A 43,072-nucleotide genomic window follows, 5' to 3' on the forward strand; every position below is an offset into this window, starting at 1 on the left:
TATAGAATGTACCAGGAGAGCCGGGGGTACACACTAGATGGGCGGGCGGCGGCGTAAGAGTGTGATAGGAGACAGGGGCAGGGGTGGGGGTCGGCTAGGACCGGTCGCGCGGCCGGCAGCTAATGCTTCAGCACCCCATCGAGGGCAGCCAGTATTTCTTGCCGGTCAAGGCGCGCTTTTTGTCCATGCGGTCGAGCAGGGCGCAGCCCTTCAGCGCCACGTCGATCGCTTTGGCGTGGCCGGCGCCGTGGCTGAACTCGGCATTGGTGATGACATTATCCGCCACCGAACATACCGAGCCGCCACGGAAACCGTAGAGCGCCGCCAGCGTCACGACAGCCGCCGACTCGCGATCGCCATTGAGCACGCCGGCGCGGTTGTAGGTCGCCAGCATTTCGATGTTCCAGGGTTGCAGGTAGCCGCCGACGCCGGGCCGGCCGACGCCGGCGAAGTCGCTGTCGACCGACAGGGTGATGCCGACGTGATAGTCGGCACTGAGCTCATCGGCAGCCTGCGCCATCGCCGCCACCACCTCGTAATGGCTGGTCGCCGGGAAGGCGCGATCGATATAGGCGCGGGTCATGCCTTCTTCGCGCACCACGCCCGATGACACCACGATGTCGCCGGGCTTGACGTCGGTGCCGATGCCACCCGAACCGCCGACGCGCAGATAGGTGTGGGCCTTGGAGAACTCCATGAAATCGTAGAGCAGCAGTTCGGCCTCGGACGAGCCGCTGCCGCCCGAGACGACGGTGATCCTCGCACCCTCGTAGGTGCCTGAGATCGAGGTGAACATCCCGGATTCGCCGATCAGCTCGGCTCCCTCGAGATACTGCCCGATATGCGCGGTCGGATCGCCGGCATAGGCGATCAGCGGATCGCGCACCGTCACCAGTACGAAGTCGCCAACTTTGTCGGGGTCGATGCGCGTCATCGCCGGGCGGCCTTCGACCATCAGGCCGCGATGCGGCACGTTGTTCCAGTAGGCGTAGCGCTCATGGATCTGCTGTAGGGCGGCGCGGCGCGCCACCTCGTCGCGGGACATGGATAACTCCTCAAAACCGGGACGGGATGCCCGCTGCTAGTGGACCGCGTGGACCAGAAAACCATCGGCCACGATGGTGCCCTTCTCTACGATGAAGCCGGCGCCGCCGCTGGTAAAGGTGGCGTCGGTGGCCTCGCCGGCTGCGCGGCCGTCGACCACGAGGCTCAGCCGATCGCCGGCCACGGTCAGCTTGAGGTCGCGCTTGCCTTCGGCGCCGACCTCCACCGGAACGCGCGACAGCACCGCAACCTCATCGTCATAACGCCTTATGATCAACGCTTCGCGACCGCGTAGCATGCCGGCATAGTAGCGGCGATGTCCACGGGCCCGGGCGACGAGGCCCGCGCCATCATTGATCGAGTAGTCGAGGGAACTGGCGACCGAATAATTGTCCCAGTCGCGGCTGCCGGTGGTGGCGACGCCGTTCTCATAGGGGTGCGAGAAGCAGAGCGTGTACTTGAAATCCGGCGCGAAGTGCTTGGCCGAGCTCACCCAGGCGCGGGTCCAGAACGGGGTGAGGTTCCAGATCGATTTGACCAGCATGCCCCTCGTCTCATAGGCGACCGGGGCGCCCGACCAGTCGACGGATTGCACCGTCACCGCGCCGTCGAAGCGCCCGTCCGAGCCAAACTCGATCCCCAGCCGGTAGAGCGGCAATCCGTTGGTATCGGGCACCAGCCAGGCGAGGTCGCCGGCGTCCGACCACGGGCCCTCGAGGCGCTGCACGGCATCGTCGCGGTCGTAGATCAGGGCGTAGAGGCGCGCCTTGACGCCGGCGGGACGGTCGAGCATCGCCGTCACCGTCTGCCCCGGATAGAGTGTCGGGCTCGCCACCATGGCGAAGCTCGACTGCGCCGCGAAGGGCTCGACGAAAACCGGCGTCGAGACCGATCCGGTGACGCCGAGCGACAGGCCGCTGAGCTCGACCGACAGTCCCGACCCGGCATTGCCGAGCCGCAGCGCTCCCTGCCGGCCGACATGACGCGGGCAGAGTGCGAAGCCCTGGGTGGCGCCCGGGTAATCGAAGCCGTATTTCGGACGGGCCGCCGGGGCCGGCTCGTCGTTGAGCGCATTGGCTGCGGCGACGATCGTGCGGGTCTGCTGCACCGCGTCGGTGATACCGGCGGCGCCATCGGCGGTGACCACATACATGAAGTCGCTGACCGGGCCGCGCAGGTCCGGGCCGCGGTCGAGGGCTGCCAGCCCGAGGCGGATGCCGTTGAGGCAACCGACATTGCCGGCATTGCAATCGGTGTCCCAGCCGGCGGTGGTAGCAATCTTCAGCGACCGGCCGAAATCGTCGCCCGCCATCAGCAGGGCCATCAGCACGATGGCATGGTTGGGGACCATGTGGCAGGGGCCATCATAGTGGTCGTAGCCATGGTTGCCGGCGATCCAGGCGCGCACCCGATGCCAGTCGTCGGTTTTGGCGCACTGGTTGCGCAACTGGTCGACGACGCTCAGCAGCTGGTTGTTGCCGACATATTTGAGGCCCCGGTCGAGCAGCTTGTCGACGCTCGGCTCCGAGAACGCCATCGCTTCCATGGTGCCGAGCAGTACGGCCGCATCGAGGGCGATGCCGTCATGGCTGACCGAGGCCGCGGCGCGCACCATCTGTGCCGCCCGATCCGGATCGTTCGGGTTGGCCATGGCGAAGCCATCCATGAAGATCTGGGCGCCGATCTGCGCCGGAATCCAGGGGCCATTGAGCTGATGCGAGCCGGTGAGCGGCGCTTTGATGCCGTTCTTCAGGTGGAGGAACGCGGTGTGCTCGGTCGAGCGCCCCAGGCCGCCCCACCACAGGATAGTCTTTTCCTCGATGATGTAGTTGAGCCAGGTCTTGCCGACGGTGTGCGGATCGAGCCGCTTGGGGTAGCCGTTATCCTCGAGCGCCCGGAAGAACGCGAAGGTGCCCGAGATGTCGTCGTCGGGCAGCATGATCGGCAGGTTCATCTTGCCATTGACGAAGTAATCCACCTCGCCATGCGTCTCCATGATCCGCTCGTACGACCAGCCCTCGACCGGCCGGCCGTGATAGACGCCGAGGATCTTGCCCAGGACGCCGGCGTAGATCTTTTCTTCGGTTGCGCGATCCATCGGTTACTCCAGCACCAGCGTCATCACCAGATCGAGGAAGCGCCGGTAGTCGGCGCTCGAAGCGACCTCGATTTCCGGCAAATGGGCCCAGCCGTGGTGGTGGCGGAAATCAGCCACGGTCTGCCCCAGCGTCAGCTCGCCCTTGGTCTCGACCCCGACCCGCGCCGTGGTGGTGCCGATCAGGCTCGGATCGATCACCGCCGCGACGGCCATCGAGTCGATCAGCACGCAATAGGACTCGAACCCCCTGCCCTCGACGAACCGCACCATCTTCTCGACGATATTGGCTTCCGGCCGGGCGGAGGCTTTCAGCGTCGCCAGCTGCTCAGCGGTGAAGTTGATGTCGAAATGGGTCGCGACATCGAGGCCGACCGCCCGCAGCCTGACACCGGACTCGAACACGAGCCGCGCCGCCTCGGGATCGACGAAGACGTTCCACTCGCTCTGCGGGGTATCCCCGGTGGCGTTGGCGAAGGCGTATTTGTTGAGGCCGAAGGAGCCGGCAATTGAGACGACCTCCCTGACCAGCGGGACGATGTCCGGCTCCTTCATGAAGGCCATGGCGAGGTTGGTGAGAGGCCCCAGCGTAATCACCGTCACCTCGCCCGGGTTAGCGCGAACCAGGTCGATGATCTGATCGACGCCGTGTTTGCCGCTCGGCGTAGTCGTCGGCTCCGGTAAGTGGGTTTCGGCCTGGCCATCGGAGCCGTGCGAGAACGGATCCTTGGCGAGTGGGCGCGCCAGAGGCTTGCCCATGCCACGCGCCACCGGAATGTCAGTGCGCCCGATCAGTTCCAGGGTCTTCAGCGCGTTCTTGGTCGTCACCTCGATCGGGTAGTTGCCGGCGACGGAGGAAATGCCGAGCAGCTCGACCGCCTTCGACTTCGCCGCGAGGATGATCGCGAGGGTGTCATCCATCCCGGGGTCGGTGTCGATCAGGATCTTCTTCATGTGGTCTGCTCCAGCATAGTCATAAGTTCAGCGACGAGGGCGGCGGCGGCCGTGCGCGTCGTGGCGGCGCCCGCTTCGGGCGGCCCGTATTGCGAAATGGCGAGGCGAGCTGCGACGGTGCCCATGGCACCGGCCCGTTCGGGGCTTAGCCCCTGCGCCAGCCCCACCAGAGCCGCGCCGCCATAGGCGTTGCCGCCGCCGGTGACATCGGTCGGCGCAACCGGCAGGCTGGGCACGAAGCGCACCGCGCCCCTGGTGATGACAAAGCTGCCGCGGGCCCCGGCCCTGAGAAACACCGTGCCAGTGCCGATGGCGCGAAGCCGGGCGATCAGCGTCGCCTCGTCGGCCGCGCCATAGATCAGCGCCGTCTCCTCGAGATTGATCGACAGCGCATCGACCTGCCGGGCCAGCTCCTCGATGCGCGCGCGGTTCTCCGGCAGGCAGGCATCGAGCGCGATCTCCCACAGGGTCAGCGGGCGGTGTGCGGCAAGCAGCGGCAGGGTTTCGGCCCAGAACGCGGGATCGAGATTGCGGAAGATGAAGAGGCTGCGAGCGCCCGTGATCACCCTCGCGATGTCAGCGGCCGTCGGCTCGATCTTGCGGAAATGCTCGGCGCCATAGACCGGCGCCTCGGTGCGGGTGCGCTCGTCGAGGTAGCGCATGATGTTGCGCGGCGCGTGATCATCGGCGAAGCGCAGCCCGCGTGTGGTCATGCCGTTCCGATCGAGCCACGGGCCGAAGGTCTGCGGCAGATCGCGGCCGGTGCCGGTGACGAGCACGGCGAAATCGCTGAACAAAGCCGCCCCGGCGAGCGCGTAAAGCCCCGCGCCGCCCGGAATATCGTCACGCCGGCTGCCGTCGGCGTAGACGATATTGTCCATCAGCACCGCGCCAACGATGATGTCGGCGCCGTCAGCCATGGCACTTCACGAAGAACTGGCGCTGGCGCGGCCCGTCGAACTCGTTGAAGAAAATGCCCTGCGAGTGGCCGAGCAGCGGCGCCCCGTCGACGATGATCAGCGTCAGGCTGACCCCGACAAGCACCGATTTCACATGCCCGGCCGCATCCTGCGGCGTGTCGAACTGGTGCTTGAAGTCGATGCGCGTCGGCACCAGCCGGTTGATATCGTCATGCACATCCTCGAGGCCCTTGGGGTCCCAGAACGAGCTGATCGACAGGCCGGCCGTGGTATGCGGCACAAAGACGACGCAGAGCCCTTCGGTGACGCCGGAGGCCGCGACCGCCTCGCGCACGGTTTTGGTGATCTCGTAGGCTTGGTTCGCCGTGGTTGCGAGCTTGTGGTTGGAAAGGCTCATTTGCCCGGCTCCCAGATGGCGCTCTGCTGCACGGTGGCGGCCGTCAGGCTGTCGTCCCACGGTGGGTTGCCGCCGCGGCCATACGCGGCCCCATCGAGGGCACTGAGATGGGCTGCGAGCAGTGCCGGGGCGGCACTGGTGAGGAGCGGCGACCAGCGTTCATCGATCGCCGGGATCGGCAGCACGGCATGACCGAGCTTGTGCGCTAGATCGGCCGCGGCCCCGCCACCGACCACCACCAGGCTGCGGCCGAGCTTGTGCATATAGGCCAGCAGTTCGACCGCCCGGCTCTCTGTGACGCTGCCCGCGGGCACCACCAGCACCGTCGCAATCTCGGCCGGCGCGTTATCGAAATAGTTGAGGTGGGTCCATTCCTCGAGGTCTCGCGCCAGCGCATGGCGGCCGGAGGCCTCGAGCAGCTTGGCGGCGCCATACTCGGCCACCGCGTAGTTGGGCCCAGCGCCGACGAACTCGACCAGCCTCCGGCCGGCCAGCGCGGTCGCGACCTGCTGCGTCGGCGTGTCGAGATCGGCGACCACGCGCTCGAGCGTCGCCAGCAGCGACTTCAGTTGCCCGCGCAAGGCCTGCGCCTCGTCCATGGTCATCGCCAGCTTCACTTCGCCAAAGCGGATGGCGAGCAGCTGCAGGCCGAGCACCGCAAACAGATAGGGCCCGAACCCAGGCGCGTTGGGCAGTTCGGGCACCGGCAGGAGCAGCTTCCGATCGGCAATGCCGGCCAGCCGACCGGTGTCGTTGCGGGTAACCGCCAGGACCTTGGCGCCGGTGGCCCGCCACAGCGTCGCGGCTTCGGCAACCCGGGCGGCGCCGCCGGAATTGGAGAGCGCCACCAGGAGGCTCTGTTCCAGCTCGCGCCGCGGATAGAGCTGCGATTGATAGCGGCCGGTTTCGAGCGGCGAACGGATTTCCGCGGCGACCTCTGCGTCGATCCAGAACGACAGCTCGGCGGCCTTGGCGGCAAACCACGAATCGCCGCTGCCGGTGAGCACGACGCGCCGGGTACGGTAGATATCGGGGGTTTCGACGGCGAGCCGGGCGTTCAGCTCCAGCGCGTCGAAGCCCTTGAGCAGCGCGCCGGGCGTGGCAAAGACCTGCTCACGCATCGGGTTGGACAGTTCCACAACAGACCTCTTGATCATGGGGCTCCCGGCGCCGCGGGCCGGGAGGGGGACGCGGACGACCGGGGGAGGTTGGTCGTCCGCGTCGGAGCCAAGCCGGGAGCGTTTCAACGAAACGCTCTTTCTTCTGGTCGCGCTTTCGAACCGGAAAAGTCTGCAACTTTTCCTGAAAACGCTTCAGAGCGACGGCTTGGGGAGTTCCTGCACCAGGCCCTGCGCCTTCTCGTCGGCGTAGGTGGTCGCGGCCTTCTTGAGCATGTCGGCGGCGCTCATCTTGTCGAGCCAGACGCTCTCGATGTCCTCGAACATCACCTGGCTGGTGGCCGGCGGGAAGAAGGTGCCGATCTTGAAGCCGAAGGTGCCCTTGTCGACGGCCGTGGTCATGGCGGCCATGGCCTCGAGGAAGGACTTGGTGAGCCCGGTGGCGGCGGGATCGGACGGGAACTGCTTGAGCGGAATGCCCCAGTAGCCCGGCCAGACCTTGGCCATTTCGGCCGCGAACTCGGCCGAGAAGATGCGGTCGAGCACCAGGGCGGCGCCGTCCTTCACCTTGGAGTTGGCGTTGATCGACAGGGTGAACGCCACGCCCATATCGTAGATCGGATAGGGCTGGCTGGCATCGAGCTGCGGCACCGGCGCAAAGGCGAAATCACCCGCCGTGGCATCCTTGAAGTAATTGGTGGCCCACTGGAAGCCGATCGAAGGGGCAAAGAAGAAGGGCGACTTCTTCTGGCTCACCAGCGAGATCGACTCGTCGAAGTTGAGCGAGAAATAGTCCTTGCCGCCGAGATAGCCCGCCTTGAACCAGCGCGCCGATTCCTCGATCGCCTTCTGCATCTCGGGCGAGTCCCAGCCTTTGCCGGTTGACAGGATGTCGTAGAACTTGGTCGGCCCGACGATGTTGTTGATGAAGATCGAGGCGTAGTTCTCGTTGACCGGCTGCCAGCCCTTGTTGCCGGTGACCGAGGCGTAGAGCCCTTCTGCCTGGGCGGCCTTCATGACCGTCTCGACTTCCTCGAGCGTCTTGGGAACGGCCCAGCCTTTTTCCTCGAGCAGCGCCTTGTTGTAGAACATGCCGTCCGAGATCAGCGAAGGCGGCATGCAGTAGAGGTGGCCGAGCTGCTGGCAGGTATCGAGCACGGGGTTGAGCAGCTTGTCGTTCCAGCCGAATTTTTCCGCATAGCCCTCGAGCGGCTCGAGCACGCCGGCCTTGGCAAGCGGCGCGATGTAGGACGGCCCCGAGGTGTAGACCAGGTCCGGTCCCTCGCCGGCCAGCACCGAGACGCGGACGTTGTTATCGACGTCGTTGTTGTAGTCCATCTGCAGTTCGTACTGATCCTGCGAGGCATTGAAGGGCTCGACCAGCACCTTCTGAAACGCTTCCTGCAGGTTGGGCGGCGCGCCCCAGAACCAAAGCGTGACCGGCTCCCTGGCCAGGGCATTGGACGATACAGCGATCAGAACAGACGCTGCGGCGACGGCGACTTTCCACATGACGTATTCCCCTGTTGATGCCGGCGGGCCGACACTCCCACGACCTCGCTACGATCCCCGCTTGAGGTCCTGCACAACTCTAGTTAAACGTTTCATGTATCGTCAAGCGAGAATCGATCCGCGGCCTCGGCCGCTGGAAACGGAGGGGTCTAGTGGGAAAGCTCGTCGTCCAGCAGTCGTGGATCAACGATTCCGAGTTCATCGGCTATTTCGTTGCCGCCGCCGAAGGGTTCTACCAGGCTGTGGGGCTGGAGGTGCTGCACCGCCCCGGACATGCCGGCCTGACACCCGAGCACACGTTGCTTGAGGGCACTGCCGATATCGCGCTCTGCGCGCCGGAATCGGTGGCCGCGACGATCCGCGACACCGGCGCCAGGCTCGCTGTCATCGGGGCGCAGTTCCAGAAGAGCCCGCTCGGCATCGTCAGCCGGGCCGACGATCCCATCCGCAATCTCGGCGAACTCAGGGGCCGCACGCTTTCAGTGCCGGACATGAACCGGGCGATGGTGCTGGAGCTGCTGGCCTATGCCGGGCTCGCAATTGAGGCGGTTGAGATCGTCCCTTACGCGCACGACCCGCGGCCGCTGATCGAGCGGCGGATCGCCGGGCTGGTCGATTTCATCGTCGATCCGCAATACCGGCTCAGCCTCGCCGGGGTCGACCCCTATGCGATGCTGCTGTTCGACCATGGCGCACCGCTGCCGAACAATCTCGCCGTGGTGACGGAGGCGACCCTGCTGGCGCGCCGCCGGGAGCTGGTCGACTGGCTGCTCGCCTCGCGGCAAGGCTGGCAGGAAAATTACCATGACCCTGCCTTCTACCCGGCGCGGCTGCGCGGCGACCCGCTGGTCGAGAGCCGGACGCTGGCGCACGAGATCTATGCCAATGGCGCGTTTCAACCGCTGGTCGAGACGCCGGATGGCATCATGTCGATGAGCGACGGGCTGATCGACGGTGTCGTGGCGTATCTGGAACGGGTCCACCTGCCGGTAGAGCGCGGCCTGTTCACGCCGCTGATCTGACCGATCCCTTCCCGCGAAAGGCCGGATTGGTTCCGTGAAACGATCTAGAACAGAATGGTTCGCGGATCGTAGGCCGCAAGGGCTTCATCGTGTGTGACGAGCTGCAAGCCCTCGACCTGGGCTTGGGCGAGCAACAGGCGGTCGAAGGGATCAGCGTGGAAGGCCGCGATCGTTTCGACGGCTTTGGCGTGTCTGGAGGTTACCGCTATCTCGCGAAGGCCGCTTCGCGCCGCCAGCTCCACGATGGCGTCCGACGCGGTAGTCGGCGCACTGCGCCGTCCCGACGCGCGCTTGGACGCGATCTCGAAGATGCTGATCGCCGAGAAGTGGACATCGTTATGCGCGTCTTCGATCGTGCGCCGCAGTGGGGCCGGAAGCAGCCTCGTCGCAGTCATTGCCCACACCAGCGTATGCGTGTCGAGCAGCAGCCTCACGCGGACTTATTCCGCTTCCTGCCGTACTTCTCTTCAAGCTCACGCGAATGCCGCTCGAACCGTTCCCAGCGTGCGTCAAGAACATCCTTCCAGATCACCTCGTCAAGGGCTTGCCACTCCCTGAACCACTCCTCGTCAAGCGTCCCGAACTCACCCTCCGCGATGCCCAACCGCCGCTCGGGCTGCTCGATCGGCACGATCCGAGCAACCGGCTTGCCGTTGCGCGCCAGGATGATCTCCGTTTCCCTGCCACTCTCCACGGCATCAACCAACTTGGAGAGATTGGTCTTGGCTTCGAGCATGTTGACTTTGGGCATGGACGTTACCTTAGCTAACCTGGCTAATGTACGTCGCGACGGTCCCTAGAACAAGTCCAGCTGCCCACTACCGCCGGCGGCGACTTTCTTCTTCGGCTTTGCGGCCGCCGCCGCTTCGGCTTCCGCCTCTTCGGGGCTGATCGGGCGGATCAGCTCGGGGCCGTCGATATCGGCGCGACCGACCGCCTTGCTTACCGGATGGTATTTCAGCGCGCCCGGCGGCAGCGGCAAAGCCAGCTGGCGGGCGGCGGCAATATCGAAATCGCGGGTATTGAGCCACATGTCGATGGCGTCGCCGGTCAGCATGGCCGGCATCCGGTCGTAGACCGAGCTGATCTCGAGGTTGGGCTCGACGGTGACGATGCAGGCGGTATCGATCTCCTCGCCGTTCGGGCCCGCCCAGTTCGAATAGAGCCCGGCAAAGATCATGGGGGAATCGTCCTCCATGGTGATGTAGTAGGGCTGGCGCTTGCCATCTGGCCCCTTCATCCACTCGTAATAGCCCGAGGCCGGCACGATACAGCGTGAATGGCGCACCGCGTCGCGGAAGGACGGCTTTTCCGCCATGGTTTCGGCCCGGGCGTTGATCAGCAGCGAGAACTCGCGCGGATCCTTCACCCAGTTGGGGACGAACCCCCAGCGCACCAGCTGGATGGTGCGGCGCCCCGACTGCTCCCACACCACCGCGATCGGCTGGGTCGGGGTGATGTTGTAGCGCGGCGGAAAGTCGATCTGGTTGAGCAGGTTGAACAGCTCGACCATCATCTCCGGCGGCAAAGTGGTGGCGTAGCGTCCGCACATAGTCGAGGCCTCTCTTCACCCCCTAGTTAGGCACTTGCCGCGAGGAGGACAAACCACAATCATCGGTTTATGCCCGAGTCCCGCCAGCCTCCCAATGCTGCCAGCGTCGCCCTGATCGATCGCGACAAGGTGCTGCTGATCCAGCGCGCCAGGAAGCCGTATTTCGGCATGTGGAGCCTGCCGGGCGGGCGGCTAGAGCCGGGCGAGACGCCCGAGCAGACGGCCGAGCGCGAGATCATGGAGGAGGTCGGCCTCAGGGTCTGGCGGCTGCACCCAATCAAGCGGATGTTGCTCGGCGAGGGACGCTTCATACTGCAGGTCTATGCCACCGAAGCGTTCGAGGGTGAGATCGTCGCCTCCGACGAAGTCAGCGCCTGGCGCTGGGTGCGGCTCGACGAGATCGGCAGCATGCACACGACGCCCGATCTCGGCGAGGTGGTCGCCGGCGCTTTCCGGGTCTTCGATCGCAGTTGAGGCAGGCGGGCGTTTCACATAAAGGTCAAGCCATGCGCCTCCGCCCGCTTCGCATTGCTCTGATTGCCCTGCTGCTGGCGGCAGCGCCGGCGCGCGCTATCGATCCGCCCTACCAGGCCGAGATGGAGCGGTTGTCCGAGATCCTCGGCAGCCTCTATTTCCTCAACCCGCTGTGCAAGCCCGCTGCGAGCTCTGACTGGCGCGGCGAGATGGCCGACCTGATCGCACTTGATGAACCCGACGACGACCGCAAGCAGCGGCTGACCGGCGCCTTCAATGCCGGTTACGAGGCCTACGCGCGGCTTTACCGGGTGTGCACAGTGTCAGCGGAACAGGCGATGTCGCGCCTCCTGGTCGAGGCGGAAAAGACCGCGCGCGATATCCACTCGCGCTATGCGGAGTAACACCGACTCCGGGGATTGGGTCGGTTAACAATAATTGCAGAGTGCATATTAACCTTTTGGAGACGGATGGGGCGCGCCGCCCGCCCGACCGTGCTACGGCCGAAGTTATGAAACTCTCGAAGACCCTCAAGGGCGACAACGGCAGCATCGAGCGTCTCGCCGAGGCGGAGCGCGAAGAGCGCCAGGTGGCGCTGGAGTATATTGCGGAAGCCTGGAACACCGCCGAGGACGACGGCATCGCCACGCAGGCGCTGGCGCATGCCTCGCTGTTCGCGGCGATCACCTCGCTGGTCGAGCACCATGGAGAGACCGCGATCGCCGAGCTGATCGCCACCCTGCCCGACCGCATCCAGGCCGGCGAATACAGCCTCAGCCGCTCGCTGCAGTAGCAAGCACCCCTCATCCGGCGCTACGCGCCACCTTCTCCCCGACGGGGAGAAGAATCCGGATAGCGCGGTGACCACCACTATTCCTCTCCCCGTCGGGGAGAGGGTGGATCGGCCGTCAGGCCGAGACGGGTGAGGGGTTCGGTGGCTAAAGCGCTTCCAGAAACCGCATCGGCTGGCCGATGCTCGGCGTCAGCAGCTCGCCCTGCCACATCACCGTGTTGCCGCGCACGATCGTCCCTACCGGCCAGCCGGTGACGGTCACGCCATCATAGGGGGTCCAACCGGCGCGGCTTTTGACCCAATCGTTGGTGATGGTTTCGCGCCGCTTCAGATCCACCACCGTCAGGTCGGCATCGTAACCCACGGCGATGCGGCCCTTGTTGGCGATGCCGAACAGCCGGTTGGGGCCATGGCTCGACATATCGACGAAGCGCTCGAGGCTCATCCGCCCGGCATTGATATGGTCGAGCATGATCGGCACCAGGGTCTGCACCCCGGTCATCCCGGAATGCGACTGCGGGTAGGGGTGGTCCTTCTCTTCGCGGGTATGCGGCGCATGATCGGAGCCGAGCACATCGGCGACGCCGTTCTTCACCCCGGCCCAGATGCCGTCGCGATGCGCCTTGTCGCGCACCGGCGGGTTCATCTGCGCGTAGGTGCCGAGGCGCGTGTAGGCGGTTTCATCCAGCGTCAGGTGGTGCGGGGTCACTTCGACGCTCGCCACGTCCTTGTGTGCGGCCAGAAACACCATCTCCTCGGCAGTCGAGATGTGGAGGATGTGGACGCGCTTGCCGGTCTTCCGCGCCAGCGCCACCAGCCGGCGGGTCGAGAGCATCGCCGCCTCCGGGTCGCGCCACACCGGGTGCGAGGAGGGATCGCCAGGTACGCGCAGGGGTTTGCGCTCTTCGAGCCGATACTCGTCCTCGGAGTGGAAGGCAGCGCGGCGGGAGATGGCAGTTAAGATCGCCTCGACTCCGTCATCGTCGGGCACCAGCAGCGAACCGGTGGAAGAGCCCATGAACACTTTTACCCCGGCGCAACCGGGCAGCCGCTCGAGCTCGGGCAGCTGCGCCACGTTGTCGTGGGTGCCGCCGATATAGAAGGCGAAATCGCAATGCATGCGGCGGGTGCCGAGGCGGATCTTTTCCTCAAACGTTTCGCGTGTCGTGGTCAGCGGGTTGGTGTTGGGCATCTCGAACACGCCGGTGACGCCGCCCATTACGGCCGAGAGCGAACCGGACTCGAGATCTTCCTTGTGGGTCAGGCCCGGCTCGCGGAAATGCACCTGGGTATCGATGACACCGGGGAGGACGTGCAGGCCGGTGCAGTCGACCACTTCGCCGGCTGACGCCGCGCCCAGATCACCCAGGGCGACGATGCGCCCGTCGTTCACCGCGATGTCGGTCTGGTGCACCCCGTCATGGTTCACCACCGTGCCGTTCTTGAAGATCGTCTCGTACTGCGCCATGTCTCTAGTCCGCCTGCCTTTCGGCGGGTGTAGCGGAACCATCCCATGCCCACAATCCTCCGTCCGTCCCGTGCCGCCTTCCGGTTTTCCGGTCCCGAGGCGCAGAAACTGCTGTTCGACGTGGTGACCGGGCGCTTGCTGGCCGAACCGGGCCCCGCCGTGTGGTGGGCGCTGCTGTCGCCGCAGGGCAAGGTGCAGGCCGAGGGGCTGAGCGGCTGGGCCGAGGACGCCTTCTGGCTCGATGTCGACGCCACGGTGGCCGATGCGTTCCTGAAGAAAATGAAGCTCTACCGGCTGCGCGCCCAGGTACAGATCGACGACCTCAGGGAAACCCATGCGGTGGGCTGGAGCTTTGACGGGTGGGCCGAGGGGATCGTCCACGCCGATCCGCGTGGCCTCGGCGAACGGGTCATCGCTCAGACAACCGCTACCACCGGCTGGCTGCCTGCCGACGACAGCTTCGCGGCGCATCGGATCAGCGCAGGCATTCCCGAACAAGGCCAGGATTTCGGCATCGACCAGAATTTTGCCCATGACATCGGGCTCGACCTGCTCGAGGGCATCGACTTCATCAAGGGCTGCTATATCGGCCAGGAAGTGGTGAGCCGGATGAAGCATCGCGGCACCGCCCGCCGCCGCCCGGTGATCGTCTCCGGCATTGACGCCCCAGCCGGCACGTCGGTGGTCGCCAGCGGCCGTGACGCCGGCCCGATCGGCGAGGTGGTCGATGGTCGTGCCGTGGCCATCCTCAGGCTCGACCGCATCACCGATCCCGCGGCGGTCACTGTCGATGGCAAGCCGGTGACGGTGACGCTGCCGCCTTACGCCACCTATCAGTTCGGTGACGTGGCGGACGAGTAGGACGCCATCCAACTCGCGAATCAGCCTCGTTCCCACTACGTTCCCATGCTTCGGAGCACAGGGGACGATGATGGCGCGTGGTAAGGAGCGGGCGTGGCAGCGCATGCTGTCGGGCAGGCGGCTCGATATCCTCGACCCATCGCCGCTCGATGTCGAACTGAGCGACATCGCGCATGGCCTCGCCCGCGTCGCGCGCTGGAACGGCCAGACCATTGGCGACTACCCGTTCTCGGTGGCGCAGCATTCGGTGCTGGTGCTCGAGCTCTACCGCGCGCTGAACCGCGACGCCGAGCCGCGCGCCCTGCTCTACGCCGTGCTGCACGACGCGCCCGAATATGTGATGGGCGACATCATCTCGCCGTTCAAGGCGGCGATGGGCGGCAACTACAAGGAGGTAGAGAACCGGCTGCTCGGCGCGGTGTATCTGCGCTTCTCACTCCCCGCGACGCCGCCGGCGGCGCTGCAGAAGCAGATCAAGCGCGCCGATCGCGAGGCGGCCTTTCTCGAGGCGACGCACCTCGCCGGCTTCGATGCCGAGGAGGCGCGACGCTATTTCGGCGAGCCGACATTCCCGGTGTTCGAGTTCGAGCCGTTCGAAAAGCTGATCCGCCCGTGGCCGACGCGCGAAGCCTATGACCGCTTCGTCGAGGTGGTCGAAAAGCTGGCAGCCGAACTGCCCTGAGGGCCTGGCAGCGACAAACTCCGGTTAAGTTTACCTTAATCGCTGTTCCATTTTGACACGCCTTCGGGCGGCATGGTTGATGGTTGGTTAACAAACCGACCGGAGAACGGCCATGGACGCGACGAAGACGATCATGCTTGCGGGAGCAATCGGACTCGGAGCGGCGGCGCTGCTGTCACTGCCCAACGTGCTGCCACGGGCGGTGGCCGAGGAAGAGCCGATGCGGACGCTGTTCAGCACGCCCCGGGAGACCTGGCCGCCGGCCTTCGATCCGGACCGGCTGATGCGCTGGAGCTACTATGTCCAGCCCGGCGTCTCGGTCGAGCCGATCAAGGAAACGGTGGTGCGCAAGATCGGCTACGGGCGCAGCACGTTCGTCAACGTCATGGAGACGGCGAGCGGGGTCTATTCGACCGACGGGCTCGCCAGCCCACATATCCAGTATCCCGGAATCATCAAGGAGCCAAAACCGTCGCCGGCTGCCGGCCTCTGGTACTGGAGCGGCCGCCAATGGGTGGCCAGCGCGCCGATCTCAGCCGACTCATTCGTCTCGATCATCCCGTTCGACGACGGGAGCCTGTTGACCACCGAAGACGGCAACTGCGTGGCGCTCAAGAACAGCGTCTATTGCTAGGGCGCGGACTTCGCGAGCGGCGTGGTTTGGCTCGACCTTGGTCGCACCCACCGGCTGTCATCCAAACTCGGTGTCATCCCCGCGAAAGCGGGGAACTACGTTTGCGATCGTGCAAAGGCCAAGAAAACAGAGGTTCCCGCTTTCGCGGGAATGACCCGGTGGGTGGGGCACCGCCCTAACTTAGTGCCTACGAGCGAAAGCTGGGACCTAATTCCGCCGCGAGGGCTTTGCCCTCGTCCGCTAGGGCAGGCTCAGGCTGCGAAATGGGTCCCCACTTTCGCGGGGATGACACCGAGTGGGTGGCAAAATAGCGCCACCAACCGTGATCCGATCTACAGCTTGGCGCCCTCGGCGACGGTGGCTGTACCGATCGATACCTGCTTGATCACCAATGCATATTCGCTCCGCCCATCGGGCAGGAAGCGGAACACGCCGTCGCGGCCGTTGAATCCGGCCGGCAGGGTCAGCTGCGCCCGATCGTATTTCGGCGTGCCGTTGGCGAGCGAGCCGGCATTGGCGAGGATGGTGGCGGTATAGGCGATGGTGGCGAACTTATGCGGCGCCGAGCCGTACTTGGCCTGATACTCGGGCAATAACGCGTTATACCCGGTATCGTCGATGGCCGGGAAGATCGCCCCGGCGAGCGTCGTGGTGTTGAGAATCGACTGATCGCTTTCCCAATCGGCCGAACCGATCAGTTGCACCTTGCCCGGGGTGATGCCGGCCTCGTTGAGGAGGTTGGCAAAGCTCGGCGCCGTCGCCCGATCGGGGATGAACAGCGCATCGATCTGCCCGGCCTGCAGCATCGGCACCAGCTGGGTGACGACGTTGCGGGCCTCCTCTTCGGAGGAGAAATTGTACACGGCCCGGGCATTGAGCCCCAGGTCGGAGGTGGCCTGGCGGAAGGCGCCTTCCTGGATGCGGCCGAAATCGGTTGTGGGGAACACGCCGGCAAAGGCCTTCTTGCCAAGCTTCTTGGCATAGCCCATCGAGCGCTTCACTTCGCTTTCGGGCAGGATGTTGAGCAGGTACACACCGGGCGAGGCGGCGCCGGAATTGTTGGAGAAGCCGATCATCGGCACGCCGGCGGCCTTCGCCACCTGGCCCGCCGCCGTCACCTGGTCGGCCCGCAGCGGCCCGAGGATCAGGCTGGCGCCTTCGCTCAGCGCCTGCTGCGCCGCCTGGGTGGCGCCGCTGGCGGTGGCGCCGGTATCCTTCAGCACCACGGTGATGTTTTCACCGATATTGGGATTGGTCTCGACGAAGCTGATCGCCATTTCCGAAGCGTTGGCCATCGAGGTGCCGACGCCGGCGAGGTTGGGGTCGCCGGTAAGCGGCAGCAGCAGCGCCACGCGCACCGGCCCCTTGCCGAAGGTCTTGCCGGCGGCGAGCGGCTGCGATGCGCCGCCGCTGGTGCCGCCAGGTCCGAAATTGAAGTTGCCGGCCGAGCAGGCCGACAGCAGGGCCGCCGCGGCAAGGCCGAGCCCAATAGACCTGAGCCCAGTCAGCACGCCGGCGCCATCAGCAAATCTCACTTGCCCAACCTTTATCGAGTCCCGCACTGTGGCCTAGAGCGCCACTCCAAGCGTGGTCTATACAGAATCGAGCCCGGCTCATAAAGACCGAGCTTAACCTTGGCTTAACTTTCGGGGGTGGCGTGGACGATCGCGCAAGGAGCTATTTCATTGCCGGGACTGAGTTTCCGGCGCCGCCGCTGGCGGCGGGGCTCTATGTGGTCGCCACCCCGATCGGCAACCTCAAGGACATCACACTGCGCGCTTTGGAGACGCTGGCGGCGGCCGAGCTGATCCTCTGCGAGGACACCCGGCATTCGGCGACGCTGCTCGATCATTACGGTATCCGCACGCCGCGAAAGTCGCTGCACGAGCATAATGAGCGGGCCCGCATCGGCGAAGTGATCGCTTCGATCGAGGCCGGCCGCGCCATCGCGCAGATCTCCGATGCTGGGACGCCTTTGCTCTCCGATCCGGGCTTCCCGCTGGTCCGCGCGGTGCGTGAAGCCAACCTGGCGGTGTTCGCCAATCCCGGTGCTTCGGCTTTGCTCGCCGCTCTCGCCAGCGCGGGCCTGCCCACCGATGCCTTCGGTTTCGTCGGATTCCTCCCCGCCAAATCCGGCGCCCGGGCCAATGCGCTCGCAGCGCTGAAGGCGCGCCCCGACACGCTGGTGTTCTATGAATCGCCGCGCCGGCTCGGCGATGCGCTCACCGCGATGGCGGAAGCCTTGGGCGATCGCCCCGCTGCGGTGGCTCTTGAGCTCACCAAGCGCTTCGAGCGGGTCGAACGCGGCACACTCAGCGAGCTCGCGATGCATTTCGGCGCCGGCGATACCAAGGGCGAAGCAGTGATCCTCGTCGGCGGCGCCGAAGACGTGGTCGTCGATGCCGCCGACTGGCAGGCAGCGCTCGACGAGGCGCTGGCCGCCGGACCGCTGCGCGCCGCCGTCGACGACATCACCGCCCGCTTCGGCCTCAAGCGCAAGGAGGTCTACGATGCCGCCCTGGCCCGCAAGGCCGAACAATAACCAGAACCGCAGCAGCCGGCTCGACGCCGAGCTGTATGGCCGGCGCGGCGAAACGCTGGCCGCCTGGTATCTGCGGCTCAAGGGCTACCGGATCGTTGCGACGCGGGTGAAGACGCCGGTGGGCGAGATCGACCTGATTGCAAGCCGCTTCGGCACCACCGCCTTCATCGAGGTGAAGGCCCGGCAGCATCGCAGCGAAGAGGCCGTGGCGCTCGAGGCGGTCAATACCAGCCGGATTTCACGCGCCGCGCAGTACTATGTTGCGCGCCACCCCGCCCTCGCCGAAACGCCGCTCCGCTTCGATGTGATTTTCCTTGCACCGGGCACGTGGCCGCGCCATGTGAAGAACGCTTTTCAGGGCGAGTGAGGCACTCCGTCTCCTTCTCCACCAGGTCATTCCCGCGAAAGCGGGAACCTCCGTTTGCGGAGTGTGCGGCGCGCCCGGAGAACAGAGATTCCCGCCTTCGCGGGAATGACCCGGTGGGTGTTTGAGCGTCGGAGCGTAACCGTGACTTTGAAAATCGCCGTGCAGATGGACCCCATCGCTTCGATCAATCCGGCGGGGGATTCGACCTTCGCGCTGATGCTCGAGGCGCAGGCGCGACAGCACCAGGTCGACTATTACGTGCCGCAGACCCTGGCGCTGCGCGACAACCATGTCTCGGCCGAGGTGGCGCCGATCACCCTGTTCGACAAGCCGAAGGGCGAGCATTACGCGCTCGGCGAATTCACCCGCGTCGAGCTCGCCACCTACGACGTGGTGCTGATGCGGCAGGACCCGCCGTTCGACATGAACTACATCACGCTCAGCCACCTCCTGGAGCGGATCCACCCCAGAACCTTCGTGGTGAACCCGCCGGCGGCGGTGCGCAATGCGCCGGAAAAGATCCTCGTCACCGAGTTCCCCGAGCTGATGCCGCCGACGCTGGTGACGCGCGACCGCGGCCTCATCCACGCCTTCCGCAAGGAGCACGGCAACATCATCGTCAAGCCGCTCTACGGCAATGGCGGCGCCGGGGTGTTCCTGATCCAGGAGGCCGACCAGAACCTCAACTCGCTGATCGAACTGTTCGAACAGAGTTTTCGCGAGCCGTTCATGGTGCAGAAGTACCTCCCCGCGGTGCGCAAGGGCGACAAACGCATCATCCTCGTCGATGGCGAGCCGGTGGCCGGGCTCAACCGCATTCCGGCCGAGGGCGAGGCGCGCTCCAACATGCATGTCGGCGGCCGCCCGGAGCTATCGCCGCTCACCGACCGCGAGCGCGAAATCTGCGCCACCATCGGGCCGGCGCTGAAAGAACGCGACATGATCTTTGTCGGCATCGATGTGATCGGCGACTACCTCACCGAGATCAATGTCACCTCGCCCACCGGCATCCGCGAGATCAAGCGCTTTGGCGGCCCCGATATCGCCGTGCTGATCTGGGACGCCATCGAGAAGCGGCGGGCCTAGCGCCGATGACCCCGCTCGCGACGCTGGTCGAGCGAGCGGGTTTTGCTCCAAGGACGCCGGTGGCGGTGGCGCGGGTGGTGGGCGACGCCGTCGAGGAGAGCGTGACCGGCGCCTGGCCCAACGGGCAGCCGGTGACGCCGAGCGACCGGTTCTACGTCGCAAGCCTCGCCAAGCAGATCACCGGCGCGGCGATGGCGCTGCTGGTGCGCGACGCCCGCATCGATCCGGACCGGCCGGTCTCCGACACTGTCGGCGGCCTGCCGCAGTGGTCGACACTGGTCACACCGCGCCAGCTCGCCCATCACACCGGCGGCTTGCCGCCGGCCGGTGCGCTCGAAGCCCAGATGACTGGGGACTGGACCGAGGCGTTGGTGTTCGAGGCGCTGAACGATCTCGCCGAACTGCCCGGATCGCCGGGCGCCGCCTATCGCTACTCCAACCTCGGCTATGTGCTGCTCGCCCGGGTCATCGCAAACGCCAGCGAGATGCCGTTTACCCAGTTCGCCGCGACGCAGCTATTCGAGCCGCTCGGCCTCGACGGCATCGGCTTTCCCGACGATCCCGTCGGGCAACCGCAACTCCCGCTGCTTGGCGCGAGCCTGCCGCTCACCCACGGCGATGGCGGCCTGTGGTCCACTTCCCGCGGCTTCGCACTGTGGCTGCAGCAGCAGAACCGCGACACCCTCGGCATTGCCGACCTCGTCGCCACAGCGGGCCGGCTCAATGACGGCACCTCCGTCGACTATGGCTGGGGTCTTGGCCTCCGCCAGCGGCACGGCGAGGCATTGCTGATCCATGGCGGCGAATGGCAGGGCGCGGCGGCAAAGGCGGTGCGCAGCCCGGCACTCGGGATCGCGGTGGTCGGCATGGCGGCCGGCGCCGAGTTCGAAACGCTGAACCGGCTGGTCAGCGCGGTGCTCGAGGATATCGCCTGATCACTCGTCGCTCTCGGCCGCGGTGAGATAGTGCTCCTCCCACAGCTCGTGCGGGATGAAGCCGCCGACCGAGAACTCGAAGCGCTCGACCGCCGAGTAGTCCGCCGCGGCGGCGCAGCTGAACTTCACCTCGTACCATTCGCGCCGGCTGCGGAAGGCGCCGCCATCGGCGATCAGCGCGCCGTCGCGGGTCGCCATGTCGGCCATGGCATAGGCGACGACGGTGTCCGGGTCGAATTCCGGCCGGGCGCGGCGGATCTGCTCGATCGCCTCAATGCTGCACAGCTGCACCAGCCGCTCGCTGCCATCGAGGGTCGTCATCGCCGCCCGCAGCCTGGCGCTTTCAGGTTCGGCCAAGAGGCTCCCGGCAAAGAACTCGGTGGCGCGGATGGTGCCACCGGGCGCCGCTTTGGTAGCGGGGGTCGTGGTGCTGGAACCAGGTGACGCCGCTGTGGCCGGCGTAGTGGGCGCGGCAGCCGGCGGCGTTTCCGCTGGCGCAGTGAGCGCGGCAAACTGCGCTGCGGTCATCAGCTCCACGGCAATTGAAGGCGGTGGCAGCGGCTCTGGCTTGTCCTGGTTCGGTCCGAGCAGCAGCAGGCCAAACAGCACAGCGTGAAACCCCAGCGACACGGACGTGCCCCACGCCGATCGCTGCGTCGGCGGCACATCGATCGGGCTGTCGTCTAGGGTGATGGACATGGCGGCGCCCTGTCAGTCGGGCGGCTTTGCGGCTGATTTGCGGAGCTTGTGGGTGCTCGGGGCGAAATCCTCATGGCCCCCTCGCCTTTCGGCGCCAGCTCAGCCATTGTCCGGCCATGCCGATCGACACGTTCCTGCTTGCGCTGACCACCTTCTTTGCCACCCTCGGGCCGGCCGACCTGCTGGTCGTCTATGCGGCGCTGACGCAGAAGAATACCCAGGCCGAACGGCGTGCCATGGCGCTGCGCGGTACGGTGATCGCGGCGGTGATCCTCTTATTCTTCGCGGTGTTCGGCGAGGTGCTGCTGCGGCTGTTCGGCATTACCCTGCCGGCTTTGCGCATCGCCGGCGGCATCCTCTTGCTGCTGATCTCGATCGACATGGTGTTCGCCCGCCATTCCGGCGGCACCGGCACGACACCCGAAGAAGAGAACGAGGCGCAGAGCCGCGCCGATATCTCGGTGTTCCCGCTGGCGACGCCGCTGCTTGCCGGTCCCGGCGCGATCAGCGCGGTGATCCTGCTCACCACTGGCTCGGGCGGCTTCAACATCGAATGGGTCGTGGTGGTGCTGGCGCTGCTGGCGATCCTGTTGCTCTGCTATGTGGTGATGCTGGTCGCCATCCCGATCCAGCGGCTGCTCGGCATTACCGGTCTCGCGGTGGTCAGCCGCGTCGTCGGCGTGCTGCTCGCGGCGCTGGCGGTGCAGTTCCTGCTCGATGGGCTGAAGAGCAGCGGGCTGATCCCGGGCTTGGCAGCCTAAAAAGCAAAGGCCGCGACGGGTGCCACGGCCTTCACGAATTCAAGAGCTCAAGTCGCCCGGTTACTTCTTCTTGGCCGGTGCGGCGGTGGCGGGGGTCATCCCGGCCGTTGCCAGCACTTTCACCTTTTCCTTCTTGGGCTTCTTGGCTTCCTTGTTGGATCTGATCTGACCTTTGGCCATCGGCATCCCCTTCCATTGTTGGCCGGCAGCAACTCCGGCAAATCACTAGGTGAGGCTAGAACCAAGGCAGAATCCTGACAAGATCACTGCCTGGGTGGAGTCTTTGATTTGTCGCGCTTTCGAACCGGAAAAGTCTGCGACTTGTCCTGAAAGCGCTCCGGCACCGCTACTTGTGGCTCTGGCAGCGGCCCTGCGGGCCCAGCCGATCGACGGCGCGCGGATCGCACCCGGTGAGCAGGAACGTCACCCAATCGCCCTCGCTGCCATAGAAGGCGTTGCGGTCGACCTCAGTGCGAACGCCCGACATGGTGCCGGTCTGGGTCCACTGCCAGAAGATCCACGGCCGGTCGCCGTATTTGGTGTGCGGCTCGGCGGCAGTCGAGCGCAGCCAGAACGAGGAGTCGAAGTGCTCGCCGGCGAGGATGTCGTTGTAGAAGTTCATGTCGGTATAGATGATCGGCACCTTGCCGGTGTGCCGCTCCATCTCGGCCAGCATGACGCGGACCTTTTCCAGCACATCGGTGCGGTTGAACTTGTTCTTGCAGCTCGAGTGGTTGTTCCACTCGAGATCGAGCACCGGCGGCAGCGCGTCGGGATCGTTGGGCACCATCTTTCTGAACCAAGCGGCCTGCTGCGAAGCGAGGCTGCACCAGGTCATGAAGTGGTAAGCGCCGCGCGCCATGCCGGAGGCCTGCGCGCCACGCCAGTTGTCGTAGAAATTGGGGTCGATGTAGTCCTTGCCCTCGGTCGACTTGATGTAGACGAAGTGCACCCCGCCACCGCGCGCCGCGTTGAAATCGATGCGGCCCTGGTAGCGCGCCACGTCGAGCCCCTGGATCGGCAGACCCCAGGCCCGGCGCACTCCGTCATGCGGGTCGTTATCGCCGGGGATGCCGCGATAGTCGTGCGAGGGCGAGCGCCCACAGGCAGCAAGCAGCAGGGTCAGCCCGACCAGCAGCAGGGTTTTGGCAAACGGCAAGGCGGGGCGGGCGGCGGCAAACATGCGGGACGTCTGGCTTTTCGATGAGAGATCTAAAGCCTTTGAATCAACATAGCGCGCTTAACGAAACCTTGCGCTAACCCTTTGTTATTCCAGCATGGTTAACACGGGGGCCGGATTCGACCCGGTAACTGCCGGCCGCTGCGCAGCATCGGCCGGATAGGGGCGACAGTCCTGGGAGTACGGGCGATGCCGGCCGGGCCCTCCAAGGGCTTTGGTGCCGATGGCACAGGCGCCAAACAGGTGGGCCGACCTCCCATTTGTACACCGGTTCACAGCAAGACTCCGCTTCCCACGCATAGTTTATTGTATTGGAGCGACCGCTAGCGCTAGATATTCGACATCATGGAGGGGGTTGTGATGCGTTATATTTTCGGGGCGCTGCTGATGGCGGTAGCAATGTCGGTGCTGTTTGCGGTACCGAGCCACGCCGGAGACGCCGAAACGGCCCTGCTCCGCTCCTATATCGGGAACTGGAGCGGCAGCAGCGTACTGCGTGGTGGCGACCAGCCCGAGGCCTTTTCCTGCCGCCTTAAGGTGACGCAGGGCCGGCTGGTCAAGATCAACTATGCCGGGCGCTGCAGCCTGGTGAACATGAATCTGTCGGTGTCCGGTACGATCTTTTTCAACGACAAGGCCAACCGCTACGAAGCGACGATGCGCTCCAATGTTGGGCTCTCGGCCGCCGCGGTGGGAGCAAAGCAAGGCGGCAGCATCATCTTCAAATTGAGTGAAAAGCAGAGCGACCGGGTGGGCACCCCGATTCAGATCAACTCGGTCCTCGAACTCAGCGGCAAGCAGATTACCGTCGACTTCACGGTTGAGCTCAATCGATCCGGACAAACGCTGACGACGACGGTGCCGTTCCAGCGGCAGTAATTGCCATCGAGCTCGACAGGGCAAGGGACGGCGGTGAACGGCCTCGCGGATTGGACCCGCAGTGCCGTTGCTCTAAGTTGCACGGCAACGGAGCGCGGAGAATGATCATGCTTTGGCGGGCCTGGGGCGCGGCGCTTTGCGGCGCCCTGGTTGCAGTGTCGGCATCGGCGGATGAGCCGCCCCGCATCGATCCGCAGGATGTGACGGTGAAAGCCTGCCTCGCGGCGGTCGCGCAGCAGACCGGCAACAGCCAGCTCGTCGTGCTGGGCAAGGACTATTCCGAGGCCAACTCGGCGGTGCTGATCGGCGTCGGCCCGGACCAGGCGCCCTGGCGCTGCCTCGTCTCGAACGATGGCGTCGTCGTGGAAGTGACGTTCACCGGCGACGAGGGCGCGCTGTAACTGCGATGAGCAATCGTCTGGTCCTGAGGCCAAGCACCGCCGGCGATGCCGAGCGGGCCTTCGAGATCCGCTCGGAGTGGGAGGTCAGCCGCATGTTGAGCATGGCGTCCTACCCGCCGGACCTCCAGGTGCTCGGCGTCTGGTTCGCCGATCACCCGCGCCAATGGGAAGCCGGGGAAGCTTACCGCTTCGCCGTCGAACACGAGGCGCAGTTTATCGGCCTCGTCGACATCGACGGCATCAGCGAGGGCCAGGGCAAGCTCGGCTACTGGTTCGACCGAGGCGTCTGGGGCCGTGGGTTTGCCAGCGAAGCGGCGGCAGCCGTGGTCCGCTTCGCCTTCGCCGAGGCCGGCCTCAAGCAGTTGCAGGCCGGGCACGCCGCCGACAACGCCGCATCGGCGAAGGTGCTACTGAAGCTTGGCTTCGAACCGCTGGAGACAGTCGAGTTGCTGTCGCACTCGCGCGCCGAGCTCATCCAGCAGCGCCGCTATCTGCTGAACCGGCCAGTCGCCGGCTGAGGTCGTCACTAACGCGTCGCCAGGTCGGCCAGCCACCGGGTGACCTCATCGAGCAGCCAGGAGCGCAGTTTGCCGATCGCAGCGAGGCGATTGCTCGAGGTCGGCCAGACCAGATAGTGGGCATGCACGTCGACGATCTCGTGCGTCCAGAGGCGGACCAGCCGGCCCGAGCGGAGTTCATCCTCGACAATGGAGCGGCGCGCCAGGAAGATGCCCCGTCCGGCGAGGGCAGCCTGGACGGCCAACAGGGTGTCCGAGAACAACACGCCATCCTGCGGCTCGACGAGATCGAGCCCGGCGGCCTGGAACCAGGGGGTCCACGGCTGCACCGACTGCCGGAGCAGCACGCAGTCTGCCAGGTCCGTGGGCAATACCGGGAGGTTGCCGCCGCGATAATCCGGGCTCGCCACGGGGAACACCACTTCGTCCATCAGATGCTCGGCCGTCGTGCCCGGCCAGGCGCCGCCACCGTAGCGGATGGCGGCGTCGATCCCATCACTGGCGTCGAGCCGGGCGAGCGTGGCGGACGTCTCGATCTCGAGCTCAATTTCGGGGTGGAGGCGCGTGAAGTCGTCGAGCCGCGGCATCAGCCATTTGGTGGCGAAGGCCGGGAGGGTGCTGATGACCAGGCGCTCGCGCCCAGCGGCCGCGCGGCGATGGTCGGATCCCCTGGGCATCTGGTCGAAGGCTCGGTCGAGCACGGTCAGGCCCTGGCGAACCTGCAACGCCAGCGCCTGTGATACGGCGTTTGGTTCGACCCCTGTAGCGGTGCGGACGAACAGCGAGTGCCCGAGGCGCTGCTCCAGCGCCCTGATGTGCTGGCTCACCGCCCCCTGGGACAAGGCGAGCTCGGCCGCTGCCGTGGTGAAGCAGCGGAGCCGCACCGCCGCCTCGAGGGCGCGCATCGTCTGAATGCTGGGGAGCCGTTTTCCGACCATGGCCATTAGTAGCACTAATGGCACCGCTGGCGAAATGATGGTTTGAGCTTGGAGGCGGGTTCATCGACGCTTGGCCGGAGATCGCAACACCAGCGGCCCCACAGGGGCGTGAAGGCATCCAAGCAATGTACCAGCTGTTCTACGCCCCGGGCGCCTGCTCGATGGCCGTCCATATCATTCTCGAAGAGGTTGGCGCCGAGTTCGAGCTGTTCGCGGTGTCGGTCGCCAACCGCGACACGCAGCGCGAGCCATACCTCTCGATCAATCCGAAAGGCCGGGTCCCGGCGCTGCGCATCCGCGGCGAAGCGAAGGTCCTTACCGAGCTGCCGGCAATCCTGCGTTACCTCGCAAGCCGCTATCCGGAACACGCCCTCGCCCAGTCGGCAGACCCCCTGCTAGAGGCGCGGATCACCGAATGGCTGGCCTGGCTCAGCGGTTGGCTGCACAGCGTTGGCTATGGGCTGATCTGGCGGCCGGAGCGGTTCGATCCGGATCCCTCGCATGCCCCGGCACTCGCTGCGCAGGGCAAGAGGGTCGTCGAGGCCGCCTATCAAGACATCGAGCGGGCCCTTGCCGACACCCGCACGTGGAGCGTCGAGGAGCGGTTCTCGATCGTCGACCCGTTCCTGCTGGTGTTCTATCGCTGGGGAAGCTCGATCGGGTTTTCGATGCGGGACCGCTATCCCGCCTGGACCCGGCATGCGCAGCTGACGCTGCAGCGGCCCGCCGTGCAGCGCGCCATGGCGAGAGAAGGGATCGCGCTGCCAGTTGAGGCGTGCGCCGCGCTTTCGCCGCATGCGGCACTGTTGCCTCCACCAGTTGCCCTGTAGCTTCTCCATTTGGGAGCACGTTGGAGGGGGGTGATGGCTACTTCTGAAGTCGATGCCATTCTGGCGGTGATCGAGATGGAGCGTAAGGCCTTCTCGTCGCACGACTTCGACTCCTATGCTGAGGCCCACCACCATGCGCCGTACGTCTCCTGGTGGAACGCCTCGCCGATCGCCGGCAACTGGGTCAGAACCGGCTGGGACGAGACTGCACCGCTGGCGCGCCAATGGTTGAGCTCGACCCAGCCAGAAACGCGCGGCGGCGAGAACGGCATCATCGAGAATCTCGTGGTCAGGGTCTCCGACAGCATCGCCTGGGTGAGTTTCACGCGGCGCTACCCCGGACCCGTTCCCGCGCACCGGGCCGGTCCCAATCCGGCCCATCAACTGCGCATCCTCGAAAAGCACGACGGTAAGTGGAAGATCGTGCTCGACGGCTTTCTCGACCCCAGCACCGGAGCGCCAAGAACATCGGTACTGCGGCTCGACCCGACCGGCTCGATCGTCTGGAAAAACGCCGCTGCCGACGCTGCGCTTGCCGCCGATGACGACCTGATCGTCCGCAACGGCAGGCTGCACATCCGCAATTCCGAGGCCGATCGCAGCCTCTATGACGGCATCCGCTGGGCCGATGATCTCGGCAAACAATTCATCCCGCGTCGCGGTTCACTTCCCATCGTGCTCCACACTGGCGAGGGCCGTCCCGCTAAGGTCTGGTGGGTCATCGGCGACGGGGGCACCATCCTGTTTTCCCTGGGCGATGACGGCCGCACCGACCGACAGCTGGACGTCGCCGCCATCATTTTCGGCCTCTCGACGGCGCAGAAGGCGATTGCCGGTCACGTGATCGCCGGGCGCTCGCTGGAACAGGCCGCCGCCCTGATGGGGATCAAGGAAAGCTCGTCCCGAACCCACCTGGATCGCGTGTACGAAAAGACTGGTGTCCGCACGCAGGGCGCGCTGATCCGCGTGCTGCTGTCGGTGGCAGCGCCGGTATAGCGCCCATGTCCCCGTTGCGGGGGACAGATCGACACTTCGCACTTGTCTATCCTCAGCCTCGCTATCGAAAGCGCCGGGAGGGGATCATGGACGCAGAAGCAATCGGAATCTTCGCAGCAAATCACCGTGGCCCGGTGATCCGCGCCGGCGACGCCGGCTACGAGGAGGCGCGGCAGCTCTATAACGGGATGATCGACAAGCGACCGCTGGTCATCGCGCAATGCGTCGACGTGGCCGATGTCATCGCCGCAGTCAATTTCGGTCGCGACAACAGGCTGCCGTTGGCGATCCGCGGAGGCGGGCACAATGGGCCGGGCTTCGCCAGTGTCGACGACGGGCTGGTCATCGACATGTCGCTGTTCAGAGGGGTCCGCGTCGATCCTGCAAACAAAACAGTGCGGGTCGCCGCGGGGTGCACGACCGGCGATGTCGACCATGCCACGCATGCGTTCGGACAGGCGGTGCCGTTCGGCATCATCTCGACCACCGGCGTCGCCGGGCTGACCTTGAGCGGCGGTCATGGCTATCTCAGCCGGCAGTACGGCCTCGCAGTGGATAGCCTCATCGAGGCAGACGTGGTGCTTGCCGATGGCAGGTTCGTTACGGCCAGCGAAACGGCCAACCAGGACCTGCTCTGGGCGCTCAGAGGTGGCGGCGGCAATTTTGGTGTCGTAACGAGCTTTCTGTTCCGCACCCATCCCGCCAAGACGCTCTATGCCGGGCCGATCATCTTCGACTTGTCCGACGCTCCGACAGTGATGCGCTGGTATCGCGAGTTCCAGGCGAATTCGGCCGACGACTTCTACGTCTGGCTGGGCCTGCAGACCGTACCGCCGGGAGCGCCGTTTCCCGAGGAACACTGGAACAAGAAAATGTGCGTGCTGCTGGTGGCGCATAACGGCGCCAGTGGTGAGGCCGACGTCAATAAGCTTCGGGCCAGCCTGCCAAAACCGTTGATCGACTGGTGCGGCCCGATGCCCTACACCGCCCTGCAAGCCATGTTCGACGCGCTCTACCCCAAAGGGCTGCAATGGTACTGGAAGGGCGATTTCGTTCGCGACCTGTCGGACGACGCAATCACCGAGCACCTCAAGCACGCGGCAAAGGTGCCAACGCCACTGTCGGCGATGCATCTCTACCCGATCGACGGTGCCGTGCACCGCAAGCGCCCGGCCGACGCGGCCTGGAACGCCCGCGATGCGACCTGGTCGATGGTCATCGTCGGCGTCACCGGCGATCCGTCGGAAGCGGCAGCGACCAGGCAATGGGCACGAGATTACTGGACCGGCATGCACCCGTTCGACCTGAAGGGGGCCTACCCCAACTTCATGATGGCCGACGAGGGAAGCGAAAGGATCGCGGCCACCTACGGTGACAACTACCAGCGATTGGCCCAGTTGAAGCGAAAGTTCGACCCTGACAACCTGTTCCGGCTGAACCAGAATATCGAACCGGCGCAATAGGTGGGCAGAGCGTCCCGGCAAGGCAGGTCGAAATGGCCGCGGAACAGGAAGCCGATCGCCTCAAGTCGATTGCCCGGACCCTGGGTCCGGGCGAATTCGCGGCCATCGCAGCTGCCGTGCTCGGCTCCGAAAGGCCGGCGCTGATCGGCGCGCCGAAAATCATCCGGCTGTCGGCGCACCACTATGACAGCCGTACCATCGGCATGCTGCATGTCAGCGGCCAGGCGACCGACGCCGAAGGGCAACTCCAGGCCTGGTCGTGCGTGATCAAGGTGATCGACTTGCTGCAGGCGCCTCGCGCCAACAGCTTCGTCGATGCCGCCAACGAGGTGCTCGTCTATCGCGATGGGGTGTTCGACACGGGTGAAGCACGGTTCCGTCCGGCGCGCTGCTACCTGATCACCGATGGCCCAGGTTCGACCACCCTGCTGTGGCTGGAGGACCTGACCGGCCTGCAGAAGCCGCCGTTCACCCTTGAGGAGCTCGATGGCATGGCGGCTCACCTCGGCTCATGGAACGCACATCAAGCCAGATCACCCGCCACGCTGCCGTTCGAGCCCCGGAGCAACTCCTTCCAGTTGCGGTGGGACCGCACTCCGGCGGTGCAGCAGGCCGCGCGGCTGCGAGAGCTGCACCAGCATCGCTACGTCCGCAACGCCTATCGAGACGTGTCACTCGATAAAGCGGGCGAATTCCTGCGCCTGGTCGACAAGCTCAACCAGAAGGCGGCACTCCTCCCGGCATCGCTGTGCTTCGGCGACTGCAATGTCGGCAACCTGTTCAGTGGCGAGAACGAGACCGTCGCCGTCGACTGGGCCAGCATCACCCGCGACCCCCTCGGGGTCGACGCCGGCTGTATGGTCGGCTCGGCAATCTGCTGGGGACGTAGCGGCGCGGCTATTGCGGCGGACGAGCGATCGCTGTTCGAGACCTATCTGGCCTCAGTTGCGGCCGGCGGCGTCGTGCGCGCTACAGCCGACGTTCGCCTCGCCTATCTGTCGCTCTACGGCTTTTACGTGTGGTTCTGTGCAGCAATGCCGGTGCTGCTCGTCGACGAGGTGTTTCCGATCCACCTGCTCGAACTTCGCTTTGGCGCGCGGGCCGAGGAGATACCGGGCCTCGTGTCGGGGGTGATCGCCGGACTGCCGGCGTATATCGAGGAATGTTCCCTGCTTGCCAGCTGAGCGGGCGGATCGAAGAGCGCCACCGGCGCCCTTCGCTCGCTGTCATAACAGGCTATGTGCGCGCTTTGAGATAGGCGTCGCCCTGCTTGGTCAGTTCGGTCATGATCACGTCGAGGCCGGCCGCGTCGGCGGCCTTCTTCAGCTTGTCGAGCCCGGCATCGACGTCGCCGACGCCGTAGAACAGCGGGTTGGCATACTGGGTCATCACGTTGTTCATCTGCGCCGCGGCTTCCTTGACCGGGGTCACGTCGGCGATGAACGAGGCGAAGGTGTCCGAGGTGAAGTTGTCGTAGTTCTGGGCCCAGCCGAAGACCTTCTTTTCGGACTCGGTCATCGACGAGGTGAGGCGCTCGAGCCCGGCGCGCCACAGGATAGCATAGCTGGGGAAGCTATAGGTGCTGAGCTGCTCGAAGCCGCGGTCGCCAACCGCCTTCCAGTCCGTGCCCTCGATGCCGAGGCCGACCAGATCGTGGTTCTCCTGCACCGAGAACCAATCCTGCAGCGCCATGGCGCGATCGACATCGCCGCCATTGGCATTGACCACGATCATGTTGTCGGCCTGGAAGGTCTGCACCGGCTTGACGCTGCCCAGCGCCCCGCCAAAGGGCAGGACCTGGCCCAGGGCCGCGGTGGGGACGGCCCGCTGCAATCCGGCCAACCGGTTGGATTGCAGGCCATCCGTCATCGACCAGAGGCCGGCGAAGCGGCCGGCGCCGAACTGGCTCTCGATGGTCGCCTGGTCGACGTTGAGCGCGTCGGCGTTGATGATGCCATCATTGTAGTACTGGCGGATCTTTCGCAGCGCCTCGACGGTGCCGGCATCGTCCCACCAGGGGATTGGCCGTGACGAGCCGGTCGTGGCGGCATCCTTGTCGAAGTAGAAGCGCAGCCCTGACCCGGCCAGCGAGTACTGCATGGTGTAGGGATTTTCCCACGAGTGCTCATTGAACATGCCGGTGGGGGTCGCCACCGCGGTCTGCCAGCCGGTCTGCGAGGCGAGGGCGAACGGCGTGACCCCCGATTCCTTCTCCTTGATGGCGTAGAAGAACTTCTCGAGCGTCTGGAAGTCGTTGATCTCGGCGAAGCCGTACTTCTCCGCCAGATCCTGCCGGATGCCGAAGTGCTGGATGCGGCCAGCGCTGTTGACCTGCGGAATGCCCCACAACTTGCCACCCCAGGAATTGGCTTCGATCAGTTTGGGCGCGATCTGCTTTTTCAGGTTCGGCCACTTGTCGATCTGCCCGGTCAGGTCGGCGAGGGCGCCGCTCTGCTGCAGCTGCGCCATGTTGAGCCACAGCGCCTGCAGCGCCGTGTCGAACTGGGCGCCGGCGGTGAATTTCAGCAGCGACTGCTGGCCGTAGTTGCTCCAGTTGATGAACTGGGCATCGAAGGTGAAGCCATGCTCCGCCATGAGCTTGGCATTAGCCAGGTCGAGCACGGCCTTCCAGTTGGTCGGCGCCTGCGACGGCAGCAAGGCCACCGAGGTGCCCGAACTGGCGCCGAATGCCGGCGACAGCCCCGAGAAGGCCGTGGCCATGCCCGCGGCCCCGCTGAGGGCCATGAAGTGTCTGCGTGTGAGTCTCATGTTGGTCGTCTCCTCCTCATTTGGGCGCGACGGGCTCAGGTGCCGTCGTCACCCCTTGGTGGCGCCAAGGGTGATGCCCTTGACGAAGAAGCGTTGTGCGAATGGGTAGGCGAGCAGAATGGGGCCGACGGTGAGCACCGTCATGGCAAAGCGCAGCTGGTAGACCGGCGCCATCGCCGCCCCGGCCGAGCTCGGCAGGCTCGCCGCATTGGTGACGTTGGAGATGAGGTTCTGCAGGATCAGTTGCAGTGGGAACTTGTCCGGATCGGTGAGGAAGAGCAGGCCCGTGAACCACTCGTTCCAATAGGTGACGGCGTAGAACAGCCCGAGCACCGCGAGGATCGGCTTCGACAGCGGCAGGACGATCTGGAAGAAGATGCGCAACTCGCCGGCCCCGTCGATACGGGCCGCATCGAGGATTTCCTCCGGCATCTGGCGGAAAAAGCTCACCGTCACGAAGATCAGGAAGGGCGCCAGCATCAGCGGCAGGATCATGGCGAACCAGCTGTTGGTCAGACCCAGCACCTGCGTCACCAGCAGGTAGAACGGCACCAGGCCACCGTTGAACAGCATCGGCACATAGGCAAAAATGGTCAGCGGACGGCTGATGAACGGCAGGCGCCGGGCAATGACCCAGGCGATCGCGGCGGTGCACGAGATCGAGAGGATCGTGCCGACCACGGTGATGAACAGCGAAGCGATGTAGCCGTTGAGCAGCGATTGCCCGGTGAACAGCAGCTCGTAGGCCCGCAGCGAAAAGGGCTGCGGAAAGAGGCTATAGCCGTTGAGGCCCAGCACCGACTCGTCGGTCAAGGAGCCCGCGACGATCATCCAGAGCGGCACCAGGCAGAACAGCCCGAACAGCGTGACGGTGACGTAGCTGACGGCCGCGAACGGCTCCATCCGGCGTCGCACCGCCTTGCGAACGGGTTGCGCCGCCATGTCCGCCGCAACCCCAGCACTATCCTGATCGATGGCGCTCACAGGATGCTGCTCTCTTTCTGGAAGCGGCGCTGCACGAGGACCGCCGCCGCCACGAAGACGAAGCCGACGACCGACTGGAACAGGCCGATGGCGGCCGTGGTGCCGAAGTCGCCGATCATCCGCAGCGAGCGGAAGACATAGGTGTCGATGACGTCGGTGGTCGGGAACAGCACGCCATTGTCCTGGACGATGGCGTAGATGGTGGCGAAATCGCCGAAGAACATGCGGCCGACGCCCAGCACCACCAGCACCGCGAACGTCGGCAGCAGCAGCGGCACGGTGATCGACAGCGCCATGCGCCAGCGGCTCGCCCCGTCGATCTCCGCCGCCTCGTAGACCTCCTCGGAGATCGAGGTGATGGCAGCGAGGAAGATCACCGAGGTGTAGCCGCCCAATTGCCAGACCTTGACGATGGTGAGGATCCACGGCCAGGCGCCGGGCTCGGTGTACCAGCTGACCTGCGGCAGATCGACGACGCTCAGCAGGTTGTTGACGAGGCCGCCGCGCCCGCCGACCCCCGAGAGGATCACCTGCAGCATGATGGAAATGACGATCGGCGAGACGAAATAGGGAAAGAAGATCACCGACTGCATGAAGCGGCGATATGGGCCGCCGCGGATCTCGTTGAGCATCAGCGCCAGGACGAGCCCTGCAAGCAGCGATGCGCCGAGAAACAGCGCATTGAGGAACACCGTGTTGAAGACGACGGTCGCCGCGTCGCCGCTCATCAGGAAGTAGCGGAAATTGGCGAGCCCGTTCCACGGACTGCCAAAGATGCCGTCGCGAATGTTGAAGGCCTTGAACGCCACCACGAGGCCGACCATCGGGCCGTAGGCAAACACCAGGAACCAGGCAATGCCAGGCAGCGCCAACAACAGCAGCACCAGGCTGTCGCGCGACGACAATCCATGTCGGCGCGCGCCGGTGCGGCCAGCCCTCGGTTTGGTGACGGTCATCGGTCGTTCTGCCGCGGCGCCACGGGTGCGCCCGCCAAGGGTACGCACGCACAGCCAGTGGCGCGCGAGATTCGACGATAGGTCACCAGGCCCCTCCCCGAAGAACAGTAACCGTGCAACACCAAAGTTTCTTATTTGAAACTCTTGGTATCAGATGATAACCGTGCCGACCAAACGGACAGGATGTCAAGCCATGCGTGAGGCGGAGATCGAGGCGCAGAACCGCAATCCGGCGATCGAACGGATGATGGCTATTCTGCAGCAACTGGAGCGGGCCCCGAACGGGCTGGGCCTCAAGCGCCTCGTCGAACAGTCGGGGGTGACGCGCTCGACCGTCTACCGCATCCTCAACTCGCTGACGGCGCATGGGCTGGTCCGTCAGCTCGAAAATACCGATTATGTGCTGGGGAGCCGCCTGCTGTCGCTCGCCGACGCCGTCGGCATGCCATCCGGCGGGCAGGTCGCCAAGGCGGCGCAGCCGCATCTCGATTTCGTGGCGCGCTCACTGGGGGAGACGGCCAAAATCTCGATCTATGATCGCGGCCATGTGCTGGTCGTCGCGGTCGCCCCCGGCAACAAGCAGCACGCGCTGCATGCGAGGGTCGGCGAGCAGTTGCCGATCCATGCCGGCGGCAGCAGCAAGGCGCTGTTCGCCTTCCTGCCCGAGGCCGAACGGCAGCGCATCTATTCGCGGCCACTGACGCTCTACAACGAACGCACCATGATCGAGCCGGAAGCGCTGGAGGAGGAGCTGTCGCGGGTGCGCGAGCAGGGCTGGGCGCGCGACCATGGCGAGTTCAGCGCCTCGGTCAACTCCTACGCCGCGCCGATCCGCGATCGCTCGGGCGACGTGGTCGCCGCCGTCAGCATCCCGTTCCTCGCCGGCCGCGACGCCGAATACGAACAACTGGTCCGCGCCACGGCGCTGGCCACGGCAGACCGCATCAGCGGCGGTCTCGGCTGAAGCGTTGCCTGCCGGCGTTGTGGGTCGGCAGGCGTCCCGAATTCCAGGGCTCTCGGTTTGCGTCGGTCAACCATGGGACTGGCGCTGGTGAAGCATGGCCCGTGCGCCGGCGGATACTGTCGTTCCGGCCCGGACCTCGACGACCGCCCGGTGATCCGGCACCTGGGCGGTTCAGGCAGTTGGGAGATACTTGCGCCAGTTGTGCTGTTCCTTGAACCCGAGAATGGTGCGGATCTTGCGGTTCGAGAGGGGGGCTTCGCGCTGGCCCATCGGGCGGGTGATCGGCGTGTTCGGCGCGTACTTGCGCAATATGGTCTCTGTCGGCTCGTTGGCGACGATCTCGTCATTGACCGCGTTGAAGACCTGAAACCCCAGCCCATCCTTGCCAATGCAGAGATCGACGATCTGGCCGAGGTCGCGCGCGTCGATATAGCTCCAGGCATTGCGTTTGCGGGATGGTGGATTGGCGAGATAACCGGGGAAGTTTGCGTAGTCCTCCGGCGACATCACGTTGCCGATGCGCAGGGCGTAGATGTCGGCGCCGGTGCGCGCGGCAAAGGCGCGCGCGGTCTTCTCGTTGACCAGCTTGGAAAGCCCATAGCTGTCCATCGGGTCGATGTCGTAGTCTTCCTCGAGCGGGAACGCGTGGTAGTCCCGGTCGCCTTCTGCAAAGCATACGCCGTAGGTGGTCTCGCTTGAAGCGATGACGATCTTCCTGATCCCGAGCTTGGTCGCAGCCTCGATCACATTGTACGTCGAAACGACATTGGCCTTGAACGTCTCGTTGTCGGGCTGCAGCAGCACACGGGGAACGGCACCGAAGTGTACGACGGCGTCGACCGGGGCTGGCCCCCTTCCGGTCCTGAAGCCATCGAAGTCGAAATGCATCGAAAGCGCGTTGAACACCTGGCCGCTATCCGTGAGATCGGCGTTGAGCGTGTTGACGCCCTCGATGTCGAGCGGCTTGAGGTCCAGGTTGAAGACGGTGTGACCCTGGGCAAGAAGATAGGCCACGGCATGCCGCCCGGCCTTCCCACTGCCGCCGGTGAATACTATGCGTTTGCTCACTTGATTTCCTTGCAGCTGCAGCCCGCGGGTCATCGGCTGATCGGCCTTCCCACTCGGACGATGATGTCGTCTTCCGGCAACGCCGCGGCAAAATCCGTTGCTGGAGCGCTTTCAGCGGTGAAATGCCCTAGATGGGACGGGACAGCGTGGTGGCCCGGCCCGTGTCGCGGAAGGTGTTGATCGCAGCATACTGATCGCAGCTGGGAGCCATCTCCATGATTTCGATCCGATTGCCGTCGGGATCGACAATCCACATGCCGCGATTGCCGTCCACACCGCGTCTGGTGGGATCAAGCGGCGAAACGAGGGCAATGCCGACGTTCGCCAGGTGCGCGGCTGTGTCCTCGATGTCCGGCGTGGTCAGGCAGAGGTGATTGAGGCCTGCGGCCTGCTGGTCACCGGCGCGGCCGGTGCCCCCCGGCAGCAGCTCGATATAGAGCTCATCGGTGATGCGCAGGTAGACGATCCAGGTGCGGCCGTCGGCTTGGGTCAGGCGCAGGAACTCGGGAAAGCCGAGCTTGGCATAGAAGTCGATCGAGGCCTGAAGGTCGCTGGTCTTGAGGTTGAAATGACCGAGGCTGGTGAAAGGCTGCACGTTGTTCTCCAAATCTTGGGGCGCGAGGCTCAGGCCGCTTTGCGCATCGGGTAGGCCACATAGGCGAAGCACCAGCTGCCGGGGGCCCAGCTGTTGACGCTGCCCGGCGAACCTTGGGACGCCGGAGCGCCGGTCGAAACAGGGAGGACCGGCAGGGAGTTGGGAGGTCTCCCCGCCGGCCCCCGCGATCAGTTGAACGTCAGGTCGTACGCGTCCTTGAGTGCAGCGACGGCATCGTCCGTCGTCTGGTTCTTGTCACTCCAGAAGTTGTACATCGCCGTCCAGATGCCGTTGTTCCAGTCGCCGGTGATGACGTTGAAGGGGTTCTTCACCGCGCCGTTTGGCTTGTTCATGGCGTCCATGGCCACCTGGTTGCAAGCATCGCGGAACTCGGTCGGAGCGTCGGCACGCGGGCTGGTCGAACCCTTCTGCTGATTGGCCTTGGCCGAGACGATCGGGTCGACGAAGGCAGCGACGAGGTCGAGTTCGGCCTTGTCCTTTTCCGCCGGCTGGCCGCCGAGGATGCCCATGGCATCGGAGGTCACCGGAACGGCGAGCGCGCCGGGGATGACTTCGCAGCCGAAGTCGACCCCCGGGACCTTGCCGGCGGCGAGCCATTCGCCCTTCATCCAGTCGCCCATGATGTGGAACAGGGCTTGGCCGGCGATCACCGTATTGGTGGTCTCGTTCCAGGGACGATTCTCGCTTTCGGGGGTGGCTTCGTTGGAGAAGGCCCGTACGACTTCGATGGCCTTGCGCACTTCGGGCGTATCGAAGGCGGTCGGGTCGGGGGTTTCCGAATAGATGCGGTCGTAGATGTCCGGCCCGGCTAGGGCAGCGACCATGGCATGGAACAGATATCCGACCTGGAAGGCTTGCCCACCGACGGCCGCAGGCACGAAGCCAGCGGCTTTGACTTTGGGGAAGTCGGCAATCATGTCGTCGACGCTCTTCCAGGCTGTCGGATCGACACCGGCTTTTTTGGCGACGTCCATGTTCCAGTAGACCATGCCGTCGATGTGCAGGAAGAGCGGCACCTTCACCATCTTGCCGTCGACCGTGGAGAGTTCCTGCACGATCGGGAAGAAATTGTCGGCCGCGCCGATCTCCTTGTAGTAGTCGGTCAGGTCACGCTCGAGGCCGAGACCGGCGAGGTCGCGGAAGATATGCGGATCGGAGGTGACGAAGGCGTTCGGGGGATCGCCACCAGTCACCATGTTGACGATGGAGACGTTGACGCCCGAGTTGTGCGGAATCGCCAGATCCTTCCAGGTGTGGCCCTTTTCGTTAAGGGCAGCCTGGAGGATGTTGAGGGCCGCGACTTCGGCCTTGGACGACCAGCCGTGATAGACGATCAGTTCTTCGGCGGTGGCAGCGAGCGGCGCGGCGCTGAGCAGCAGTGCGGCTGCCATGGTCGCCAATGATTTCATATGCATTCGTGTCTCTCCCTTTTGGCTCGCCTTCGGCGAGTCGACGTTTCACGTCCCTGCCTTGCGGCGGGGCCTGCCGGAAGATCCGGCCATCGGTCACGCCCAAGCCCTTCCTCAGAACGGCCGCTGACACGGCTCCCTTCCTCCAAGGCCCGCGTGCGGTCCGCCCGTTACCTGGGAGAACCTGGGTAGGCCGGGCCGGTGAGCCCGGGCATTGGCGTCCCGTTGCCTTTCGGCGGGGTCGCCGCATCGATCACCGCCACCCCCAGCAAGATCGGGTGCGGTGCTCGACCTAGAGTCGGCGCCCGCTCTGGGCGTCGAAGACATGCAGCTTCCCCTGCGGGAAGGAAATGTTGACCGTATCGCCCTGCTTGAAGCGGCCGATCAGTTCGGGGTCGACACGGGTGGCGATCAGGCCATCGCCGAATTTGAGATAGGCGGTGGCATCGCTGCCGGTTTTTTCGCTGTGCTGGACGGGCAGCGAGAAATTTCCGGCAGGATCGGTCACGGCCGCGTCGGGCTCGCCGAAATGTTCCGGCCGCAAGCCGATGACGACGCTCTGGCCATCGCGCGGCGCGGTGAGAAAACCATAATGGCTGACGTCGAGGTCGACGCCGGCGGCGCGCGCGGCAACCTTGCCGCCGGCCACCGAAAGGGTGGCGGGGCGCAGATTCATGGCGGGTGAGCCGATGAAGCCGGCGACGAACAGATTTGCCGGGCGGCCGTAGATCTCGTCGGGCGTTCCGAACTGCTGGATGACGCCGGCATCCATGACGGCGATGCGCGTCGCCATGGTCATGGCCTCGATCTGGTCGTGCGTCACGTAGACGATGGTCGACTTAAGCTCGTCATGGAGCTTTTTGATCTCGAGCCGCATCTCGGTGCGCAGCTTGGCATCGAGATTGGAGAGCGGTTCGTCAAAGAGGAACACGCCGACCTTCTTGACCAGCGCCCGGCCGATGGCGACGCGTTGGCGCTGGCCGCCCGAGAGTTGGGCCGGCTTGCGATCGAGCAGCGGCTCGATCTGCAACAAGCGGGCGGCCCAGGCGATGCGTTGCTCGATCTCGGCAGTCGGCAGCTTGTGAGCGGCCAAACCGAACTTCAGGTTTCCGCGCACCGTCTTGGTGGGATAGAGCGCGTAGGACTGGAAAACCATGGCGAGACCACGGTCCTTGGGGTCGAGGTCGGTGACGTCGCGGTCGCCGATGGTAATCCGGCCCGCCGTGACATCGAGCAACCCAGCCAGCAGATTGAGCAGGGTGGTCTTGCCGCAACCGGAGGGACCGAGCAGCACGAGGAACTCGCCGTCGTCGATGGCCAGATCGAGGTTCTTGAGAACCGTCAGCTTGCCGTAGCTCTTGATGATGTCTTCGAAGATGACCCGTGGCATGCCCGCTTACCCCTTGATTGCGCCGGCAGTGATGCCCTGGACGAAGAACTTGCCGAGAATGAAGTAGATGACGAGTGGCGGGATGGCGGTGAGCAGCGCTGCCGCCATGTTCTCGTTGTAGGCCGCCTCGCCGGTGGTGGTGATGACCACATTGGCGAGTACGACACTCATCGGCTGGGTACCGAGGCCGCCAAAGGTCAGACCGAGCAGGAAGTCGTTCCAGATCGAGGTGACCTGCAGGATCAGAACGACGATGAAGATGTTGCCGCTCATGGGCACGATGATCTCGCCGAAGACGCGCCAGAAGGAGCCGGAGTCCATCATCGCGGCGCTCATGATCTCCTGCGGAATGCCCTTGTAGTAGTTGCGGAAGACCAGCGTCAGGAAGGGCATGGAGAGCACCGCATGGATGATGGCGATGCCCCATATGGTGCCGTAGACCTTGAGGCCCGAACTCAGAATGATGAGCGGGATCATGATGATCTGGAACGGCACGAAGGCGCAGATGAAGAGGATGAAAAGGAAGGTGCCGGCCCAGCGCACCTTCCACAGCGCCAGCGCGTAGCCGGTGATCGACGACAGCGTCAGCGACAGCATCAGGCTGGGGAACAGGATCGCCACCGAGTTCCAGAAGCCGACCTTCAGACCCTCGCAGCGGATGCCGGAGCAGGCATGATCCCAGGCGTTGACCCAAGCCTCGAATGTGATGGGCGAGGGCAGCGAGAAGATCGCGCCTTCGCGGATCTGCTCCATCGTCTTGAACGAGGTGGTGACGATGACATAGAGCGGCACGCAGAAGAAGGCAGCGCAGATGCTCAGGAAAACCAGGATGGCGATCGAGCGCCCCGAGATGCCCTTGCGCTTGCGGGGGAACCGCGGCGCTGCCTCGACGCGGGCGTCGCCCGAAAGCAGACCCGTGCTCATGACGTCCTCGCCCGTTCGCGCCAGGCGGTGAGCAGCACCAGCGGCAGGAAGATCAGCGCCGTGATGCCCAGCATCAGCGCGGCGGCGGCGGAGGCATAGGCGAGGTTGGACTTCACCCAATAGGCGTTGATGGTGAAGTAGCCCGGCACCCAGGTGGCCTGCCCCGGCCCGCCATTGGTCATGGCCACGACGATGTCGTAGGCCTTGACCACGCCCAGCGAGAGCAGAATGGCGCAGGTGAGGAAGGTGAACTTCATCATCGGGATGATGATCTCGGCGTAGAGCCGCCAGAAGCTGACCCCATCGAGACGGGCAGCGCTCCAGATCTCGGTGTTGATGGATTTGAGGCCCGAGAGCATCAGCGCCATGTAGAAGCCGGCGCCCTGCCAGACCGAGGCGAGGATGATGCCGTACATGGCGGTCTCGGGCTTGGAGAGCCAATCGAAGCTGATGAAGGTAAGGCCGATGGAATGCAGCGCACCTTGCAGGCCGAAGCTGGGGTTGAACATCCAGCGCCACGCCACGCCGGTGACGATCAGCGAGACCGCCAGCGGATAGAGGAACACCGTCCGGAAAAAGCCCTCGCCGCGCTTCTCGCGATCGATCAGGGCAGCAAGAATGAACCCGAAGACGATGGCCAGAAAACTGCCGATGCCGAGCACCAGCATGTTCTTGAGCGCAATGGTCCAGCCTTTGTCCTTGAACAGCCGTTCGTACTGGCGGGCCCAGTCGGTAAAATCGATGCCGTAGGTCGCAAAGGCCTTCGATGAGGTGAACGAGACATAGATCGTCCACAGGATCGAACCGATGAAGGCGACGACCGTTATCGCCACCGCCGGTGTCAGCGCGAGCTGCGGCGACATTCGGCTCCACCGAAAGGCCATGCGTCCCTCCCTAGAGCGCCACCCGGCCTCTGGACCGTGGTGCCGCCTCCCTGACCGTTGAGGCCGTATTATCGCTAATCTAAATACGCGCTGACGATCTCGTCAATGGTCAATAATCTGAGGAGAGTCGATCGCCTCGGGTGGGAACGATCACGGCGCACGACGAAACCCGGCGATATGTGCCGGGACAATTGGACTATATATTCAGCAATATCAACATCTTATTAGCGCCTTCCCCTGGGGGATCGACATGAGAGCAGTCTGGCGGCGAAGAAAATGCTGATTGACAGGACCCCATGGTTCGGATGATCCCTTCGTATTAGCGTTCATACAAATTGCGCGGACGATCGGTTTCGGCCGGATCGAAAACGCCGCTTGAGGGGAGACAAAGCATGCACGGAATCAATGGCGTCGGCCATGTGGCGATCAAGGTCACCGACCTCGATCGCTCGCTCGACTACTACATCAACAAGCTCGGCTTTCCCGAGATGCTGCGGCTCCACAAGGACGACGGAAGCGTCTGGCTCGTCTATCTGCGGATCACCGACACGCAGTATCTCGAAGTTTTCCCGGGAGCCGAAAACGATCGTGCGCCGGGCTGGAACGCCAACGGCATGAACCATATGTGCCTTACCGTCGAGAACATCGACGATACGCTGGCGCAAGTAGCGGCCGCTGGGCTCGAGCTGCTGTTGCCGCTCAAGACAGCGATCGACGGCAACCGCCAGGCCTGGCTGGAAGACCCGGACGGCAACCGGATCGAACTCATGGAGATGGCCGAGGACAGCCTGCAGCTTCAGGCGATCCGCCGGCTGCAGGAAACGCGAGCGATCGCCTGATCGCGATGTCCGTTCCCATGGGCGATCGAGCCACGGTGACCAGCGCGACACCGGCATGCTATCGGTGTTGCAGAGCGACGGGCGAAGTATCGCCGGTGCAAGAATCAGGTGCCGAACTTGGGTAAGGGGATAGTGCGGTTACGTGACATTGCTGCGCGCACCGGTTTTTCACTGAACACCGTGTCTCTGGCGCTGCGCAACAGCGAGCGCATTCCCGTCGAAACCCGGAACAAGATCCAGTCGGCGGCGCTCGAGCTGCGCTACGTTCCCAACCACGTGGCGCAGTCACTGGTGAGCCGAGCGACCCGCACAATTGGCCTGGTGCTGACCGACATTCTCAACCCGACGCTGACGCAGACCGCCCAGTCGGTCGAGATCGCGCTGGCGGAGCGGGGCTACGGCACGCTGTTCGCCACCTCGAACAACACGCTGGAGGAAGAGATCCGGGTGGTCGACATGTTCCGCTCCCGCCAGGTGGATGGCATCCTGATCTACCCGGCGCGACATCGTGACCTCGAACACCTCAGGCCGTTACGCAGCGCCAATTTTCCGCTCGTCCTGCTGATTGCCGATCCTGACGCTGGCATTGACGGAGTAAGCGTCAACGATCGCAGCGGCGGCTACCAGGCGACGCGCTACCTGATCGGCCGGGGCCACAAGCGGATCGGCTTTCTCGACGCCTCGCATGCCAATGGCAATGACGAAAAGCTCGAAGGCTATCAGCAGGCCCTCTTGGAGGCCGGCATCGGCGTCGATGCGGAGCTGATCGCGCCGACCAATGGTCACTATGCGCGGCACGGCTATTTCGCGCTCGACATGCTCATGAACGGGCCGAAGCGGCCGACCGCAGTGCTGACCGACAACGACTCGCTGGCGTTGGGGGCGCTGCGCTGGTGCCACAAGCAGGGCGTGCGTATTCCCGACGACCTCGCCATCATGGGCTATGACAACATCGCCTTCACCGAATTCGGAGAGCCGCCGCTGTCGACGGTGAACTACGACGCCCAGGCCGTCTCGCAAATGGCCGTCGATCGCCTGATGCACCTGATTGCAGCTGGCGAGAAGCTACCGCCCCCGCGGGTTACCCTGATCGATCCCGAGCTCATCATTCGCGAAAGTACCTGACCGGTCGTGACGATGCTCTCCCC

46 protein-coding genes are annotated in these 43,072 nt (G+C 64.9%); 22 read left to right on the forward strand and 24 right to left on the reverse strand.

Annotated elements, in window-relative coordinates:
- Window positions 1–127 precede the first annotated feature (127 nt).
- The 7 genes from VW23_RS17370 to VW23_RS17400 all read right to left on the reverse strand — a co-directional run bounded on the left by VW23_RS17370 (window position 128) and on the right by VW23_RS17400 (window position 8,040).
- Complete coding sequence (locus VW23_RS17370) at window positions 128–1,045, reverse strand: nucleoside phosphorylase (protein ID WP_069910809.1); 918 nt, start codon at window positions 1,043–1,045, stop codon at window positions 128–130.
- Window positions 1,046–1,081: 36 nt separating this feature from the next.
- A complete protein-coding gene (locus VW23_RS17375) occupies window positions 1,082–3,142 on the reverse strand; it encodes an ADP-ribosylglycohydrolase family protein (RefSeq protein ID WP_069910810.1) in 2,061 nt (686 codons plus the stop codon).
- Window positions 3,143–3,145: 3 nt separating this feature from the next.
- Window positions 3,146–4,093: a nucleoside hydrolase gene (locus VW23_RS17380; RefSeq protein ID WP_069910811.1), complete on the reverse strand. Its 948-nt coding sequence runs from the start codon at window positions 4,091–4,093 to the stop codon at window positions 3,146–3,148.
- Window positions 4,090–5,013 carry a carbohydrate kinase family protein gene (locus VW23_RS17385; protein WP_069910812.1) on the reverse strand — a complete coding sequence of 308 codons (924 nt, stop codon included), beginning with the start codon at window positions 5,011–5,013 and terminating at the stop codon, window positions 4,090–4,092. The genes VW23_RS17380 and VW23_RS17385 overlap by 4 nt, the downstream gene beginning before the upstream one ends.
- Window positions 5,006–5,410, reverse strand: a complete 405-nt coding sequence (locus VW23_RS17390) for a secondary thiamine-phosphate synthase enzyme YjbQ (RefSeq protein WP_069910813.1) — start codon at window positions 5,408–5,410, stop codon at window positions 5,006–5,008. Before VW23_RS17390 ends, VW23_RS17385 begins: the two co-directional genes overlap by 8 nt.
- Window positions 5,407–6,549 carry an SIS domain-containing protein gene (locus tag VW23_RS17395; RefSeq protein WP_141728374.1) on the reverse strand — a complete coding sequence of 381 codons (1,143 nt, stop codon included), beginning with the start codon at window positions 6,547–6,549 and terminating at the stop codon, window positions 5,407–5,409. Before VW23_RS17395 ends, VW23_RS17390 begins: the two co-directional genes overlap by 4 nt.
- 174 nt (window positions 6,550–6,723) lie before the next feature.
- On the reverse strand, window positions 6,724–8,040 hold the full coding sequence (locus VW23_RS17400; RefSeq protein WP_069910815.1) for an ABC transporter substrate-binding protein: 1,317 nt from the start codon (window positions 8,038–8,040) through the stop codon (window positions 6,724–6,726).
- A 152-nt stretch (window positions 8,041–8,192) separates the two neighbouring features.
- On the opposite strand from VW23_RS17400, the gene VW23_RS17405 reads away from it, so the two are divergent.
- Window positions 8,193–9,062 (forward strand): ABC transporter substrate-binding protein, encoded by an 870-nt coding sequence (locus VW23_RS17405; RefSeq protein ID WP_069910816.1) that lies wholly within the window; start codon window positions 8,193–8,195, stop codon window positions 9,060–9,062.
- Window positions 9,063–9,106: 44 nt separating this feature from the next.
- On the opposite strand, the gene VW23_RS17410 is transcribed toward VW23_RS17405, so the two are convergent.
- The 3 genes from VW23_RS17410 to VW23_RS17420 are packed head-to-tail and all read right to left on the reverse strand — an operon-like array spanning window position 9,107 to window position 10,614.
- Entirely contained in the window at window positions 9,107–9,496 is a 390-nt protein-coding gene (locus VW23_RS17410; protein WP_069910817.1) for a type II toxin-antitoxin system VapC family toxin, read from the reverse strand.
- Window positions 9,493–9,813, reverse strand: coding sequence for a type II toxin-antitoxin system prevent-host-death family antitoxin (locus VW23_RS17415; RefSeq protein WP_069910818.1), 321 nt, complete (start codon window positions 9,811–9,813; stop codon window positions 9,493–9,495). The genes VW23_RS17410 and VW23_RS17415 overlap by 4 nt, the downstream gene beginning before the upstream one ends.
- A gap of 45 nt (window positions 9,814–9,858) precedes the next feature.
- Window positions 9,859–10,614 (reverse strand): SOS response-associated peptidase, encoded by a 756-nt coding sequence (locus VW23_RS17420; RefSeq protein WP_069910819.1) that lies wholly within the window; start codon window positions 10,612–10,614, stop codon window positions 9,859–9,861.
- Window positions 10,615–10,683: 69 nt separating this feature from the next.
- Here VW23_RS17420 and VW23_RS17425 point away from each other — a divergent pair, with 69 nt between their 5' ends.
- The 3 genes from VW23_RS17425 to VW23_RS17435 all read left to right on the forward strand — a co-directional run bounded on the left by VW23_RS17425 (window position 10,684) and on the right by VW23_RS17435 (window position 11,881).
- Entirely contained in the window at window positions 10,684–11,088 is a 405-nt protein-coding gene (locus VW23_RS17425; RefSeq protein WP_069910820.1) for an NUDIX hydrolase, read from the forward strand.
- Between the two features lie 32 nt (window positions 11,089–11,120).
- On the forward strand, window positions 11,121–11,492 hold the full coding sequence (locus VW23_RS17430) for a TIGR02301 family protein (RefSeq protein ID WP_069910821.1): 372 nt from the start codon (window positions 11,121–11,123) through the stop codon (window positions 11,490–11,492).
- Window positions 11,493–11,599: 107 nt separating this feature from the next.
- On the forward strand, window positions 11,600–11,881 hold the full coding sequence (locus VW23_RS17435) for a hypothetical protein (RefSeq protein WP_055873989.1): 282 nt from the start codon (window positions 11,600–11,602) through the stop codon (window positions 11,879–11,881).
- Between the two features lie 145 nt (window positions 11,882–12,026).
- On the opposite strand, the gene VW23_RS17440 is transcribed toward VW23_RS17435, so the two are convergent.
- Window positions 12,027–13,349, reverse strand: coding sequence for a dihydroorotase (locus VW23_RS17440; protein WP_069910822.1), 1,323 nt, complete (start codon window positions 13,347–13,349; stop codon window positions 12,027–12,029).
- Between the two features lie 45 nt (window positions 13,350–13,394).
- Here VW23_RS17440 and ygfZ point away from each other — a divergent pair, with 45 nt between their 5' ends.
- The 3 genes from ygfZ (at window position 13,395) to VW23_RS17455 (ending at window position 15,526) form a co-directional block, all read left to right on the forward strand.
- Window positions 13,395–14,210, forward strand: coding sequence for a CAF17-like 4Fe-4S cluster assembly/insertion protein YgfZ (gene ygfZ / locus VW23_RS17445; protein WP_069910823.1), 816 nt, complete (start codon window positions 13,395–13,397; stop codon window positions 14,208–14,210).
- Window positions 14,211–14,280: 70 nt separating this feature from the next.
- Window positions 14,281–14,892, forward strand: a complete 612-nt coding sequence (locus tag VW23_RS17450) for an HD domain-containing protein (RefSeq protein WP_069910846.1) — start codon at window positions 14,281–14,283, stop codon at window positions 14,890–14,892.
- Window positions 14,893–15,004: 112 nt separating this feature from the next.
- Window positions 15,005–15,526 carry a hypothetical protein gene (locus tag VW23_RS17455; RefSeq protein WP_069910824.1) on the forward strand — a complete coding sequence of 174 codons (522 nt, stop codon included), beginning with the start codon at window positions 15,005–15,007 and terminating at the stop codon, window positions 15,524–15,526.
- 332 nt (window positions 15,527–15,858) lie between these two features.
- Here VW23_RS17455 and VW23_RS17460 read toward each other — a convergent pair whose 3' ends face one another.
- A complete protein-coding gene (locus tag VW23_RS17460) occupies window positions 15,859–17,061 on the reverse strand; it encodes a penicillin-binding protein activator (RefSeq protein WP_176730426.1) in 1,203 nt (400 codons plus the stop codon).
- A gap of 122 nt (window positions 17,062–17,183) precedes the next feature.
- Between VW23_RS17460 and rsmI the strand changes: the two genes are divergently transcribed.
- The 4 genes from rsmI to VW23_RS17480 all read left to right on the forward strand — a co-directional run bounded on the left by rsmI (window position 17,184) and on the right by VW23_RS17480 (window position 20,456).
- Entirely contained in the window at window positions 17,184–18,068 is an 885-nt protein-coding gene (gene rsmI, locus VW23_RS17465) for a 16S rRNA (cytidine(1402)-2'-O)-methyltransferase (protein WP_069910826.1), read from the forward strand.
- Entirely contained in the window at window positions 18,037–18,435 is a 399-nt protein-coding gene (locus tag VW23_RS17470; RefSeq protein WP_069910827.1) for a YraN family protein, read from the forward strand. Before rsmI ends, VW23_RS17470 begins: the two co-directional genes overlap by 32 nt.
- Window positions 18,436–18,576: 141 nt before the next feature.
- On the forward strand, window positions 18,577–19,521 hold the full coding sequence (gene gshB, locus VW23_RS17475) for a glutathione synthase (protein ID WP_084646276.1): 945 nt from the start codon (window positions 18,577–18,579) through the stop codon (window positions 19,519–19,521).
- Between the two features lie 5 nt (window positions 19,522–19,526).
- Complete coding sequence (locus VW23_RS17480) at window positions 19,527–20,456, forward strand: serine hydrolase domain-containing protein (protein WP_069910829.1); 930 nt, start codon at window positions 19,527–19,529, stop codon at window positions 20,454–20,456.
- Here VW23_RS17480 and VW23_RS17485 read toward each other — a convergent pair whose 3' ends face one another.
- Entirely contained in the window at window positions 20,457–21,155 is a 699-nt protein-coding gene (locus VW23_RS17485) for a DUF930 domain-containing protein (RefSeq protein ID WP_069910830.1), read from the reverse strand.
- A gap of 116 nt (window positions 21,156–21,271) precedes the next feature.
- Here VW23_RS17485 and VW23_RS17490 point away from each other — a divergent pair, with 116 nt between their 5' ends.
- Window positions 21,272–21,916 carry a MarC family protein gene (locus VW23_RS17490; RefSeq protein WP_069910831.1) on the forward strand — a complete coding sequence of 215 codons (645 nt, stop codon included), beginning with the start codon at window positions 21,272–21,274 and terminating at the stop codon, window positions 21,914–21,916.
- Between the two features lie 346 nt (window positions 21,917–22,262).
- Here the strand turns inward: VW23_RS17490 and VW23_RS17495 are convergent, their stop codons facing one another.
- Window positions 22,263–23,099, reverse strand: coding sequence for a GH25 family lysozyme (locus tag VW23_RS17495; protein WP_069910832.1), 837 nt, complete (start codon window positions 23,097–23,099; stop codon window positions 22,263–22,265).
- Window positions 23,100–23,456: 357 nt separating this feature from the next.
- Here VW23_RS17495 and VW23_RS17500 point away from each other — a divergent pair, with 357 nt between their 5' ends.
- The 3 genes from VW23_RS17500 to VW23_RS17510 all read left to right on the forward strand — a co-directional run bounded on the left by VW23_RS17500 (window position 23,457) and on the right by VW23_RS17510 (window position 24,894).
- Window positions 23,457–23,975 carry a hypothetical protein gene (locus tag VW23_RS17500; RefSeq protein WP_069910833.1) on the forward strand — a complete coding sequence of 173 codons (519 nt, stop codon included), beginning with the start codon at window positions 23,457–23,459 and terminating at the stop codon, window positions 23,973–23,975.
- Window positions 23,976–24,076: 101 nt separating this feature from the next.
- Window positions 24,077–24,376, forward strand: a complete 300-nt coding sequence (locus VW23_RS17505; protein ID WP_069910834.1) for a hypothetical protein — start codon at window positions 24,077–24,079, stop codon at window positions 24,374–24,376.
- Window positions 24,377–24,381: 5 nt separating this feature from the next.
- Window positions 24,382–24,894 carry a GNAT family N-acetyltransferase gene (locus tag VW23_RS17510; protein WP_084646270.1) on the forward strand — a complete coding sequence of 171 codons (513 nt, stop codon included), beginning with the start codon at window positions 24,382–24,384 and terminating at the stop codon, window positions 24,892–24,894.
- Window positions 24,895–24,902: 8 nt separating this feature from the next.
- Here the strand turns inward: VW23_RS17510 and VW23_RS17515 are convergent, their stop codons facing one another.
- Window positions 24,903–25,799, reverse strand: coding sequence for a LysR substrate-binding domain-containing protein (locus tag VW23_RS17515; protein ID WP_201788068.1), 897 nt, complete (start codon window positions 25,797–25,799; stop codon window positions 24,903–24,905).
- Window positions 25,800–25,957: 158 nt separating this feature from the next.
- Here VW23_RS17515 and VW23_RS17520 point away from each other — a divergent pair, with 158 nt between their 5' ends.
- The 4 genes from VW23_RS17520 to VW23_RS17535 all read left to right on the forward strand — a co-directional run bounded on the left by VW23_RS17520 (window position 25,958) and on the right by VW23_RS17535 (window position 30,305).
- Entirely contained in the window at window positions 25,958–26,662 is a 705-nt protein-coding gene (locus VW23_RS17520) for a glutathione S-transferase family protein (RefSeq protein WP_069910835.1), read from the forward strand.
- 33 nt (window positions 26,663–26,695) lie between these two features.
- Entirely contained in the window at window positions 26,696–27,658 is a 963-nt protein-coding gene (locus VW23_RS17525) for a hypothetical protein (protein ID WP_069910836.1), read from the forward strand.
- A gap of 86 nt (window positions 27,659–27,744) precedes the next feature.
- A complete protein-coding gene (locus tag VW23_RS17530; RefSeq protein ID WP_069910837.1) occupies window positions 27,745–29,121 on the forward strand; it encodes an FAD-binding oxidoreductase in 1,377 nt (458 codons plus the stop codon).
- A 32-nt stretch (window positions 29,122–29,153) separates the two neighbouring features.
- Window positions 29,154–30,305, forward strand: coding sequence for a phosphotransferase (locus VW23_RS17535; RefSeq protein WP_069910838.1), 1,152 nt, complete (start codon window positions 29,154–29,156; stop codon window positions 30,303–30,305).
- Between the two features lie 52 nt (window positions 30,306–30,357).
- Here VW23_RS17535 and VW23_RS17540 read toward each other — a convergent pair whose 3' ends face one another.
- The 3 genes from VW23_RS17540 to VW23_RS17550 are packed head-to-tail and all read right to left on the reverse strand — an operon-like array spanning window position 30,358 to window position 33,830.
- On the reverse strand, window positions 30,358–31,890 hold the full coding sequence (locus tag VW23_RS17540; protein WP_084646271.1) for a DUF3502 domain-containing protein: 1,533 nt from the start codon (window positions 31,888–31,890) through the stop codon (window positions 30,358–30,360).
- A gap of 48 nt (window positions 31,891–31,938) precedes the next feature.
- Window positions 31,939–32,874, reverse strand: a complete 936-nt coding sequence (locus VW23_RS17545; RefSeq protein ID WP_141728375.1) for a carbohydrate ABC transporter permease — start codon at window positions 32,872–32,874, stop codon at window positions 31,939–31,941.
- Complete coding sequence (locus tag VW23_RS17550; protein ID WP_084646273.1) at window positions 32,871–33,830, reverse strand: ABC transporter permease; 960 nt, start codon at window positions 33,828–33,830, stop codon at window positions 32,871–32,873. Before VW23_RS17550 ends, VW23_RS17545 begins: the two co-directional genes overlap by 4 nt.
- A 193-nt stretch (window positions 33,831–34,023) precedes the next feature.
- On the opposite strand from VW23_RS17550, the gene VW23_RS17555 reads away from it, so the two are divergent.
- Window positions 34,024–34,794 (forward strand): IclR family transcriptional regulator, encoded by a 771-nt coding sequence (locus tag VW23_RS17555; protein ID WP_069910840.1) that lies wholly within the window; start codon window positions 34,024–34,026, stop codon window positions 34,792–34,794.
- A 171-nt stretch (window positions 34,795–34,965) separates the two neighbouring features.
- Here VW23_RS17555 and VW23_RS17560 read toward each other — a convergent pair whose 3' ends face one another.
- The 6 genes from VW23_RS17560 to VW23_RS17585 form a co-directional block, all read right to left on the reverse strand.
- Complete coding sequence (locus VW23_RS17560) at window positions 34,966–35,862, reverse strand: NAD-dependent epimerase/dehydratase family protein (protein ID WP_069910851.1); 897 nt, start codon at window positions 35,860–35,862, stop codon at window positions 34,966–34,968.
- 127 nt (window positions 35,863–35,989) lie between these two features.
- Entirely contained in the window at window positions 35,990–36,457 is a 468-nt protein-coding gene (locus VW23_RS17565; RefSeq protein ID WP_069910841.1) for a VOC family protein, read from the reverse strand.
- Between the two features lie 188 nt (window positions 36,458–36,645).
- Entirely contained in the window at window positions 36,646–37,893 is a 1,248-nt protein-coding gene (locus tag VW23_RS17570; RefSeq protein ID WP_069910842.1) for an ABC transporter substrate-binding protein, read from the reverse strand.
- Between the two features lie 286 nt (window positions 37,894–38,179).
- Complete coding sequence (locus VW23_RS17575; RefSeq protein WP_069910843.1) at window positions 38,180–39,277, reverse strand: ABC transporter ATP-binding protein; 1,098 nt, start codon at window positions 39,275–39,277, stop codon at window positions 38,180–38,182.
- Window positions 39,278–39,283: 6 nt separating this feature from the next.
- Complete coding sequence (locus VW23_RS17580) at window positions 39,284–40,201, reverse strand: carbohydrate ABC transporter permease (RefSeq protein ID WP_084646275.1); 918 nt, start codon at window positions 40,199–40,201, stop codon at window positions 39,284–39,286.
- On the reverse strand, window positions 40,198–41,064 hold the full coding sequence (locus tag VW23_RS17585) for a carbohydrate ABC transporter permease (protein WP_244513639.1): 867 nt from the start codon (window positions 41,062–41,064) through the stop codon (window positions 40,198–40,200). Before VW23_RS17585 ends, VW23_RS17580 begins: the two co-directional genes overlap by 4 nt.
- A gap of 413 nt (window positions 41,065–41,477) precedes the next feature.
- On the opposite strand from VW23_RS17585, the gene VW23_RS17590 reads away from it, so the two are divergent.
- Complete coding sequence (locus tag VW23_RS17590) at window positions 41,478–41,924, forward strand: VOC family protein (protein ID WP_069910845.1); 447 nt, start codon at window positions 41,478–41,480, stop codon at window positions 41,922–41,924.
- Window positions 41,925–42,056: 132 nt separating this feature from the next.
- The gene (locus VW23_RS17595; RefSeq protein ID WP_244488383.1) at window positions 42,057–43,049 is read left to right on the forward strand and encodes a LacI family DNA-binding transcriptional regulator; all 993 of its coding nucleotides are present in this window, start codon (window positions 42,057–42,059) and stop codon (window positions 43,047–43,049) included.
- The last annotated feature ends 23 nt before the right edge of the window (window positions 43,050–43,072 follow it).

Source organism: Devosia insulae DS-56 (genome assembly GCF_000970465.2).
Lineage (GTDB): Bacteria > Pseudomonadota > Alphaproteobacteria > Rhizobiales > Devosiaceae > Devosia_A > Devosia_A insulae.

Coding starts and splice junctions, on each gene's coding strand:
- VW23_RS17495 (WP_069910832.1), bottom strand. CDS start 23,099: ATGTTTGCCGCCGCCCGCCCCGCCTTGCCGTTTGCCAAAACCCTGCTG.
- VW23_RS17585 (WP_244513639.1), bottom strand. CDS start 41,064: ATGTCGCCGCAGCTCGCGCTGACACCGGCGGTGGCGATAACGGTCGTC.
- VW23_RS17430 (WP_069910821.1), top strand. CDS start 11,121: ATGCGCCTCCGCCCGCTTCGCATTGCTCTGATTGCCCTGCTGCTGGCG.
- VW23_RS17505 (WP_069910834.1), top strand. CDS start 24,077: ATGATCATGCTTTGGCGGGCCTGGGGCGCGGCGCTTTGCGGCGCCCTG.
- VW23_RS17470 (WP_069910827.1), top strand. CDS start 18,037: ATGCCGCCCTGGCCCGCAAGGCCGAACAATAACCAGAACCGCAGCAGC.
- VW23_RS17420 (WP_069910819.1), bottom strand. CDS start 10,614: ATGTGCGGACGCTACGCCACCACTTTGCCGCCGGAGATGATGGTCGAG.
- VW23_RS17415 (WP_069910818.1), bottom strand. CDS start 9,813: ATGCCCAAAGTCAACATGCTCGAAGCCAAGACCAATCTCTCCAAGTTG.
- VW23_RS17580 (WP_084646275.1), bottom strand. CDS start 40,201: ATGAGCACGGGTCTGCTTTCGGGCGACGCCCGCGTCGAGGCAGCGCCG.
- VW23_RS17510 (WP_084646270.1), top strand. CDS start 24,382: ATGAGCAATCGTCTGGTCCTGAGGCCAAGCACCGCCGGCGATGCCGAG.
- VW23_RS17390 (WP_069910813.1), bottom strand. CDS start 5,410: ATGAGCCTTTCCAACCACAAGCTCGCAACCACGGCGAACCAAGCCTAC.
- VW23_RS17500 (WP_069910833.1), top strand. CDS start 23,457: ATGCGTTATATTTTCGGGGCGCTGCTGATGGCGGTAGCAATGTCGGTG.
- VW23_RS17400 (WP_069910815.1), bottom strand. CDS start 8,040: ATGTGGAAAGTCGCCGTCGCCGCAGCGTCTGTTCTGATCGCTGTATCG.
- VW23_RS17525 (WP_069910836.1), top strand. CDS start 26,696: ATGGCTACTTCTGAAGTCGATGCCATTCTGGCGGTGATCGAGATGGAG.
- VW23_RS17440 (WP_069910822.1), bottom strand. CDS start 13,349: ATGGCGCAGTACGAGACGATCTTCAAGAACGGCACGGTGGTGAACCAT.
- VW23_RS17575 (WP_069910843.1), bottom strand. CDS start 39,277: ATGCCACGGGTCATCTTCGAAGACATCATCAAGAGCTACGGCAAGCTG.
- VW23_RS17370 (WP_069910809.1), bottom strand. CDS start 1,045: ATGTCCCGCGACGAGGTGGCGCGCCGCGCCGCCCTACAGCAGATCCAT.
- VW23_RS17450 (WP_069910846.1), top strand. CDS start 14,281: ATGGCGCGTGGTAAGGAGCGGGCGTGGCAGCGCATGCTGTCGGGCAGG.
- VW23_RS17540 (WP_084646271.1), bottom strand. CDS start 31,890: ATGAGACTCACACGCAGACACTTCATGGCCCTCAGCGGGGCCGCGGGC.
- VW23_RS17490 (WP_069910831.1), top strand. CDS start 21,272: ATGCCGATCGACACGTTCCTGCTTGCGCTGACCACCTTCTTTGCCACC.
- ygfZ (WP_069910823.1), top strand. CDS start 13,395: ATGCCCACAATCCTCCGTCCGTCCCGTGCCGCCTTCCGGTTTTCCGGT.
- VW23_RS17485 (WP_069910830.1), bottom strand. CDS start 21,155: ATGTCCATCACCCTAGACGACAGCCCGATCGATGTGCCGCCGACGCAG.
- VW23_RS17515 (WP_201788068.1), bottom strand. CDS start 25,799: ATGCGCGCCCTCGAGGCGGCGGTGCGGCTCCGCTGCTTCACCACGGCA.
- VW23_RS17435 (WP_055873989.1), top strand. CDS start 11,600: ATGAAACTCTCGAAGACCCTCAAGGGCGACAACGGCAGCATCGAGCGT.
- VW23_RS17530 (WP_069910837.1), top strand. CDS start 27,745: ATGGACGCAGAAGCAATCGGAATCTTCGCAGCAAATCACCGTGGCCCG.
- VW23_RS17555 (WP_069910840.1), top strand. CDS start 34,024: ATGCGTGAGGCGGAGATCGAGGCGCAGAACCGCAATCCGGCGATCGAA.
- VW23_RS17570 (WP_069910842.1), bottom strand. CDS start 37,893: ATGCATATGAAATCATTGGCGACCATGGCAGCCGCACTGCTGCTCAGC.
- VW23_RS17375 (WP_069910810.1), bottom strand. CDS start 3,142: ATGGATCGCGCAACCGAAGAAAAGATCTACGCCGGCGTCCTGGGCAAG.
- VW23_RS17480 (WP_069910829.1), top strand. CDS start 19,527: ATGACCCCGCTCGCGACGCTGGTCGAGCGAGCGGGTTTTGCTCCAAGG.
- VW23_RS17380 (WP_069910811.1), bottom strand. CDS start 4,093: ATGAAGAAGATCCTGATCGACACCGACCCCGGGATGGATGACACCCTC.
- VW23_RS17385 (WP_069910812.1), bottom strand. CDS start 5,013: ATGGCTGACGGCGCCGACATCATCGTTGGCGCGGTGCTGATGGACAAT.
- VW23_RS17550 (WP_084646273.1), bottom strand. CDS start 33,830: ATGACCGTCACCAAACCGAGGGCTGGCCGCACCGGCGCGCGCCGACAT.
- VW23_RS17425 (WP_069910820.1), top strand. CDS start 10,684: ATGCCCGAGTCCCGCCAGCCTCCCAATGCTGCCAGCGTCGCCCTGATC.
- VW23_RS17535 (WP_069910838.1), top strand. CDS start 29,154: ATGGCCGCGGAACAGGAAGCCGATCGCCTCAAGTCGATTGCCCGGACC.
- VW23_RS17520 (WP_069910835.1), top strand. CDS start 25,958: ATGTACCAGCTGTTCTACGCCCCGGGCGCCTGCTCGATGGCCGTCCAT.
- VW23_RS17590 (WP_069910845.1), top strand. CDS start 41,478: ATGCACGGAATCAATGGCGTCGGCCATGTGGCGATCAAGGTCACCGAC.
- VW23_RS17455 (WP_069910824.1), top strand. CDS start 15,005: ATGGACGCGACGAAGACGATCATGCTTGCGGGAGCAATCGGACTCGGA.